Source organism: Siminovitchia thermophila (assembly GCF_016909185.1).
GTDB lineage: Bacteria > Bacillota > Bacilli > Bacillales > Bacillaceae_C > Siminovitchia > Siminovitchia thermophila.
In genome coordinates this window covers 1-46,365 of record NZ_JAFBFH010000037.1, presented here as the reverse complement: position 1 = coordinate 46,365, position 46,365 = coordinate 1, and the positions used below count along the sequence as shown (strand labels likewise).

42 protein-coding genes, 1 pseudogene and 2 riboswitches are annotated in these 46,365 nt (G+C 43.6%); of the genes and pseudogenes, 42 read left to right on the top strand and 1 reads right to left on the bottom strand.

Annotated features, from left to right (window positions below):
- Positions 1–281: 281 nt before the first annotated feature.
- The 31 genes and pseudogenes from JOC94_RS19395 (at position 282) to JOC94_RS19255 (ending at position 31,174) form a co-directional block, all read left to right on the top strand.
- The gene (locus tag JOC94_RS19395) at positions 282–824 is read left to right on the top strand and encodes a DUF2179 domain-containing protein (RefSeq protein ID WP_077110070.1); all 543 of its coding nucleotides are present in this window, start codon (positions 282–284) and stop codon (positions 822–824) included.
- Complete coding sequence (locus JOC94_RS19390; protein ID WP_077110013.1) at positions 821–1,018, top strand: NETI motif-containing protein; 198 nt, start codon at positions 821–823, stop codon at positions 1,016–1,018. The genes JOC94_RS19395 and JOC94_RS19390 overlap by 4 nt, the downstream gene beginning before the upstream one ends.
- A 70-nt stretch (positions 1,019–1,088) precedes the next feature.
- Positions 1,089–1,189: riboswitch (purine riboswitch) on the top strand.
- A 273-nt stretch (positions 1,190–1,462) separates the two neighbouring features.
- Positions 1,463–1,951, top strand: coding sequence for a 5-(carboxyamino)imidazole ribonucleotide mutase (purE, locus tag JOC94_RS19385; RefSeq protein ID WP_077110014.1), 489 nt, complete (start codon positions 1,463–1,465; stop codon positions 1,949–1,951).
- Positions 1,938–3,071: a 5-(carboxyamino)imidazole ribonucleotide synthase gene (purK, locus tag JOC94_RS19380; protein ID WP_077110015.1), complete on the top strand. Its 1,134-nt coding sequence runs from the start codon at positions 1,938–1,940 to the stop codon at positions 3,069–3,071. Before purE ends, purK begins: the two co-directional genes overlap by 14 nt.
- Before the next feature lie 28 nt (positions 3,072–3,099).
- Complete coding sequence (gene purB, locus JOC94_RS19375; protein WP_077110071.1) at positions 3,100–4,398, top strand: adenylosuccinate lyase; 1,299 nt, start codon at positions 3,100–3,102, stop codon at positions 4,396–4,398.
- A gap of 15 nt (positions 4,399–4,413) precedes the next feature.
- Complete coding sequence (gene purS, locus JOC94_RS19370; protein WP_077110016.1) at positions 4,414–4,668, top strand: phosphoribosylformylglycinamidine synthase subunit PurS; 255 nt, start codon at positions 4,414–4,416, stop codon at positions 4,666–4,668.
- A complete protein-coding gene (purQ, locus tag JOC94_RS19365; RefSeq protein ID WP_077110017.1) occupies positions 4,665–5,351 on the top strand; it encodes a phosphoribosylformylglycinamidine synthase subunit PurQ in 687 nt (228 codons plus the stop codon). The genes purS and purQ overlap by 4 nt, the downstream gene beginning before the upstream one ends.
- A complete protein-coding gene (gene purL, locus JOC94_RS19360) occupies positions 5,335–7,563 on the top strand; it encodes a phosphoribosylformylglycinamidine synthase subunit PurL (RefSeq protein WP_077110018.1) in 2,229 nt (742 codons plus the stop codon). The genes purQ and purL overlap by 17 nt, the downstream gene beginning before the upstream one ends.
- A 14-nt stretch (positions 7,564–7,577) precedes the next feature.
- Positions 7,578–8,954: an amidophosphoribosyltransferase gene (gene purF, locus JOC94_RS19355; RefSeq protein ID WP_077110019.1), complete on the top strand. Its 1,377-nt coding sequence runs from the start codon at positions 7,578–7,580 to the stop codon at positions 8,952–8,954.
- Between the two features lie 202 nt (positions 8,955–9,156).
- Positions 9,157–10,200: a phosphoribosylformylglycinamidine cyclo-ligase gene (gene purM / locus JOC94_RS19350; RefSeq protein ID WP_077110020.1), complete on the top strand. Its 1,044-nt coding sequence runs from the start codon at positions 9,157–9,159 to the stop codon at positions 10,198–10,200.
- On the top strand, positions 10,197–10,760 hold the full coding sequence (gene purN, locus JOC94_RS19345) for a phosphoribosylglycinamide formyltransferase (protein WP_077110021.1): 564 nt from the start codon (positions 10,197–10,199) through the stop codon (positions 10,758–10,760). The genes purM and purN overlap by 4 nt, the downstream gene beginning before the upstream one ends.
- 22 nt (positions 10,761–10,782) lie before the next feature.
- Positions 10,783–12,315 (top strand): bifunctional phosphoribosylaminoimidazolecarboxamide formyltransferase/IMP cyclohydrolase, encoded by a 1,533-nt coding sequence (purH, locus tag JOC94_RS19340; RefSeq protein WP_077110022.1) that lies wholly within the window; start codon positions 10,783–10,785, stop codon positions 12,313–12,315.
- 25 nt (positions 12,316–12,340) lie between these two features.
- Positions 12,341–13,600, top strand: a complete 1,260-nt coding sequence (purD, locus tag JOC94_RS19335) for a phosphoribosylamine--glycine ligase (protein ID WP_077110023.1) — start codon at positions 12,341–12,343, stop codon at positions 13,598–13,600.
- A 561-nt stretch (positions 13,601–14,161) separates the two neighbouring features.
- Positions 14,162–15,748 carry a class I adenylate-forming enzyme family protein gene (locus JOC94_RS19330; RefSeq protein WP_077110025.1) on the top strand — a complete coding sequence of 529 codons (1,587 nt, stop codon included), beginning with the start codon at positions 14,162–14,164 and terminating at the stop codon, positions 15,746–15,748.
- A 459-nt stretch (positions 15,749–16,207) separates the two neighbouring features.
- Entirely contained in the window at positions 16,208–16,375 is a 168-nt protein-coding gene (locus JOC94_RS23665) for a PaaD-like zinc ribbon domain-containing protein (RefSeq protein ID WP_445190428.1), read from the top strand.
- 354 nt (positions 16,376–16,729) lie between these two features.
- Complete coding sequence (locus JOC94_RS19325; RefSeq protein ID WP_077110026.1) at positions 16,730–17,605, top strand: PaaX family transcriptional regulator; 876 nt, start codon at positions 16,730–16,732, stop codon at positions 17,603–17,605.
- Between the two features lie 30 nt (positions 17,606–17,635).
- Complete coding sequence (locus JOC94_RS23255) at positions 17,636–17,761, top strand: hypothetical protein (protein WP_268921011.1); 126 nt, start codon at positions 17,636–17,638, stop codon at positions 17,759–17,761.
- Entirely contained in the window at positions 17,752–18,408 is a 657-nt protein-coding gene (locus JOC94_RS19320) for an enoyl-CoA hydratase/isomerase family protein (protein ID WP_236017159.1), read from the top strand. The genes JOC94_RS23255 and JOC94_RS19320 overlap by 10 nt, the downstream gene beginning before the upstream one ends.
- A 12-nt stretch (positions 18,409–18,420) precedes the next feature.
- Positions 18,421–19,413 (top strand): MBL fold metallo-hydrolase, encoded by a 993-nt coding sequence (locus JOC94_RS19315; protein WP_077110027.1) that lies wholly within the window; start codon positions 18,421–18,423, stop codon positions 19,411–19,413.
- Positions 19,414–19,966: 553 nt separating this feature from the next.
- Positions 19,967–20,902 (top strand): Phenylacetic acid catabolic protein, encoded by a 936-nt coding sequence (locus tag JOC94_RS19310; RefSeq protein WP_077110028.1) that lies wholly within the window; start codon positions 19,967–19,969, stop codon positions 20,900–20,902.
- Positions 20,903–21,229, top strand: coding sequence for a metal-sulfur cluster assembly factor (locus JOC94_RS19305; RefSeq protein ID WP_077110029.1), 327 nt, complete (start codon positions 20,903–20,905; stop codon positions 21,227–21,229).
- Positions 21,226–21,456, top strand: a complete 231-nt coding sequence (locus tag JOC94_RS19300) for a hypothetical protein (RefSeq protein ID WP_077110030.1) — start codon at positions 21,226–21,228, stop codon at positions 21,454–21,456. The genes JOC94_RS19305 and JOC94_RS19300 overlap by 4 nt, the downstream gene beginning before the upstream one ends.
- 4 nt (positions 21,457–21,460) lie before the next feature.
- On the top strand, positions 21,461–22,105 hold the full coding sequence (locus tag JOC94_RS19295; protein ID WP_077110031.1) for a Phenylacetic acid catabolic protein: 645 nt from the start codon (positions 21,461–21,463) through the stop codon (positions 22,103–22,105).
- A gap of 54 nt (positions 22,106–22,159) precedes the next feature.
- Positions 22,160–22,960 (top strand): enoyl-CoA hydratase/isomerase family protein, encoded by an 801-nt coding sequence (locus JOC94_RS19290; RefSeq protein WP_077110032.1) that lies wholly within the window; start codon positions 22,160–22,162, stop codon positions 22,958–22,960.
- A 150-nt stretch (positions 22,961–23,110) separates the two neighbouring features.
- Entirely contained in the window at positions 23,111–24,685 is a 1,575-nt protein-coding gene (locus tag JOC94_RS19285; RefSeq protein ID WP_077110033.1) for a benzoate-CoA ligase family protein, read from the top strand.
- Positions 24,686–24,814: 129 nt separating this feature from the next.
- A pseudogene (locus JOC94_RS19280) lies at positions 24,815–25,996 on the top strand (adenine deaminase C-terminal domain-containing protein); the annotation flags it as partial.
- Positions 25,997–26,044: 48 nt separating this feature from the next.
- The gene (locus JOC94_RS19275; protein WP_077110035.1) at positions 26,045–26,311 is read left to right on the top strand and encodes a ferredoxin; all 267 of its coding nucleotides are present in this window, start codon (positions 26,045–26,047) and stop codon (positions 26,309–26,311) included.
- 274 nt (positions 26,312–26,585) lie between these two features.
- On the top strand, positions 26,586–27,476 hold the full coding sequence (locus JOC94_RS19270) for a 3-hydroxyacyl-CoA dehydrogenase (RefSeq protein WP_328799813.1): 891 nt from the start codon (positions 26,586–26,588) through the stop codon (positions 27,474–27,476).
- 577 nt (positions 27,477–28,053) lie between these two features.
- Entirely contained in the window at positions 28,054–29,793 is a 1,740-nt protein-coding gene (locus JOC94_RS19265) for an adenine deaminase C-terminal domain-containing protein (RefSeq protein WP_171973814.1), read from the top strand.
- A 50-nt stretch (positions 29,794–29,843) separates the two neighbouring features.
- Positions 29,844–30,851, top strand: a complete 1,008-nt coding sequence (locus JOC94_RS19260) for a DUF3048 domain-containing protein (RefSeq protein WP_077110073.1) — start codon at positions 29,844–29,846, stop codon at positions 30,849–30,851.
- A 17-nt stretch (positions 30,852–30,868) separates the two neighbouring features.
- On the top strand, positions 30,869–31,174 hold the full coding sequence (locus JOC94_RS19255) for a YerC/YecD family TrpR-related protein (RefSeq protein WP_077110037.1): 306 nt from the start codon (positions 30,869–30,871) through the stop codon (positions 31,172–31,174).
- A gap of 59 nt (positions 31,175–31,233) precedes the next feature.
- On the opposite strand, the gene JOC94_RS19250 is transcribed toward JOC94_RS19255, so the two are convergent.
- Positions 31,234–31,962 (bottom strand): GDSL-type esterase/lipase family protein, encoded by a 729-nt coding sequence (locus tag JOC94_RS19250; protein ID WP_171973808.1) that lies wholly within the window; start codon positions 31,960–31,962, stop codon positions 31,234–31,236.
- Positions 31,963–32,567: 605 nt separating this feature from the next.
- Between JOC94_RS19250 and pcrB the strand changes: the two genes are divergently transcribed.
- The 11 genes from pcrB to JOC94_RS19195 form a co-directional block, all read left to right on the top strand.
- Positions 32,568–33,251, top strand: a complete 684-nt coding sequence (pcrB, locus tag JOC94_RS19245; RefSeq protein WP_077110038.1) for a heptaprenylglyceryl phosphate synthase — start codon at positions 32,568–32,570, stop codon at positions 33,249–33,251.
- A gap of 46 nt (positions 33,252–33,297) precedes the next feature.
- A complete protein-coding gene (pcrA, locus tag JOC94_RS19240) occupies positions 33,298–35,502 on the top strand; it encodes a DNA helicase PcrA (protein WP_077110039.1) in 2,205 nt (734 codons plus the stop codon).
- Between the two features lie 49 nt (positions 35,503–35,551).
- Complete coding sequence (gene ligA / locus JOC94_RS19235; protein WP_077110075.1) at positions 35,552–37,558, top strand: NAD-dependent DNA ligase LigA; 2,007 nt, start codon at positions 35,552–35,554, stop codon at positions 37,556–37,558.
- A gap of 16 nt (positions 37,559–37,574) precedes the next feature.
- Entirely contained in the window at positions 37,575–38,735 is a 1,161-nt protein-coding gene (locus JOC94_RS19230; protein WP_205180108.1) for a CamS family sex pheromone protein, read from the top strand.
- A 104-nt stretch (positions 38,736–38,839) separates the two neighbouring features.
- Positions 38,840–39,130, top strand: coding sequence for an Asp-tRNA(Asn)/Glu-tRNA(Gln) amidotransferase subunit GatC (gatC, locus tag JOC94_RS19225; protein WP_077110076.1), 291 nt, complete (start codon positions 38,840–38,842; stop codon positions 39,128–39,130).
- A 12-nt stretch (positions 39,131–39,142) separates the two neighbouring features.
- On the top strand, positions 39,143–40,600 hold the full coding sequence (gene gatA, locus JOC94_RS19220) for an Asp-tRNA(Asn)/Glu-tRNA(Gln) amidotransferase subunit GatA (RefSeq protein WP_077110041.1): 1,458 nt from the start codon (positions 39,143–39,145) through the stop codon (positions 40,598–40,600).
- A gap of 14 nt (positions 40,601–40,614) precedes the next feature.
- The gene (gene gatB, locus JOC94_RS19215) at positions 40,615–42,045 is read left to right on the top strand and encodes an Asp-tRNA(Asn)/Glu-tRNA(Gln) amidotransferase subunit GatB (protein ID WP_077110042.1); all 1,431 of its coding nucleotides are present in this window, start codon (positions 40,615–40,617) and stop codon (positions 42,043–42,045) included.
- A 932-nt stretch (positions 42,046–42,977) separates the two neighbouring features.
- Positions 42,978–43,076: riboswitch (guanidine-I (ykkC/yxkD leader) on the top strand.
- A gap of 72 nt (positions 43,077–43,148) precedes the next feature.
- Entirely contained in the window at positions 43,149–43,490 is a 342-nt protein-coding gene (locus tag JOC94_RS19210; RefSeq protein ID WP_077110077.1) for a DMT family transporter, read from the top strand.
- Positions 43,490–43,804, top strand: coding sequence for a DMT family transporter (locus tag JOC94_RS19205; RefSeq protein WP_077110043.1), 315 nt, complete (start codon positions 43,490–43,492; stop codon positions 43,802–43,804). Before JOC94_RS19210 ends, JOC94_RS19205 begins: the two co-directional genes overlap by 1 nt.
- 450 nt (positions 43,805–44,254) lie before the next feature.
- The gene (locus JOC94_RS19200; protein ID WP_077110044.1) at positions 44,255–45,052 is read left to right on the top strand and encodes an arylamine N-acetyltransferase; all 798 of its coding nucleotides are present in this window, start codon (positions 44,255–44,257) and stop codon (positions 45,050–45,052) included.
- 159 nt (positions 45,053–45,211) lie between these two features.
- Positions 45,212–46,365: SH3 domain-containing protein (locus JOC94_RS19195; protein ID WP_205180106.1), on the top strand; the 1,154-nt coding region annotated here is incomplete at its 3' end.

Here is a 46,365-nt window from a genome sequence, read left to right as displayed (position 1 = left end):
GTCATCATGATCCGCAGCCCGAACACGGAAGTTAAGTTCGCGCGCCGATGGTAATGAGGGGCTTCCCCTTGTGAGAGCAGGACGTTGCCGGGCAAACAGGACATCCATATCAATGGGTGTCTTTTTTAGTTTTTTAAAAAAAGTATTGAAAAGAAATCAATGTAAGCGAGGAGAATCAGTATGTTTTTTTACATATTGCTCTCGGCATATATTACATGTAAAATCGATTTTACGACCCATTATAATTGCTACAAGATTTAAGGGAGAAGGGAGTGGGCGCCATGCTTGAAAATGGATTCATGATGTTGGCTATTATTTTAGTTATAAATATTGTTTACGTATCTTTTTTCACGATTCGCATGATCCTGACTTTAAAAGGTTACCGCTATTTGGCCGCCGGTATTAGTGTTATTGAAATACTCGTGTATGTGGTGGGCTTAGGTTTGGTGCTTGATAACTTAAACAAAGTTCAAAATTTACTTGCCTATGCTGCAGGATATGGGATCGGGATTATTGTTGGATCAAAAATTGAAGAAAAGCTTGCGCTCGGATACATAACCGTTAATGTGATTACAAAAGAATATGATCGAGATTTGCCCAAACTACTCCGTGAGCAAGGCTACGGCGTGACGAGTTGGGCGGCGCAGGGTCTTGAAGGAGACAGAATGGCGATTCAAGTACTGACGCCAAGGAAATATGAATTAAAATTGTATCAGCAAATTAAGGAGTTAGATCCCAAAGCATTCATTATTGCCTATGAGCCGAAGGCCATTCATGGGGGATTTTGGGTGAAAACGGTCAAGAGAGGAAAGCTGGAGAAATGACCAAACAAAAGAAGAAGTTTTTTGTGGAGGAACATGAAACGATTGATGACTGCCTGGCCCGAATGGAACGGGAAGGATATAGGCCGGTGCGTCGGCTGGAAAAGCCGGTCTTTATGGAGGGGAAAGGTAATGGCGATTCTGAATATAGGCCCGTTTTGCAGAAAATTATTTTTGAGGGAGAGAAGATGTCCTGAATCCGAACATTATACAAAAAAGTTTAATTATTGTTCGATTATTGTTTGACATCCATTCGTCCGATTGTTAAGATGAATATGTAAAAAGCCTCGTATATCATGGGAATAAGGCCCATAAGTTTCTACCCAATTACCGTAAATAATTGGACTATGAGGAAAGTGGAATTTGGGAAGCATTTGAGATGCTTTTTTCAAATGCATAAGGTACTCCCGGATCAACTGCTTTCTATTCCAGAAAAGTAGTGATCCGGTTTTTTTATTCCGCTTTAACTGGCAATAAGACCTTAACTTCAAGAATGTTAGATCATAGGAGAATGGCAAGCGGGGGAACAACTGCCAGTAAAAGCCCGATTGGTTCAACCAACAATCAGTAGGAATGGAAGAATGTCCCCGCTAATTGAAGTTTCACTTTTATTTTATAAAATAGACGGAGGGTTTGATTGAATGAAAGCCGAAGTCGGAATTATTATGGGCAGTACATCCGATTGGGAAACGATGAAGCACGCCTGCGATATTTTGGATGAATTGGAAATACCGTATGAAAAAAAAGTCGTTTCTGCACATCGGACACCTGATTTGATGTTTGAGTATGCAGAAACCGCGAAGAAGCGCGGCTTGAAGGTCATTATTGCCGGAGCGGGCGGTGCGGCTCATTTACCGGGGATGGTGGCGGCCAAGACGGTGCTTCCGGTCATTGGTGTACCGGTAGAATCGAAGGCGTTAAAAGGGATGGACTCTTTGTTATCCATCGTTCAAATGCCGGGTGGTGTACCAGTAGCAACCGTTGCCATAGGAAAAGCTGGAGCAACGAATGCAGGGTTATTGGCAGCCCAAATACTTGGAACTATGAATGATGATATTTATGAAAAATTGGTAAATAGAAGGAATGTATTAAAAGAAAAAGTAATGGAAAGCAGTGATGAGCTTGTTTAGGGGTTTCATTGAACCGGGAAAAACCATCGGCATTATCGGCGGAGGACAACTTGGCCGGATGATGGCTATGTCGGCTAAAGCGGCGGGATACCGTATTGCCGTTGTAGAGCCGACGAAAGATTCACCTACAGGACAAGTAGCTGATGACGAAATTGTGGCATCATATGATGACCGACAAGCTCTGGAAAAGTTGGCCGCCATCAGTGATGTTATTACGTATGAATTTGAAAACGTCGACTATGAAGCGCTGAAATGGCTTACTGAGAAGACTTATGTTCCCCAGGGAGCAGAGATCATCAAAGTGACGCAAGACCGGATTCTGGAAAAGCGAGCATTGACAGAGGCAGGGGTGGATGTCGCTCCCTTTGCCGTGATCGAAACGGAAGAAGATTTGAATAAGGAGCTCCGAACGATCGGCTTTCCTTCTGTTTTAAAGACGTCACGCGGAGGCTATGACGGAAAAGGACAGTATGTACTCCGAAAAAAAGAAGATATTGCCTCTGCAGCTGAGTTGTTGAAAAGTGGTCCGTGTGTGCTGGAATCATGGATTCCGTTTGACAAAGAAATATCCATGATTATTACCAAAAGTACAACCGGAGAGCTTGAATGTTTTCCGATAGGAGAAAATGTTCATGTAAACAACATTTTGCATGAAACGATTGTTCCTGCAAGAATTTCCGAAGCAGTAGAAGAACAGGCGGTCCTACTTGCCGAAAAAATTGCTGGGCATCTTGATCTTGTCGGGACGCTGGCAATTGAGATGTTTTTAACGAAAGATGGGGCGTTATACGTAAATGAATTGGCGCCACGTCCACACAATTCCGGCCATTATACGATTGAAGCATGCAATATTTCACAGTTTGCCCAGCATATTCGGGCTGTTTGCGGGTGGCCATTATTAAAGCCAAGGCTTTTGGAACAGGCTGTCATGATCAATATTCTCGGGCAGCATGTGGAAGGCGTGGTCAAGCAGATTCCCAAGCAGCCTCATTGGAATGTTCATTTATACGGAAAAGCAGAAGCAAAAGTGAACCGGAAAATGGGTCATATTACCGTGCTTTCCGATGATTTGGACGATACATTGGCAGCATTTGAGAACAGTGGCATATGGAAAAAATGATGTAAGGAAAAGTGAGGTACTTCAAATTATGATTGAACGTTACACAAGGCCTGAAATGGGAGCGGTATGGAAAGAGGAGAACCGCTACAATGCTTGGCTGGAAGTGGAAATACTTGCTTGTGAAGCATGGGCAGAACTTGGGGAGATTCCCAGGGAAGACGTGAAAAAAATTCGGGAAAAGGCTTCTTTTGATGTTGCCCGAATCAAAGAGATTGAGAAAGAAACAAGGCATGATGTCGTTGCTTTTACAAGGGCCGTGTCGGAAACATTAGGGGAAGAACGGAAATGGATTCACTACGGTTTAACATCAACGGATGTTGTGGACACAGCTCTTTCTTATTTGTTAAAACAGGCGAATAGTCTTATTGTAAAAGACTTGGAAAATATGATTTCCATTATCAAGGAAAAAGCGATTGAACATAAAGATACTGTTATGATGGGACGGACACACGGAGTTCATGCCGAGCCGACAACGTTCGGATTAAAGCTCGCATTATGGTATGAGGAAATGAAGCGGAATCTGGAACGATTTCAAGCGGCAGCAAAAGGAGTCGAGTTTGGCAAAATTTCTGGAGCTGTCGGCACCTACGCCAACATTGATCCATTTGTCGAGCAGTATGTTTGTGAAAAACTTGGTCTTCAGCCGGCGCCGATTTCTACGCAAACGTTGCAGCGTGACAGGCACGCCCATTACATGAGTGTCCTTGCTTTAATCGCCACGTCGATTGAAAAGTTTGCCATTGAAATCCGCGGTTTGCAAAAAAGCGAGACACGGGAAGTGGAAGAATTTTTCGCAAAGGGACAAAAAGGATCTTCCGCTATGCCGCATAAACGGAATCCGATCGCTTCCGAGAATATGACGGGAATGGCAAGGGTCATTCGCGGTTACATGATGACTGCGTATGAAAATGTCCCGCTTTGGCATGAAAGGGATATTTCCCACTCTTCTGCGGAACGAATCATTTTGCCAGATGCGACGATTGCCTTGAACTACATGTTAAACCGCTTCGGCAATGTTGTGAAAAATTTGACGGTTTACCCGGAAAATATGAAAAGGAACATGAAGAAAACACTCGGCTTAATTTTTTCACAGCAAGTGTTGCTTGCGCTAATTGAAAAGGGTCTTTCCCGTGAAGAAGCGTACGATACAGTTCAGCCAAAAGCGATGGAAGCCTGGGAAAAACAAGTTTCTTTTAAAAAGTTGATTGCCGAAGATGAGAAAGTGCAAAAGCTGCTTGGACCTGAGGAAATAGACGCTTGCTTTGATCCCCAATATCATTTAAAGCATGTTGATGCCATTTTTGAAAAACTTGGCTTGCGCCAGTGAAAGGAGAAATGAAAGATGTATAAAGTGAAGATATTCGTAACGTTGAGGGAAAGTGTTATTGACCCTGCAGGGGACGCTGCCATGAAAGAACTAAAAAGATCGGAATTTCCAGAAGTGGAAAGCTTACGCATTGGCAAATATATAGAAGTGACAATGGCTAAAACGGATAAAAACGTAGAAGAAGCTGTACAAGATATGTGCCGCAACTTGCTGGTCAACACGGAAGTGGAAGACTACCGGTTTGAAATCGAGGAGGTTGTTGCAGAGTGAAAATAGCCATTGTCGTTTTTCCGGGCACGACCTGTGAAACAGACACATTCGAAGCAGCTGGACAAGTTTCGGGTGTCAAGGCAACTTACGTATCTCACGATGAGACGGACCTTGATTCATTCGACGCCATTCTTCTTCCGGGAGGAGCGGCGTATGGAGACGCCATTCGTCCGGGAGCCATTGCCAAAAGACAGCCTGTCATGGGGGCAGTGAAGAAAGCGGCTGAAGCCGGAAAGCCAGTTGTCGGCATTGGGAACGGTTTTCAAATTTTGCTTGAAGCAGGTCTTCTTCCCGGCACGGTATTGCAAAACGAAACCTTGAAATTTGTTTGCAAGCAGATGGAATTATTCGTTCAAAATAGTGATACATGTTTTACTTCTTTATATGAGGACGGAGAAAAAATCAAAATGCCCATTGCCCATAAAGTGGGCAGGTACTTTTGTGATGAAGCTATCTATAAACAATTAAAGGAAAATAATCAAATTATCTTCACTTATACATCTGAAAATCCGAATGGCAGCATTGGGGGCATAGCCGGAATTACAAACGAACGTCGTAATGTCCTTGGCTTGATGCCGCATCCGGAACGAGCGATCGATACGCTTTTGGGAAGCACGGATGGCGTCAAATTGTTTCAATCTATTGAAAGAAACTGGAGGGAGTCACATGCCGCAAACGCTTGAACCTAGTCCGCAACAAATCAAGGAAGAAAAAATATACCGAAAAATGGGATTGACAGATGAAGAGTTTGAGCGGGCGGAGAAAATGCTCGGGAGAACCCCGAATTATACGGAAACCGGACTTTTTTCCGTCATGTGGTCCGAACATTGCAGCTATAAAAGTTCCAAACCAGTTTTAAAAAGATTCCCGACGGAAGGCAAGCAAGTCCTTCAGGGGCCGGGTGAAGGCGCCGGAATCGTCGATATTGGCGATAACCAAGCGGTTGTATTTAAAATTGAAAGCCACAATTCTCCTTCTGCGATTGAACCGTACGAGGGTGCTGCAACAGGTGTGGGAGGCATTGTGCGTGACGTCTTCTCCATGGGAGCACGCCCGATTGCGGCGATGAATTCCTTGCGCTTTGGCGAATTGAGTTCTTCAAGGGTTCGCTATTTGCTTGAACAGGCTGTTGCCGGAATTGCTGATTACGGCAACACGCTCGGAGTTCCAACTGTCGGCGGTGAAATTCAGTTTGACCCGTCCTACGAGAGCAACCCGCTCGTCAATGCGATGGTTGTAGGTTTGTTGAATCACGAAGACATGCAAAAAGGCCAAGCCAAAGGCGTGGGCAACACGGTCATGTATGTTGGTTCCAAAACAGGACGCGACGGTATTCACGGAGCGACATTCTCCTCTTCGGAATTGTCGGAGGCGGAAGATGAAGAGCGGGCCGCGGTCCAAGCCGGCGATCCGTTTACCGAGAAACTGCTCATGGATGCCTGTTTGGAGCTCATTCATTCGGATGCGTTGATCGGTATTCAGGATATGGGGGCGGCCGGACTGACTAGTTCCTCTGCCGAAATGGCAAGTAAAGCAGGATATGGTGTTGAAATGGACTTGGATCTTGTTCCACAGCGGGAAGAGAATATGACACCTTATGAAATGATGTTGTCAGAGTCCCAGGAGCGGATGTTGATCGTTATTAAAAATGGCCGTGAGCAGGAGATTATTGATTTATTTGCAAAATATGACCTTGAAGCTGTGTCCATTGGACATGTTACTGATGATAAAATGCTTCGTCTTTTCCATAAAGGAGCAGTTGTGGCTGAAGTTCCTGCCGATGCTTTGGCGGAAGATGCGCCCGTGTATCATAAAAAGGCCGAGGAACCAGCTTATTATCGTGAATTCCAGTCAATGGAGCAGGATGTTATTCACATAACAGATTATCAGGAAACGTTGCTCAAACTTTTGGAACAACCAACAATTGCGAGCAAGCAGTGGGTGTATGAACAATTTGACCATCAAGTCGGATTAAATACAGTTGTAACGCCAGGATCTGATGCGGCAGTCGTTAGAATTCCGGGTAAGAATAAAGCCATTGCCATTTCAACGGACTGTAATTCCCGATACATTTATTTGGACCCGGAAACTGGCGGGAAAATTGCAGTTGCCGAGGCGGCGCGCAACGTCGTTTGCTCGGGTGCGGAACCGCTCGCCATTACCGATGGTTTGAACTTCGGGAGCCCGGATAAACCGGAAATTTTTTGGCAAATAGAAAAGTCTGCAGAAGGAATCAGTGCCGCTTGCCGCGCCTTGAACAGTCCAGTTATTAGTGGAAACGTCTCCCTGTACAATGAGAAAGGCGGAAAAGCGATTTACCCGACACCCATCATCGGTATGGTCGGCTTGATCTCTGATCTTAATCATGTTACGACACAATCTTTCAAAGCAAAAGGCGACTTAGTCTACATGATTGGGGAAACAAAGCAGGAATTTGGAGGAAGCGAGCTGCAAAAAATGGTTCGCGGCGACATTTCCGGAAAAGCGCCTGAGATTGACTTAGATAAAGAAGTGAGAAGACAGAAACAATTACTTGAAGCCATCAGGAGCGGACTTGTATCATCTGCTCATGACATCTCTGAAGGCGGAGCGGCTGTTGCACTAGCAGAATGTTTATTTGAAACGGATGGACTTGGTGCAGAAATCACATTACCAGGTGATGAAACAACCGTTTTATTTTCGGAAACACAGTCACGTTTTATCGTGTCGGTGAAAAAAGAAAATCAAGCAGCGTTCGAACAAGCAGTTGAAGATGCGCAATTCATTGGTGAAGTTACCGGCAATGAAGAACTTGTCATTCAAAATGAGAACAAAGAACTTTTAATCAAAATCAACAGCAAATCGTTGGAAGAAGCATGGAAAAAAGCAATTCCGCGTTTGCTGAATAAAGTTTAAATGAGGAATGCGGCGTGTTTGGAATATGGGGACATCCCGATGCGACAAGAATGACATATTATGGATTGCACAGTTTGCAGCATAGAGGGCAAGAAGGAGTCGGCATCGTAACTACAGATGGGGAACGCCTGCAAGGCATCAAGGGAGAAGGACTTCTGAACGAAGTGTTCGACGAGAAAAAACTTGATAGCCTGAAGGGCATCGGAGCTATTGGCCATGTTCGCTATGGAGGAAAAAAGGGGATTGAAAATATTCAGCCCCTTCTATTCCACTCATCTAGCGGAAGCCTTGCGCTTGCACAAAATGGAAACTTAATCAATGCCAATGATTTAAAACATCAATTGGAAATGCAGGGAAGTATTTTTCAAACGAATACAGACACGGAAGTTTTGGCTCATCTTATAAAACGAAGCGGCTATTTGGCGCAGGAAGATAAGGTGAAAAATGCCCTTTCGATGGTAAAAGGCGCGTATTCTTTTATGATGTTAACGGAAAAGGAATTAATTATTGCCCAGGATCCGAATGGCCTCCGTCCCCTTTCGATCGGAAAAGTCGGTGATGCCTATTGCGTTGCGGCTGAAACCTGCGCCTATGATTTAATCGGAGCAGAGTATATCCGTGATGTCGAACCTGGCGAGCTCATTATTATTGATCGCGATGGGATTCATGAAGAGCGCTTTTCCTTGTCTGCCACCCATGCGATGTGTACGATGGAATACGTCTATTTTTCCCGGCCGGACAGTGATATTGGCGGAATCAATATCCATACGGCAAGAAAGAATTTGGGGAAACAGCTGGCTCTTGAAGTGAATGTCCAAGGGGATGTTGTAACGGGAGTGCCGGATTCCAGCATTTCGGCAGCGATCGGCTTTGCGGAAACGGCCGGTATTCCTTATGAACTGGGTCTGATCAAAAACCGGTATGTTGGAAGGACATTTATTAAGCCGACTCAGGAACTTCGCGAGCAGGGTGTCAAAATGAAGCTTTCCCCCGTTCGGAAAGTTGTTGAAGGCAAGCGGGTGATTATGGTGGACGACTCGATCGTTCGGGGAACGACGAGCAAGCGGATCGTCAGAATGTTAAAACAAGCAGGAGCAAAAGAAGTCCATGTTTGCATTAGCTCGCCGCCGATGACAAACCCTTGTTTTTACGGGATTGACGTATCCACACACGAAGAGCTCATTGCAGCGAACCATTCAATGGAAGAGATCCGCGAAATCATCGAAGCCGACTCACTGACTTTTTTAAGTGTGGAAGGTATGCTGAAAGCAATTGGCAGAAGCGAAAATATGGGGAAAAATTGCGGTCAGTGTATGGCCTGCTTTACTGGAGAATATCCAACGGAAATTTATCCGGACACACCATTGCCATATGAAAAAGAGATGAAATAAAGTGAAACTTCAATCAGTAGGCGTTTTCTTCCCTCTCCTACTGAATGTTAGTTGAACGAATCGGGCATGTAGGTGCCGTTTTCTCCCACTTAGATCTTTTGTATCAACTCAGGTCTTGAAGTGGTGTATATGGCATCTTAAAAATAGGCATCGGGGACTTGCGGGCGGCTGTTTTTAAAATGTGTAATAGGAGGCAATAACGATGGCTGACGCCTATCGAAAAGCGGGAGTTAACATTGAAGCCGGATATGAGGCTGTAGAAAAAATTAAGAAACATGTAAAGCGGACAGAAAGGCTTGGTGTGATGGGACAGTTAGGCGGTTTTGGCGGTGCTTTCGATTTATCGCAATTACATTTGAAAGAGCCTGTTCTTGTTTCAGGAACAGATGGTGTTGGAACGAAGCTGAAGCTTGCCTTTATGATGGATCGCCACGATACGATCGGTATTGACTGCGTGGCCATGTGTGTAAATGATGTCGTTGTCCAAGGTGCTGAGCCGCTTTATTTTCTTGATTATATTGCATGTGGAAAAGCGGTGCCCGATAAGATTGAACAAATCGTAAAAGGCATTGCAGATGGCTGCGAATTAGCAGGTTGTGCGTTGATTGGCGGAGAAACCGCGGAAATGCCCGGTTTATACAAAGAGAATGAGTATGACTTAGCCGGCTTTACCGTGGGCGCTTGTGAAAAATCGGCGTTGATAACTGGAGAGCGGATTGGAGAAGGGGATGTACTCATTGGCTTGGCGTCAAGCGGCATCCATAGTAACGGCTATTCTTTAGTGAGAAAAATATTTTTCGAAGATCAATCCTTTACGGTGGATGACCAATTGCCTGAATTGGACGGAACCCTTGGGGCTGAGCTGTTAAAACCGACAAAAATTTATGTAAAGCAAGTTGTTGCGGCTCTTCAGCAGTTTGAAATAAAAGGAATGGCCCACATTACCGGTGGGGGCTTTATCGAAAATATCCCGAGAATGCTTCCAAAAGGGATGGGGGCAGAAATGAACATCGGCTCTTGGCCCATCCTGCCCATTTTCCATGCGCTTGAAAAATATGGAAAGCTCACGAAAGAAGAAATGTTTAACATTTTCAATATGGGGATCGGATTTGTTTTGGCAGTTCATGAAGACGATGCGGAAAGTGCGGTTCATTTTTTGAGCGAGCAAGGGGAAAAAGCCTACATTATTGGCAAAGTTGTCAAAGGAGAAGGCGTCCAGTTTCAAGATGCGGAGGCGTCATCGTGAAAAATATAGCCGTTTTTGCTTCTGGAAACGGAAGCAACTTCCAAGCAATTGTTGATGCGATTGAAGCGGGAATCCTTCATGTGAACGTAAGTCTGCTTGTTTGCGACAAGCCGGGAGCATTTGTGATAGAAAGGGCGGAGAAGGCGGGTGTTCCCGTTTATTCGTTTGCTCCGAAAGAGTTTTCATCCAAAACGGCATTTGAACAGGCAATCCATGAGCAACTGGAAAATTATGGTGTTGATTACATCGTTTTGGCTGGCTATATGCGCTTAATTGGCCCATTTTTACTTGAAAAATATCCTGGAAGAATCATAAATATTCATCCATCGCTGCTGCCGGCATTTCCGGGAAAAGACGCGATCGGCCAAGCCGTCTCGGCAGGGGTGAAAGTAACAGGAGTAACGATTCACTTTGTCGATGAAGGGATGGATACAGGCCCGATTATTGCCCAGCGCGCCATCGAAATTGCTGATGGAGAAACGGAGCAAGAAGTGGCGGAAAAAATCCATGCGGTCGAACATGTATTTTATCCCGAAACGCTTGAAAAGCTGTTAAATTAAATTTTTGGAAGGTGCTGTAAACATGAAAAGAGCGCTGATCAGTGTCTCGGATAAGACAGGTATTGTTGAATTTGCAAAGCAATTGGTGGACCTCGGGTATGAAATTTTATCAACTGGCGGGACAAAACGCATTTTGGAAGAAAACGGATTGCCCGTAACCGGTGTTGATGAAGTAACAGGTTTTCCGGAGATTTTGGAAGGCAGGGTAAAAACACTCCACCCATTCATTCACGGAGGATTGCTTGCCAAAGGGAATGATCCTTCTCATACGAAGCAGTTGGAGGAACAGGGCATCCAAAGAATTGAGCTTGTCTGCGTAAACTTATATCCGTTCCAAAAAACGATTGAAAAGCCAAGCGTAACGCCGGAAGAAGCAATCGAAAATATTGATATCGGTGGACCTGCAATGTTAAGGGCATCTGCCAAAAATCATGAAAGTGTTACAGTCATTGTTGACAGTGCGGATTATGATGAGGTTATTTCTGCCCTTCGTGACAGCGGAGAAGTTCCACTTGAAACGAAAAGAAGGTTGGCGGCGAAGGTGTTCCGTCATACGGCTTCTTACGATGCGTTGATCGCCGGGTACATGACTGAGCTTGCCGAAGAAGAGCAGCCGGAACGGGTGACGTTTACATACGAACTGAAACAGCCACTCCGATACGGTGAGAATCCTCATCAAAAAGCAGCTTTCTATGCCCGGCCGCTTGGTTCCAAGTTCTCTATCGCTCATGCAAAGCAGCTTCATGGCAAGGAGCTTTCTTATAATAACATTCATGATGCCGATGCGGCGCTGCAAATTGTGAAAGAATTTGAAGAGCCTGCCGCTGTTGCAGTCAAGCATATGAATCCATGCGGAGTCGGAATAGGTGAAAGTGCCGCTGCTGCTTTTGCAAAAGCATACGAAGCGGATCCAACATCGATTTTCGGAGGAATTATTGCTTTCAATCGTGAAGTGGATGCGGACACAGCCAATAAGCTGAGAGAAATTTTCCTTGAAATTATTATTGCGCCATCATTCACAGAAGAGGCACTGGACATTTTAACCGCCAAGAAAAACATTCGGCTTTTGACGATTGATTTCCATGCGGAAAAAGTGAGAGAAAAGATGTTAACGTCGATTGAAGGCGGGCTGCTTGTTCAAGACCAGGATGAACATACGCTGGCAGAAGCTGAAGTCACGGTGCCTACAACACGAAAGCCGACGGATGATGAGATGACTGCGTTGAAGCTGGCTTGGAAAGTGGTCAAGCACGTAAAATCAAATGCGATTGTCGTTGCTGACCAATCAATGACACTCGGAGTTGGCGCAGGACAAATGAACCGTGTGGGTGCTGCCAAAATTGCGCTTGAACAGGCGGGAGAGAGGGCAAATGGAGCTGTTCTTGCTTCAGATGCATTTTTCCCAATGAGTGATACAGTGGAAGAAGCAGCGCGCGCCGGCATTAAAGCGATTATTCAACCGGGCGGGTCTATTCGGGATGAAGATTCCATTCAAATGGCCGACAAACACGGAATCGCCATGGTCTTTACAGGTGTACGCCATTTTAAACACTAATAACGATATTGGATGGTGAAGTGTAATGAAGGTTTTAGTGATTGGAAGCGGAGGCCGGGAACACGCCATTTGTAAAAAAATGAAAGAAAGCAAACAAGTAACTGCGGTTTTTTGTGCCCCGGGAAATGCGGGGATTTCCGAAGATGCCACGATCGTACCGATTAAAGAAACAAAGTTTGCCGATTTAATTGATTTTGCCAAAAAGGAAGAGATTGATTTAACGGTTGTAGGTCCCGAGGTTCCGTTAAACGCCGGCATTGTCGATGAATTCGAGGCGGCGGGATTGAAGATTTTCGGCCCGCGGAAAAATGCCGCTATCATCGAAGGCAGTAAATCATTTGCTAAAGATTTAATGAAAAAATATCAAATCCCAACAGCCGCTTATGAAACATTCCACTCTTATGAAGAAGCGAAGGCTTATATTGACAAACAGGGCGCCCCGATTGTGATTAAAGCAGATGGTTTGGCAGCCGGAAAAGGTGTCGTCGTAGCAATGACAGACGAAGAAGCTGACACGGCACTGAAAGAAATGCTGTTGGACGAAAAATTCGGTGAATCATCCGCAAGTGTTGTCATTGAGGAATTTTTAGAAGGCGAAGAATTTTCCCTCATGGCTTTCGTAATAGGAGAAAACGTCTTTCCGATGGTCATCGCCCAAGACCATAAACGAGCTTTTGACGGCGACAAGGGGCCGAATACGGGAGGAATGGGTGCCTACACCCCTGTTCCTCACATTCCGGATATCGAAGTCGAGCGGGCAGTTGCTGAAATTGTGATCCCGACCGCCAAAGCCATGGTACAAGAAGGAAGACCCTTTACCGGGATTTTATATGCCGGACTGATCTTAACAAAAGAAGGGCCGAAAACGATCGAATTTAATGCCCGTTTTGGCGACCCTGAAACCCAAGTTGTCCTGGAGCGCCTGGACAGCGACTTGGCAGAACTCATTCAAGATTTGCTCGCCGGAAAAGAACCAGTCATCAAATGGTCTGCCGACGCCGTGATCGGAGTAGTCGTCGCATCCAACGGCTATCCAGGAGACTATGAAAAAGGACTGCCTATCCCGGATTTAAACGTTCTCGATCCGGCCATTCAAGTGTTCCACGCCGGAACTGCAGCCGGAAGCGAGCCTGGGACGTACGTATCAAATGGTGGCCGGCTATTATTGGCCGCTGCTAAAGGAGCCAATATTCCAGAAGCCTATGCCAACGTGTATAAAGAAATGAAAAAGCTGGATAGCGATCATTTCTTTTACAGAAGCGATATCGGGCATAAGGCACTGTAAATAAAGGATGAAAAAGATGATCTCTGTTTTTAGATGAGGTCATCTTTTTTATTCCTTTGTACTTTTTCTATTTTCCTGACTTGGGAAGCTTATACGCTATGAGTTCCGGAAAGGGGGAGTATTTTCTTTCGAAGATCGAGACGAGGAGCTTTCGCTCTTAAGAATTTTTTTCCTCATTTATGCGGAATTGTAATCGTTTAATTCCGCAAATTTCAGGTACAAATAGGATGACAATGATGTTAACATATTCTGAAATAACAGAAATAACTGAAAATAACGGAAGCGTTTTTATTGGAAAGTTGACTGAAAGAAAGAGATGTGGATCATCGTTTGTATTTGCAGATCTGGCCAGCACTAAAATAAGCACATTTTTTTGTAGCCCCAAAAGCTGGTTTTGGCGATGAAAATTGAGCTTGATTGACGGTGCGAAGCACTTCTTCATCAGCTCGGAGCAAGTGGCGCAAAACCAGCATTATGTTGAAGAACTTTGATGCTGTGGCGGCTTAGTGATGACAGTTTTGAAAAGTACTCTCATATTCGATTTGAAAGGAGAACATGGGTATGAAGGAGAAACTTGAGAGTTTGTCTGTTTCAGAGTTGCTTTACCGGGCCTATCAATTGGAGCCGGAAAAGGAAGTATTGTTTGACGGTTATAGCAGAATGACTTATGGAGAACTCATGGATCAATCTTGTTTATTGGCGGCTTCCCTTCAAAAAATGGGCATCAGTAAAGGAGATAGAATTGCAGTCTGCTTGCCCAATTGGAATGAGTTTGTTGTGATTTATTTTGCCGCTGCCCATATTGGAGCGGTTATTGTTCCTTTTAATACGAGGTACCGCATGTATGAAGTCCAATATAATATAAGAAATTCAGGAGCGAAGCTGGCGTTTTTTACAAATGAATTTGACGGTGTAAACCACATGGAACAGTTCCTGGAAGCAAAGGAAAATGTCACTTCCCTGAAACAACTGATTACTGTTCGGTACAAGGCCGATCAACTGGAAAGCTATGAGCAAATAATAAAAGGAGAAGAAGTATGCACCTCTTTTAATCGGACTGCCGTCAATCCGAAAAAAGATGTGTTTACGATTTTATTTACATCGGGTTCAACCGGCTCCCCGAAAGGGGCCATGCTTACTCATGCCAATGTTGTGATGACCGCCATAAAAACAGCGGAACAAATGGATTGTACAGCAGAGGACGTCTTTTTCGTGTCTGTCCCGGTTTTTCATGTATTCGGCATGGTACCAAGCATCCTATCCGCAGTTTCGGTAGGCGCCCGCATGGTACTGCTGGATGAATACAAACCGGAAAAAGCTTTGTCATTGACGGAATCCGAAAAAATTACGGTCAAACACGGTGTACCAACGATGTTCATCTTAGAATTAAATCATAAAAACTTTCACCAATACGATCTATCTTCTCTAAGAACGGGAATTATCGCTGCTGCGCCGTGTCCGGTTGAAATTGTTAAACGGATTCGTCAGGAAATGGGCTGTGAGATTATGGTCGCGTATGGATTAAGTGAAACTTCACCGACATTGACGATGACAAGCTTTTCCGACAGTGATGTCGTACGGGCGGAAACCGTTGGAAAGGCACTTCCAGGGGCAGAAGTGAAGATTGTAGATAACAATCGCAATGAGGTAATGAATGGTGAAGTAGGGGAAATCGCTTGCCGGAGCTTTGGCGTTATGAAAGGTTATTGCAACATGCCGGAACACACAAAAGCAGTCTTGGATGAAGACGGCTGGTTTTATACTGGCGATCTTGGCACAATCGATATTGAAGGAAACCTCCGAATTGTCGGAAGGAAAAAAGAAATGGTTGTAAGGGGCGGCTATAATATTTATCCGAGAGAAATCGAAGAAGTCTTTTACCAACATCCTGACGTAATGGAAGCAGCCGTAGTGGGCCTTCCTGATACAGTGCTGGGAGAAATTTCGTGTGCATGCATTACATTAAAGCCGCACAGCCAAATGGATGAAAAGGATCTTTTCCAGTTTATCAGAGAGAGAATCGCTGATTACAAAGTGCCGGATAAAATGATTATTTTAGATGAATTTCCGATGACCGCGAGCGGTAAGATCAAAAAAATTTCTTTGCGGGAAGAATTAATTGAAAACCTTGAAGGAGAGTTAAGATGAGGTCCTCAGAGAAAGAGATGGACGTTCTATTTTAGGTTTTTCAAACGGAGGAGGTTCAAGAGAAGGGATGGAAGAACGAGTGAAAAATCAAACTGGTGTAAAAAGAAAAGGGAAGCCGGTTGCGTTGAAAAGGGACATTCAATAAATGTGATTTAGGAGAGCGTTCCAATTTTCATTACACGATCTTGGTACCTCTTTCTTATCGAATTAGCCAATCTCTTCGGACATTTCTGATTTTCCGTTTTGTCGAGAAGCTTCTACAATGCATCCGATGATGGAAAAATAAATGTAGAGGAAGAGCAAATAAGTATTCCGTTTTCAGTTTCTTTGCTTTTCCTTTTGTGGAATCTTTAGACGTTAAAAATGAAATGTATTGACATCGAAACACAACTTCCTTATTATTATGTTTAATAGACGTTATGAATAAAAAGATAATAAAGGAAGAAGGGAGGTCATGATGTGCTCAATCAGGCGCAATCATTCCGGCCTTATTGTTCTTTCTGCGATTCGGAAGACGTTAGCCGAATCTCTTCGTTTGGTACAGCGCAGCTTGTCTCACAATACTACTGCAATCATTGCAAGAGTGTGTTTGAATGTATCAGATGGCAACAAGAAGAAAAAATGTAAGCGTTTCAAGTTTATATAGAAAAATCACATTTTTGAAAGTGCAGGAAAACACCTTGAAATATGCAAGGGAAATCATATAAAGTGCATCTATGCGGTTGCCAATATGAAGCTGTCCATTAGAATGGATGTCCAACGTGGCTATCCGGTTATGAAGGCGGGCTACAAAACTTGTTGTTCCGCTCCGAAAATATTCATGGAGGGTTGAATGCCTTTTGGAAAATGGGAATCCGGATTGGTAAAGAGGCTGTCCCGCAAATGGCTGCCGGCTTTTTATAAACAGCGGTAGTCTTTTTAAAAAAATTTTCCAAATGATATAATAAAGGAGGGAAAATATGAGAATAAGATGGTGAAAATATGAAGCCCAGAGGATTGATGTTCACGCTTTTTGGAGAGTATATCCAGCATTATGGAGGAGAAATATGGATTGGAAGCCTAATACGGCTCATGTCCCATTTTGGATTGTCAGAATCTTCTTGCCGCGGCGCCACTTTGAGGATGGTGCAGCAAGGCTTTATACAGGCCAGAAAAATTGGCAATAAAAGCTATTATTCTTTGACAGAGAAAGGGAAAAGAACGGTTTTTGATGGAGTATCAAGGGTTTATTCCGCGCCGAATACGAAATGGGACGGCAAATGGCGGATTTTTACATATTCCATTCCGGAAGAAATGCGGGAATTAAGAAATCAACTGCGCAAGGATTTAAGTTGGCTTGGCTTTGGGGCTATTTCCAATGGTGTATGGGCCACCCCTAACCCCATCGAAAAGCAAGTAATGGAAATGGTTCAGGAACATCATTTAAACGACTACAGTATTCTGTTTACTTCCAGTTCGTTTGTTTCCCATGATGATCAAGATATCATTCATAAAGGCTGGGACTTGGATCAAATTGAAGAAAAACATGCCGACTTCATTGCACGTTATAAAAATAAATTTGAGCGGCTTAAAGAAGATGCCTGGAACAGTAAATTAACGGATAATCAGTGTTTTATCGATAGAACGGAGCTTGTCCACGAATATAGGAAATTTTTATTTTTCGACCCCAACTTTCCAGCGGACTTCTTACCGCGTGATTGGATCGGATTTCGGGCAAGAGAGCTATTTTTTAATATCCACCAGTTGTTGGCTATTCCGGCCATCCGGTATTTTGAGTCTGTTTTTGAGCAGGCGCCAGACACCAAGGCCGCGTATAACCGGGATCGGGCGATCAATCCATTCATGAATATCGTATAAGCCAGCATCTTTCAATGAAAGGAGCAAGCCATGAAAACCGATTTTGAAACGATCATATTTAAAGTGAGTGAAGGAGTTGCCCATTTGACGCTCAATCGTCCTCCGTTACATGTTTTAAATATTGGAAATGATGGAGGAAATATGCGATGCATTTAACGATCCGGGAAGAAAAGGATTTGCATGCACTCGTTATACGGGCAGAAGGAAAAGCTTTTTCGGTTGGTGCTTCGGTGGAAGACCATATGGGGGAAAAGGCAGAGCCGATGTTTCATGTTTTTCATAAAATGTTTCACTTGCTGGTTGAAATTCCCTGCCCGACGATTGCGGTTGTTGAAGGAGCTACTTTGGGAGGGGGATGTGAATTGGCTACTTTTTGCGATATGGTGTATGCAACGGAAAAAGCAACATTTGGCCAGCCGGAAATTCATTTAGGGCTTTTCCCGCCAGTCTCCATTGTCGCATTTCCATGGATCACCGGATTGAACAGAACGATGGAGTTGCTTTTAACAGGTGAAACGATCGATGTTCAAAAGGCTTATGAATGGGGGTTCGTCAATCGTATCGTTCCTTCGGAACAACTGGAGGAAACGCTTCAGGAGCTGCTGAATCACTTGAAAAATAAGAGCGCCCTGGCGCTTTCGCTTACTCGAAAGGCTGTCAGGGAAGCGATGGCGGTCAACTTTGCGTCTGCCATTGGCAAGATCGAACAGATTTATTTCCGTGAATTAATTCCATCTAAAGATGCCCAGGAAGGCCTCCGATCTTTTGTTGAAAAAAGGAAGCCGGTCTGGACGAATGCATAGGGGGCATGCAACTTGCAAATACGGGCAATAGAAGAGAAGATTTACCGGATTGCCGTGCCCATTCCTTTTCCGATGAAATACGTATATTGCTACCTTTTTCAGGAAGAAGACGGATGGAGCATCGTCGATACGGGGTTTAACTATCCAGAGGCCACCGAAGTGTGGAAAAAGGTGTTCTCCGAACTGTCCATAAAACCTTCTTCTCTGCAAGCGATATATGTAACACATTATCACCCGGACCATTCGGGTTTGGCGGGGTGGATGCAGAAATGGTCGGGCGCACCGGTGTATATCAGTGTAACAGACGGCGAGACATTTGATTTGGCTTTCAGTGATAAAAAAGTAATGGCCGCCCGATTTGGTGAAATATGTAAAGAAAATGGAGTGCCTGAAGAGCTGATGTTTGATATTCAAGATAAGTTCGAAAAAATGGGAGAACATGTTCGGCCTTTCCCAGAGTTTACATTTTTTGAAAAGGATGAAATCATATTGGGAGGTGACCGATGGCAAGTGATTCATACACCTGGCCATAGTGATGGCATGTTCTGTTTTTACCAACAGGAAAAACAATTGCTTCTGGCAGCAGATCATATATTGGCAAAGATCACGCCCAATATTGGTCTTTGGCCCTATGGAAGGGAAAATCCGCTTCAAGATTATTTGCAATCTTTAGAAGAAATCAGTTCCTTGGATGTCAGATGCGCCCTCCCTGGCCATGGGGATCTTATTTTAGATTTGCCTAAGCGAATTAACGAGATTCATTTGCACCATGAGCAACGATTAAATGAAATGTACAACCTGGTGATAGGGGGAAAGACCGCTTTTGAAGTTTCCAGAGAAGTATTTAAAGAAAGGCAATTGAACTCACATCAATGGAGATTTGCAATCGCAGAGACGCTGGCGCACTTGGAGTATCTTTATTTTTCCGGAAAAATAACAAAATCCGCGGGAAGTAATACTACTGTATATACTGCGGGCTCTTATGTTAACGGGGCTGGGACATAAGCAAATAAGAAATAGCAAAAACCGAACAATTCATTTAAAATTGTTCGGTTTGTTTGTGTGAAAAAAATCCCTATTATCGCTACGTCAACATATTTCGCTTTCCTGCGGGATCTTCAGCTCGAGCTATTCCCGCAGGAGTCTACATATTTTGACTACGCTAAAAGCTTGCGAATTATACACTAGGACAATTTATCCCGCATGTAAGGTGCCGTAAGACTCCCACTTCAACATCTTGAGTGAATACAAAAGGTTTAAGTGGGAGAAAACGGCACCTAAATGCCCAATTCGCTCAAGCTAACATTCAGTAGGAGATGGAAGAAAACGCCTACTGAATGAAGTTTCACGTTATTGTTCGTTTTTTAATCGACTGATTTAGTTGTGTCCCAGACTCGTTTTTTTGTATTCAAGGAAAATGCTTAGAAGTAGAAGCTTAACCCTCGCCTTATTCTGAATTGATACCTTTTTTAAAATGTTCTTGACATTCCTATAAATGTTCATTAATATTATGTTTAATAAACGACATATAAATAAACGTAATAGGAAGGTGGAGGAAATGGAAAATGCAGAGCTCTTAAAAGAGAAGGTTCGCAAGGGGTTTATGGTTGAAGGCTTGGAGGATATGAACGGGGAATATCTCCGAGCATTGAAGCAAACGCTCGTCATTGTTGGGGACACGGAATTATTGAGTGTTCCTCCACTGCTGACGGTATACAACCAGGCACCGACCCTCAATAACAAGATAACCGCTCTTGCCATCATGCAAGATGAAATCGGCCATGCACATATCGCTTTTCGCCTGCTGAAAGATTTGGGAGAAGATACAGACGAATTATTGTACAGCAGAGAACCCCACCGGTGGAAAAACCCGTATGCATTTGATTTTAAACTAGACAACTGGATTGAACTTGGCGTATTTAACGCGCTGTTCGACCGGGCCGGCTATACATTACTCGGTGATGCCGGCAAGCATACATCATACGGTCCATGGAAGCGGGCACTCGTAAAAGTTGATAAAGAAGAATTGTTCCACCTCCGAAATGGCGAAATCATTATGAAAACAGCAATGAAAGATCCAAAGCTACGGGAAGAAGTGCAAAAAGCAGTTGATTGGATGTTTTTGATGGCGCTTGAATTTTTTGGTGTGGAAGACAACTTGAAAAGCCGTTCCCATCAGCTCGAATATAAATTAAAGGGAAAAACGAATGACGAACTTCGCCAACAGTGGCTTTCAACGGCTGTTCCATTCTGCGAATCCATCGGCGTGAAAGTACCGGCTCATTATGATGAGGAACAAAACAAATATGTCCTTGATGTTCCTTTCCCATGCAAGTTCGACGTAAAAAACAAACAGTGGCTCTTTGACCAGCCGGATACATGGGAGAACGTCATTAAACGATTTAAAAGCCGCGGGCCGCAAAACAAACAATTTGTTGAAAGAATACAGCGCGGTGCGAAAGAGATGGAAAGACTAAGAAAAGAGGTGGTATAAATGAAAGCGGTTGCTGGGGGTGTTCGAAAATATTGGGATGCCTTGAAAGAAGTAAATGATCCGGAATTTCCAATCAGTGTTGTCGATATGGGATTAATTTACAACATTGAAAAAAACGGCGCTGCCCTCTATGTTACGATGACGTTCACCGCGGTTTCCTGTGCATGCATGGATTGGATAAAGGAAGACATTGAGAACCGTCTTCTCAAGGAGCCGGAAGTAAAAGAAGTCCATATCGAAGTCGTTTGGAGCCCGCCATGGACTGTTGAGATGATGAGTCTGAAAGGCCGTGACAAGATGAGGTACTGGGGGGTCAGTTCAAAATGACTGAACAGTCAAGAAAGAAAGCTACCTTTGATATTTTCACAAGAATTAAGCGGGGGGACGACTTAATCCATATTGGAACAGTAGAGGCGGAAACGGCAGATTTGGCAAAAGTATATGCCGCCTATACCTACGATGAAGAGGATTGGACCGAGATGTGTGTCGTTGAAAGAAACCAGCTTCAATGGGTCAAAAAAGCGAAAGGATTATTTGCCAGGAAAGGGGCGTAAAGAAATGGGGGAACAGAAACAAAGTGCGGAGGAATTTATTCAGCTTCTTGAAGCGATCGCGGACAATAAATATGTACTGGGTGATCGTTTGGTGGAAGTGGGGGTAAGCGGTCCGAACCTGGAGGCGACGCTGGCTGCCATTGCAATGGCACAAGGGGAGCTTGGCCACGCCCGTCTATTGTACAATTGGATATTTGACTTAAAAGGATTAAAAGGAAAAAAGCCCAGTATTGAGAATCAGACCGGCAAAGCATTTCATGAAGTCATTAAGGTTCAAAATTGGATCTCATTGATTGCGGCGCTTTATACGGTCAGCACGGCAGTGGATATCGTATTAAAAGCCATTTTGGAAACTGGGAATGAAAAAGTCATTTCCCGCATTCAAAAACTTGTCAATGAACAAAAAGAACACATTATTTATTCCAAGCAATGGGCACAGCAGCTTTTAAACGATGAAGGTCTGATTCCTGTCAAATTTAAGGATGCCATAAACATTGTACTGCCCGAGGTGAAACAGTGGCTGCAAAGTGTGGAGGAGAAAACGGAGATTGCCGCCAAAGGCTATATCGTAAAAAGCTCTTCACTGTACAAAAAATTTGAACAGGAGCTGAACAGCTTGCCTTTGCGAAGCCCTGTAGCTGTAAATTGACAAGCAAAAGAAATAAGCACCATTTTAAAAATGTAAAATATAGGAGGAACGAATATGAGTACACAAGTAGAAGCAAAGAAGAAGAATATCACGGTTGTCAAAGACAACGGAGTTGCGGAAATCCATATCCACGTGAACAAATCAAACTCTTACAGTCTTGCATTCTATCAGGAATTGAATGCGGCCATTGACGATATCCGTTTTGATCATGATATCAAGGTGGCCATCCTCATGAGTGATATGCCAAACTTTTTTTCGGCCGGGGCAGATATCCATTTTCTAAAATCTGCAGACCCGCACTTTAAAACACAATTTTGCCTGTTCTGTAACGAAACCTTGGACAAAATGGCGCGCTCTCCGCAAGTTTACATTGCCTGTCTGGAGGGGCATACCGTGGGCGGCGGCTTGGAAATGGCGCTCGGATGCGATCTGCGCTTTATGGGGGATCAGGCGGGAAAAATCGGTCTGCCGGAAGTGTCGCTGGGCGTATTGGCCGGAACGGGTGGTACGCAGCGCTTGGCCCGCCTTGTCGGTTATTCCCGGGCCCTTGACTTGAATATTACGGGGGATACACTGACACCCCAGGAAGCATTGGATATCGGACTTGTAAACCGCGTATTTCCGCAAGAAGAAGTCAGGGAGAGAACCTTGGAATATGCACGGAAAATTGTAGAAAGCGCCACCTACGCGGTTTCTAATATTAAGCTTTCCATTATGAATGGAAAGGAAATGCCATTAAACGCGGCCATCCGTTATGAAGGCGAACTGCAAAACTTATTGTTCCGCTCGGAAGATGCCCATGAAGGGTTAAAAGCCTTTTTAGATAAGAGGACGCCAGACTGGAAAGGAAAGTAAGTTTTTATATAAAGTCGTGACTGTTCAACAAGTTACCCAAGAGAATATTTCTCAATGTCCTTTTGGGTAACTTCTTTTATTGAGTATTGGCAACTAGATGTTCACATAATTCACTCGTATGAAAAATAAGTGATAGGGTGATGAGTGAAAATGGAACTAAATGGAATACGGCCGGTTTATAACGCGTGTAGTCGTTTGATTGATGTAAGTGTATTGTCCGGCTTTGAAAAGAAAACAGCCGTTTATTATGAGGACGGGAACATTACGTATAAAACACTCCAGACCCTCGTGAATCAGACCGCCAATATGTTAAAAGCATTAGGATTGGAAATGGAAGATCGGGTACTCATTATTTGCCATGATTCCCCGGAGTTTATCTATTCCTTTTTTGGAGCCGTCAGGATAGGGGCTGTTCCGGTCCCCGTCAATACGATGATGCAGGCTGGCGACTATGAGTATTATTTAAATAATAGCAGAGCCAAAGCTTTGATCGTGCATCATGATATTTGGAAAAAGATAAAGCATATAAGAAAACGCTTTATTTATGTAAGGGAGATTTTGATCATCAGTGACATCGCCACAGATATCCATGAAGGTGCCCTGAATTTTAATCTGCAAATATCGGAGCAACCAGTTGAATGCCAGCCTTCGTTGACGTGCTATGATGATGCGGCTTTTTGGCTTTATACCTCTGGCACTACCGGTGATCCAAAAGGTGTCATCCATCTGCATCATGATATGGAAGTGTCCACTAGCCATTATGCAAAAAAAGTATTGAAAATGACGGAAGCCGACCGCTGTCTGTCAGCTTCCAAACTTTTCTTTGCCTATGGAATGGGCGGGGGGATGTTTTTTCCGTTGGGAATGAAGGCGTCAACCATTTTGGTCAAGGAAAAAACAACACCCAAAACGATGTTTCAAACCATTGAAAAATATAAACCGACTATCTTCTTCGGGGTGCCGACGCTGTTTGGCGCGATGATAGAGCATGTGGATCAGAGCGGAGAATGTCCTGATCTTTCCTCTTTGAGAATTTGCATATCGGCGGGCGAATCCCTCCCGTCATCGTTCAGTAAAAAATGGAACCATCTATTTGGAGTAGACATTTTGGACGGTATTGGTTCGACGGAAGCGCTCCATATTTTTATCTCAAATCGTATCGATGATATGAAAGAAGGGAGCAGCGGAAAAGTTGTACCCGGCTATGAAGCAAAGATCGTCAATGAACAAGGAGTGGAACTGCCGCCAAACGAAGTCGGCGACTTGATCATAAGCGGTGACAGTATTGCACAGGGCTACTGGAATTTGCATGAGCAAACCAAACATAAATTTATGGGAAAATGGTTTCATACCGGAGATAAATATTACAGGGATAAAGAAGGTTATTATTGGTATTGTGGCCGTGCTGACGATATGTTAAAAGTCGGAGGAATCTGGGTGTCTCCGATAGAAATTGAAAACTGCCTTTTGGATCACAAGGCGGTGTTGGAAACGGCGGTTATAGGGGAAACGAATGATCAAAATCTCATCGTTCCCAAAGCATTTATTGTATTAAAAGAGAACTTCACTCCATCGGAACAATTGAAAAAAGATATTCAACAGTTTGTAAGAAAAAATCTGGCACGATATAAATACCCGCGTATTATTCATTTTATTGATGAATTGCCCAAGACGGCAACTGGTAAAATTCAGCGCTTTAAATTGAAAGAGCTCCTTCATTCATAACACTAATGAGAAGATATCGGTGGAGATTGCTGAAGGCGTAAAAAGGATGGTTTTATCGTTAAAATACAGAATAATGAAACAATATTTGGTGTGTCAATTATTGATGCAGATCCAGTTGGGATGTTTACAGTGATTGATGGCCATACTGCCGGCTGCTCATATGAGAAATTGAATGCAGTGGCGGCTTCGGGTGTCAGTGCATGTCATGAGGCTATAACGTCAAAGGAGGACTTCGACAGACTGCGGCTCGGACTGTGGACGACACTGCGGAATAGTTCCCTGCGGCCGGATCTAGAGGAAATCATCAAACTAATTACGGAAAGCAATGCGAATACAAATCGTTTATTAATGACGACCGATGGGCCTCACCCCTCCTTTATTGAAAAAGAGGGGTTTATGGATGGACTTGTCAAAAAGGCTGTCGAACTTGGAGTCTCTCCTATTCAGGCAATTCAGATGGCGACGTTAGACCCTGCTTCATACTTGCGGTTGGACGACTATATCGGCGGAATTGCGCCAGGCCGGCAGGCGGATATTTTAATACTTCCGAATCTTGTGGATTTTCGGCCAAATATCGTGATTTCCAAAGGGAAAGTGGTTGCCCGAGCCGGTAAATTGATAGCTCCTTTGCCGGAAATAGACTGGAATCAATATGTCGTGAGAACACCTTTTGGATTTAAAAAGAGTTTTCTGGAGGATTTGCATCTTTATCAGTATCCCCACAGCGATCCCGAAAGTCCGGTGCCTGTCGTTCACTTTAAAAGCAATGTCATCACTGCGAGAAAAGATATGCGGCTTCCTTCGGTAAATGGTTACATTGATCTAACGATTGAAAAAGGACTATTATATCCAGCCCTTATTGAGCGAAATCAGCAATGGGTCACGAAAGGGATTTTGGAGCGTTTTGCTGTGGATTTGGATGGTCTGGCTTCCACCTATAATACGACGACAGAATTGCTGGTGATCGGAAGAGATTTGAAAGCAATGGCAAAAGCAAGCGGCATCCAAGGTCTACGAAATGGGAGGAGGGATTGCCATCGCCAATAAAGATAAGATCGTACTCGCAATTCCTTTGTCGTTTACCGGGATGATGACGACCGGTCCATCTTTTGATACTGCCTTAAAACAGCATGATCGCCTTTAGGAGATGATGCGGGAAGGACGATTTCCATTTCACGATATTTTGTACACATTGCTGTTTTTGACATGTGATTTTCTGCCGGGGTTGCGCCTTATCCATATGGATTGTATGAAGTAAAGACGGATGAAATTCTGTTGCTGTCAACAGAACCGGCCCGTTTTTATGTGTAATAATCTTTTGCTGACTGCTTTGATTTCTAATAGTGGGGAGGTAAAACCATGAAATGGTATACGTTGGTTGATCAAGATACATGCATTGCTTGTGGAGCTTGCGCAGATGCTGCCCCAGATGTATTTGACTACGATGAAGAGGGGTTATCATTTGTCATCTTGGATCATAATCAAGGTGTCGCCGAAATTCCCGAGGAACTTATTGAAGATGTTGAAGATGCCTATGATGGCTGCCCGACCGATTCTATTAAACTTTCTAATGAACCTTTTAACTTCATTCAGAAAAATTCCACCACTTGTAAAAGTGCGGGATGACGGCAGCTGTCTTGCAAAATTCCAGCAGATGCTTCATAGGAAGGGCAAGTGAGTGTCCGGATTATGGGGCGGCAGTCATAACCAGCGGCCATTGAAAAAATGAAAGCTGTTCCTGCTAAGGTTGCTGTCATCGTTTTTTCGTGTCACGTTTCGCCTGCACTGCGCTTTTTGTACATGGTAATCACGCCAAGAAATTATAAATGAAACGGTAAAAAATATGTACTAAATATAGAAGGAACTTGGGGTATGATATTCGATTGATTCCAATTCTACAATGTTGGGAGGAAATGAGCTGATGCAACATATAGTGGTTATCGGTGCGGGCGTTATGGGCCGGGGCATCGCTTATGTGGGAGCGGCAGGGGGATTCCGCGTAACGGTGGCGGATGTTAGCCTTTCTGCTTTAGAAAGCGCCGAAAATGAAATCAATGCCACTTTTGAAAAGGGAATTGCTCGTCATAAGATAACGGAACAATGGGCTTATGAATCCAAAAATCGCCTAAAATTTGCAAGCAGCCTGGAAGTAGCGGTTACCGAAGCGGATTTAATCATAGAAGCGGTTCCGGAAAAGGCCGACATAAAAAAACAAATATTTGAAATAATGGAAGCATATGCACCAAAACATTGCTATTTTGCCACCAATACATCCACGATGAGCCCAACCGAGATTGCATCGTATGCGATGCGGCCGGATAAAACCATTGCGATGCATTTTTTTAATCCAGTACATAAGATGCCGCTTGTGGAAATAATCCGTGGTCTGGAAACGAGTGACAAAACAACAGAGGTTATACAGGAAGTGGCACAAAAAATGGGAAAAGAAATGGTTATCATCAACGAGTTTCCGGGGTTTGTGACGAGCAGGATTTCGGCGCTTGTCGGGAAAGAGGCATTTTATATGCTTCAGGAAGGACTTGGTTCACTTGAGGAAATTGGTAAAGCGATCAAACACGGATTACATTATCCAATGGGTCCATTCGAACTGGCAGATCTCGTAGGCTTGGATACAAGGCTGAATAACCTTCGCTACCTCTATGATAAGCTTGGTGAGAAATATCGTCCGGCGCCCCTTTTAGAACAATATGCAAAAGCAGGGAGGCTTGGCAGAAAGACGGGCAAAGGTGTTTATGATTATACAGGGGATGGTATGGTGGAAAAAACATGAAATAAATCGTCATGGCTCATGCTGCCCGGACACCGATTGTGCGGTATAGAGTACCTGGAAAAGTTTCGGTCAGGATTTTAGGGGAGCCATTGTCATCCAGCCTGCGGAAAGACATCCTAAACGATTTAACGAACATATTCTGCTGAACCCGAAGGGCCTGTACGAAACACTTTCTGAAAAATGCGACCAAGTCAAATTTGAGAACGCGAATCATAACAAAAATGGCGGACGAATGTTTATGAAATAAAAAAGCGGGAATCAACATATATATGCAATGATGTAAATAGGAGTGAGGCAGGGGATTGCAGTGATTGTTAAAAGCATATTATAATGATAAAAATTGACTATGCGCCTTGGGATGCAAGTTTCCCCAAGGGTCTTTTTATTGCGTTTTGCCCTTCACAAAAAATATAAAGTTTCCTTTCAAACTTTAATGCGCTAAAACAAAAAATATGTTACTATTAAAAACAAATGGTGAAAGCGTTTGCTTTTTTTGTTCAGGGAGTAGAAAGTACGCACTGTTTTATGGAGTTGTCATTATATGAAAATAAACAGTTTTCTCCCCAGGGAGGGATACATTTTGGAACAACGTTTTATGTGGAAAAACAAACATATACGTGAACAAGCGGCTATTATAGATGGTAAACAATCACCGACCTTACTGTTAAAAAACGCTCGTTTTTTGCATTCGGTCCTTCGTCAATGGGTGAATGGGAATATTTGGATTCATCATAATCGCATCGTTTATGTGGGAGAGGCTCTTCCCAAAAAAACGAATGGGACAGAAATTGTCGATTGTTCAGGGTTGACGCTTGTTCCAGGCTATATAGAGCCGCATTCACATCCCTATCTGCTCTATAATCCTCAATCGTTGTCGCGTTATGCTGCGCAAACAGGCACAACGACGTTAATCAATGACAACCTTTTTCTGTTTTTACATTTACCGAAAAAGAAAGCGTTTTCACTTTTAGGGAAATTATGGGAGTGTCCTGTTACGATGTATTGGTGGGCGCGCTATGATGCCCAAACTGTCCTAAATGGAGAAGAAATGATTTTTTCCAACAGAGATGTCAAAGAATGGATTGAACATGATAAGGTGATCCAAGGCGGGGAGTTGACAGGTTGGCCCCAGCTTTTGGATGGCGATGATTTAATGCTTTACTGGATACAAGAAACAAAGCGGATCGGCAAAAAAGTCGAAGGGCATTTTCCGGGCGCTTCCGACAGGACCTTGGCGAAATTGATGCTTTTTGGAACGGATAGCGACCATGAGTCGATAACAGGGGAAGATATTTATAAGCGGCTGATGCACGGTTATACCGTTTCATTAAGGCATTCCTCTGTTCGTCCCGACTTGCCTGTTTTACTAAAGGAAATGAAGGAGCAGGGGATCGGCCAGTATGATTCCATGGTGCTTACCACCGATGGATCAACTCCGTCATTTTACAAACAAGGAATGTCGGATATGATGGTTCGCATAGCAATTGAAAGTGGTGTGCCTGCTATTGATGCCTACCATATGGCTTCTTATAATGTGGCAAAGCATTATAACCTGCAACATTTGCATGGAATGATTGCAACGGGAAGAGTGGCAAGTATCAACTTTTTGGAAAATGAACAGCAGCCCACCCCAATCTCTGTCTTGGCAAATGGTCAGTGGGTAAAAAAATCTGGTAAAAAAATTGTTGTAGATGAAGATATTTGCTGGAAAGATTACGGAATAGAGCCATTTTCATTCGATTGGCAATTAACGAAGGAAGATTTGGCGTACTCCATGCCTTTTGGTATTCAAATGGTCAGCAATGCAATCACAAAACCATATTCCATTACACGAGATGTGTCTGACGAACTGCCCGCTGACAGCGACGAGTGCTTTTTCATGCTGCTTGACCGGCAGGGAAAGTGGAGAATCAACACATTGCTGAAAGGATTCGCCCGTCATGTAGGGGGATTCGTTTCTTCCTTTTCAACAACTGGCGATATTATCTTGATTGGCAAAAACAAACAAGATATGCTGCTGGCTTTTGATCGAATGAGAGGGATTCAAGGCGGGATCGTCCTAGTGGAAAATGGTGTCATTATTCATGAAATCCGCTTGCCTCTTCTCGGCATCATGTCAAACAAAGATCTTCCGGCGCTTATGGAAGAGGAAGCGGAGTTAATCAGATTGCTTGTAGAACGGGGCTATCCTTATTCAGATCCTGTTTATACGTTATTTTTTCTTTCTTCCACCCATCTCCCGTATATTCGCGTTACTCAGCGCGGAATGTATGATGTGAAGAATAAAACGGTACTTTTTCCGACGTTAATGCGTTAAAATAGTCTGGGAAACGAAAATTTACATCATTAGGGGATGGGACTTTGAAAATGAACAAATGGATCATCGTATGTTGTGCAGCTATTATGATTGTTTCTGCATGCAGTAAAAAAGATGGCGATGAACGCAAGGAACAACCTAAAGTGGAGAAACAAAAAGCTGCGGAACAATTTCCTTTGACAGGGATGGAAGCAAAAAAAGATTCATCACAGCGTGCTATAGCTATAACTGTGAATAATCATCCGAAAGCAAGGCCGCAAAGTGGGCTTGCCGAGGCAGATATTGTTTATGAAGTGCTCACGGAAGGGGCGGTCACACGATTTTTGGCGATTTATCAAAGTGAAAAACCGGAAACCGTCGGTCCCGTTCGAAGCGCAAGGAAATATTTTATTGATCTGGCTAAAGGGTATGACAGCTTATATATTTCACATGGCTACAGCCCCGAAGCGAAGCGGATGCTTGAGAACGGAGTGATTGATAATATTAACGGGATGCGGCATGATGGAACCCTGTTTAAACGGGTAGGCTTTCGAAAGGCGCCCCATAATTCCTATATTACTTTTGACAAAATTGAAAAACAAGCAGCGGATAGCGACTTTGAAATGGATAAACCGCCGAAGCCGCTGGCATTTTTAAAGAAAGAAGAAGTTGAGTCATTGGATGGCGAAAGTGTTTCAGATATGACGATTTCTTACAGCAAGGACGCGGTTTTTGCCTCTGCATTTTCCTATGACGCGAATAAGGAAAAATATACGCGCTCAACAGGGGGAGAGGAAATGGTTGAATATGAAACAAACGAGCCGGTGCTGTTTGATAATGTTATAGTGGTTGAAGCTGCCCATCATGTTGCCGATGAACAAGGGCGTAAAGAAATTGCTCTCGAGTCGGGAGGCGAAGCCTATGTTCTCCAACATGGAATCAAAAAAGAAGCCGAATGGAGAAATGAGGATGGGCGAATTGTGCCATATGAGGATGGCCGCCCTGTCAAACTTGTCCCGGGAAAAACATGGATTAGTATTGTGCCCGAGATGGCGATTGTCTCTTTCGGAGAAAAGTAATTGAAGGAGAATTTATGATGCAAATAGAGAAGTTACGTGGAAAAGCACTTGATCAACTTTTTAATGCCATCTTATCATTAAAGGATTTGGAAGAATGCTACCGTTTTTTCGATGATTTATGCACCATTAATGAAATCCAATCACTTTCCCAGCGCTTGGAAGTAGCAAGAATGCTGAGGGAAGGAAATACGTATCAAAAAATTGAAAAGGCGACAGGAGCCAGCACAGCTACCATTTCACGTGTCAAACGCTGCCTTAACTATGGGAATGACACGTATGAAATGGTGTTGAAACGTCTCTATGAAGAGGACCGCGACGAATAACAAGTCGCGGTTTTTCTTTATGTAAGGAATCTCATAGGAAATCCGAATGGCGTCTTATTTCACTTTTCATGAACATATTGTTTTATGCTCTCTCTCCAAAGGATATATCCTTCACCTGTTAAATGGATTCCATCGACCGTATATTTGTCAGGCAACTGGTCGTTTTGGGAAAAAGCGGAATAGAGGTCAATATATTGTACACCGGTTTTTTTCGCTAATGCCTGCAAATCTGTGTTCATTGTTTTTATTGTATCGTTGCTTAGTATGTTGCCATACTTTTTGTTATTGACTGGAAGCAAACTTTGTATAAAAATGTCTGTTTTGGGTGATCTGGATTGGATGCTTGTGATTATTGTGGCGTAATTATGAATGGTTGCCGAAACGCTTTTCCGACTCTTCAGGTCATTCACCCCAATGAGAATAAAGATTTTTTTGGGCTTCGCCTCTATAATGTGGTCCAATCGTTTGAGCACTCCTGCTGTTGTATCCCGGCCGATCCCACGATTGATGACAATTTCTTCTGGAAAGAGCTCACTCCACTCTGTTCGAAAGGTAAGGCTGTCTCCCAAGAACACGATAGAGTCGGGAGGAATGGTGAGTTCGTTAAATAAAGTGGTCCTTTCCTGGTAGTGAAATCCTGACCTTTTCAAATTATTCGGCTTTTCTAAGCCTGCGTTCACTCCAACTATCCCATCAAACTTAATGAAAATAAAACCGATTATGAATAGGAGTAAAATGTTCGCTCCGATGGAGATGAAAAGCGTGCGTTTCGTGTGTTGTTCTTTCATGATGCACCCCATCATATAGAAGTTTATGGTACAAGATTACCATATTTACATAAAACTTTACATAAATTTCAAGTGTGTACCAATTTTTACAAACTCATTTTTCTGAACGACGCCTTGGTTATTTTTCATTGGGGAAAAGGATAGTGATCCATTTCACTGTTTAAATACAATATTGCCGCTATCCCGCAGATACGATGAGAGGGTTACGAAGAATCATAGGTAGAAGTTCCTCTGCTAAAGTACATTTTTTCGCCCCGTGTTCCGAATCGTATTAAACCGTGAAAGCATTTCTCAAAACGTATTTGAACTTAATAGCAAGTAAAACGATCTTCAGATTGTCGTTTATCCGAACAGCGGTGGCAACCGGATTCGATGAAGTCAGGAAGCACTAAAACTCTTGATGAATTTGCAGCGGATCATAAAGCAATAACCAATTTTTAGCATCGGCATCAGGCAAAACAGTTTAATCTGCTATGTGATCAGCTCTGCTTTTCAGCATTATGAGGCGTTCATTTTTACCGTTGAAAATATTCGTTTTTCAATTCGGAGATTTGAACCGATAATGATATAATAGTGTACGGAATTGGAGAATGGAGGACATTGACGTGTATGATGTCAGGAACTGGCGCCATGTTTTTAAACTGGACCCAAATAAAGAGTTAGCATCTGGCGATTTGGAAAAAGTATGTGAATCCGGCACTGATGCCATTATCATTGGCGGCACGGATGGAGTGACACTGGACAATGTACTGGATCTCATGTCCAAAGTACGGCGGTTCACTGTGCCTTGTGTGTTGGAAGTGAGCAATCTTGAATCCATTACGCCAGGATTTGACATATATTTTGTACCGACTGTTTTAAACAGCCGTGATGTGCGTTGGATAACAGGCTTACATAAAGAAGCTATCAAAGAATATGGCGCACTTATTGATTGGGAAGAAGTGTGCATAGAAGGTTATTGCATATTGAACGCAGATTGCAAGGCTGCCAAGATGACAGACGCCAATACGAACCTTTCTGCGGAAGAAGTAGCTGCCTACGCCATGATGGCGGAAAAATTGTTTTGTATGCCCATATTTTATTTGGAGTATAGTGGTACATATGGGGATCCGGAACTTGTGAAGGCAGTAAAAGAGGAGCTTTCCAAGACAATGTTATTTTACGGAGGGGGCATTTCGACAGCTGAGCAGGCGGCGGAAATGGGCGCTCATGCTGATGTTATTGTTGTTGGAAATGCTGTTTACGACAATTTAAAAGAAGCGCTGAAAACAGTTCGATCTGTAAAATAAACATGCTATAATAGGAACGGATGTTCCTGATAAGGTGGTGGATCTTGTGCAATTTTTAACAGAAAACTTGCTCGAAGGATTGAACCGAAAGCAAAAAGAGGCTGTCAAAACGACGGAGGGACCGCTGTTGATCATGGCCGGAGCAGGTAGCGGAAAAACTCGGGTTCTGACTCATCGTGTGGCTTATTTAATGATAGAAAAAGGGGTCAATCCATATAATATTTTGGCGATTACATTTACAAATAAAGCTGCAAGAGAGATGAAAGAGCGGATTGGGCACATAATGGGAGATTCAGCGCAGAATGTTTGGATCTCAACGTTTCATTCAATGTGTGTCCGGATGCTCCGCCGCGATATTGACCGGCTTGGATACAACCGAAACTTTACGATTTTGGATACGACAGACCAGCTTTCGGTGATCAAAAACATTTTAAAAGATGTAAACATCGATTCGAAAAAATTTGACCCAAGGGCGATCCTCGGGGCGATCAGCAATGCGAAAAATGAACTGATTGATGCGGATGAATATAGCAAAAGCGCCGCTGGATACTATGAAAAAACGATCAGTGATGTGTATGTGGAATACCAGCGCCGTTTAAGAAGGAATTCCGCCCTTGATTTTGATGACCTGATTATGGTGACGATCCAGCTTTTTGAGAGAGTGCCGGAAATATTGGAATACTACCAAAGAAAATTTCATTATATTCATGTGGATGAATACCAAGATACAAACAGGGCGCAATACACACTCGTCAAACTCCTTGCTGCCCGCTTTAAAAATTTATGTGTGGTAGGGGATTCTGATCAGTCGATTTATAGATGGCGCGGGGCGGATATCGCCAACATTTTATCGTTTGAAAAAGACTACCCTAACGCAAACGTTATTTTACTTGAACAAAATTATCGCTCCACAGGGAAGATTTTAGAAGCGGCCAATGAAGTGATTAAACATAATGTAAACCGCAAACCGAAAAACTTGTGGACCGATAATGATGAAGGGAAAGAAATTGTTTATTATAGGGCGGAGGGTGAAAAAACGGAGGCCCAATTTGTGGCCGGTAAAATTAAAGAGCTGACAGAAGCTGGGAAGCGTTCCCGCTCCGATATCGCTATTTTGTACCGGACAAATGCCCAATCCCGCGTGATTGAAGAAGTATTGATGAAATCAAATATTCCATACAACATCGTCGGGGGTACGAAGTTCTATGATCGAAAAGAAATTAAGGACTTGCTAGCTTACTTGCGCTTGATCGCAAACCCTGATGACGATGTAAGCTTCCAGCGCATCATCAACGTGCCAAAGCGTGGGATTGGCGCAAGCTCTGTTGACAAAATTTCAGCATATGCCAATGAACGGGATTTATCCATGTTTGAGTCACTCGGTGAAGTTGATTTTATCGGACTGAGCGGCAGAGCGGTGAACTCGGCAGCCGCCTTTTATGATATGATGAAGAACTATTCGCAAATGCAGGAGTTTTTATCAGTGACGGAACTTGTTGAAGAAGTCATTGAAAAATCCGGATATAGGGACATGCTGAAAGCCGAAAAGACATTGGAAGCAGAAAGCCGCTTGGAAAACATCGAAGAATTCTTGTCTGTTACAAAAAGCTTTGAAGATCAGAACGAAGATAAAAGCCTGGTTGCCTTTTTAACGGATTTGGCACTTGTTGCAGATATTGATCAATTGGACGATGATGGGGCTTCTTCAGATGCTGTGACCCTTATGACGCTTCACTCAGCGAAAGGATTGGAGTTCCCTGTCGTATTTTTGGTCGGTATGGAAGAAGGAATTTTTCCTCATAATCGCTCTTTGGTGGATGAAGAAGAGATGGAGGAAGAGCGCCGGCTTGCCTATGTTGGGATTACACGGGCCGAAGAGGAGCTTTATTTGACGAATGCTGAAATGCGCACTCTTTATGGCCGCACAAATATGAATCCGCCCTCCCGTTTTATTGATGAAATCCCGGATGAACTAGTGGAAATGATTGTAGAAGTGGATAACAAACGGATTTCTTTTGGGTTTGAACCGAGTAAAAAAGCCTATCGACAGGTTGTCAGGCCGGAACCGGCTTCTGAAGAAGGACAAACCCAGTGGAAGGTCGGAGATAAGGCCGAACATAAAAAATGGGGAGTCGGAACGGTTGTCAGTATAAAAAATGAAAATGACAGTGTGGAATTGGACATCGCTTTTCCAAGTCCGATCGGGATCAAACGCCTGCTTGCCGACTTTGCTCCAATCAAAAAAGTTTGACCCGGGCGCTCTCCCTAATGTAAAAACGCTTTTAGAAAGGGCTGTTGAGATGGACCGTAAGGCCGCTGAAAAACGGATCAAGGAACTGCATAATCTATTAAATCAATATAATTATGAATACCATGTTTTGGACAATCCATCCGTCCCTGATGCGGAATATGACCGGCTTATGAATGAATTAATCGAGATTGAACAGCGTTTTCCCGACCTTGTGGTCCCTGAGTCGCCTTCCCAGCGGGTGGGTGGTGAAGCACTTTCCGCATTCGAAAAGGTGGAGCACGAGTCTCCGATGTTGAGCCTTGCCAATGCTTTCAGTGAAGAAGATTTGCGTGATTTTGACCGCCGCGTCCGCCAGGCAATCGGTGAAGACTATGCATATGTATGCGAGCTGAAAATAGATGGATTGGCTGTATCGCTGCGGTATGAGGATGGGCTATTCGTTCTGGGAGCAACGAGGGGCGACGGAACGGTTGGCGAGAATATTACGGCCAATTTAAAAACGATCCGTTCCATTCCGCTCAGATTAAATGAAGAAGTAACCTTTGAAGTGCGCGGAGAGGCCTTTATGCCGCGCAAGTCATTTGAGCAATTGAACAAATTGCGGGAAGAAAAAGGAGAAATGTTGTTTGCCAATCCGCGAAACGCGGCCGCCGGTTCGTTGCGGCAACTTGATCCGAGAATTGCCGCTTCCCGCCATCTGGATATTTTTCTATATGGCATAGGCAATACAAGAAATTTGGCTGTTGCTACCCATAGCGAATCACTGGAGCTTCTTTCCCGTTTGGGACTAAAAGTAAATAAAGAATGGAAGAAATGCCGTAATATAGATGAAGTAATCGCATATATCGAATCCTGGACTGAAAAGCGGCCTTCCCTCCCATACGATATTGATGGAATTGTCGTTAAAGTCGACTCCCTGGAGCAACAGGAGCAGCTCAGCAGGACGGCCAAGTCGCCGCGCTGGGCGATTGCTTATAAGTTCCCCGCAGAAGAAGTCGTCACGCAACTGACCGATATCGAATTGAGTGTTGGCAGAACAGGTGTTGTCACTCCAACGGCCAAATTGATTCCTGTCCAGGTAGCGGGCACGACCGTTCAACGAGCTTCCCTTCATAATGAAGACTTGATCCGCGAAAAAGATATTATGATCGGTGACTGGGTTGTTGTCAAAAAAGCTGGTGACATTATTCCGGAAGTTGTTCATGTATTAACGGAAAGACGAACAGGCGAAGAGACTGTTTTTCATATGCCGAAGCATTGTCCGGAATGCGGGAGTGATCTTGTGCGGCTGGAGGGCGAAGTGGCGCTCCGCTGCATCAACCCGAAATGCCCTGCTCAAATGAGGGAAAGCCTGATTCATTTTGTCTCCAGAAATGCGATGAACATCGAAGGACTCGGAGAAAAAGTTATTGGGCAATTGTTCTTGCACGGTCTTATCAAAGATGCGGCGGATATTTACTTTTTGAAAAAAGAAGAGTTGTTAAAGCTCGAACGAATGGGTGAGAAATCCGTCAACAACTTACTTGAAGCTATTGAGAAATCAAAGAGCAATTCAATGGAAAAACTGCTATTCGGTCTGGGCATCCGTCATGTCGGTGAAAGAGCGGCGAAAATCTTATCCGAGCATTATGGAACGCTCGATGATTTGATGAAAGCGACAGATGAGGAATTGCAATTGATTCCGGAAATAGGTGAAAAAATGTCGGATGCGATCGTGACTTACTTTGGCAGTGAAGAAGTGAAACAACTGATCGATGAATTGAAAGCTGCCGGAGTCAATATGACTTATCGCGGACCGCGGCCATCTTCGCAAACTGATGTCGAGTCCATTTTTGCCGGAAAAACAATTGTTTTGACAGGAAAACTGGAAAAATTGACACGTGGAGAGGCAAAGGAAAAGATTGAAATGCTCGGAGGAAATGTCACCGGCAGCGTAAGCAAAAAAACAGACTTGGTCATTGCCGGCGAAGATGCGGGCTCAAAACTGGCAAAAGCTCAGGAACTGGGCATCGACATTTGGGACGAAGAAGAATTTTTGGAACAACTTGAACACTAAAGGTGGATAATAAGACATGAAAAAATGGCTTTCACTTCTAATGGCAGGTGTATTGCTGACAGGATGTGCCCCCGGTTTTAACAACAATTCGGAAGGCTCCAAAAAAACAAAAGACGATCAAAAGGAGGCTTCCATCATCCCGAATTACCAAATGTCCGACTCATATCGGACAACCTTGCCTTTTGAACCAAGCAAGGCAAGAGGATTGGTCGTATCGAATTTAAATTCCCGTTACGATATTAATGAATTCGAGAACGGTTTGATGAGGATTGCAAAGGAGGAATTTTCTCCAGATAAGTATGTATTCCAGGAAGGCCAGCATCTGGACAAAGATACGGTAAGCCTTTGGCTGAATCGGAAGTTTACGAAGGAACAGTTGAAGGAACGCGGGCTGAAAGAAGAACAAAATGTTGGATTGAATCCATTAAATGATGGCAAAGGTTCAGTGGAGGAACAAAATCAAAAAAACCCGATTTATTTAGCCCATATTTTAGAGCATAATTATTTGATTAAAAACGACAAATCGGTCAAGCTGAGCGGCGTTGTTGTGGGGCTCGCCCTCAATTCCGTCCACTACTACCAGAAAGAAAAATACGGGGCGACATTTGAACCGGAAATTTCCCGCGAGAAAATGACGGAGGAAGGGAAAAAGATTGCAGAAGAAGTCGTCAAAAGGATGCGAGGCATGAAAGGGATGGAAAGTGTACCGATTGTCGTGGCGCTTTTTGAGCAAAAAGGCAAAAACTCCGTTGTACCCGGAAACTTTTTTGCTTATGCAAAGGCTGGGGAAGGCAGCGCCTCTTTGGGAGGGTGGAAAGATATTAAAGAAAAATACGTCCTTTTCCCATCCGATGAAGCCGAGAAAAACCATCGGGACGATCTTACCTTTTATTTAAGATTTAAAGATGATATCGAAAAATATTTTCCAAACTATAACGGAGTAATCGGAAAGGCCTTTTACAAAGACAGCCAGCTTGTCGATTTAAAGATCGAAATTCCGATTCAGATGTTTGGCGAAGCTGAAATTATCGGATTTACCCAATGGGCGGCGTCGCTTGTCATGAACCATTTTCCCGATTATATCAATGTCGAAGTGGACATTACATCAGTGAACGGCGCCGAAGCGCTCATTGTGAGAAAAGCAGGGGAAAAAGAACCGTTTGTACATGTTTATTAAGGATGGGCAAGAGCGGAAGTACCGCTTCTTCTTGCCCGATCCGAACTTTTTTTGATATGATCTATATTATTGTAAGTGGATCGAAAAAAACCGGAGGTGGTAAAATGTCTGGAATTTCCAAAGAACAAGTGTATCACATCGCAAATTTGGCCCGTTTGAAAATAAATGAAGAAGAGGCAGAGCAATTTACGAACGAGCTTGATCAAATCTTGCAAATGGCAGAAATATTGAACGAGCTCGATACTGCCCATATTGAACCGACTTCACATGTATTTGACCAAAAAAATGTCATGCGTGAAGATGTTCCGGATAAAGGGCTTTCTCTTGAAGAAGTGATGAAAAATGTTCCGGAGCATGAAGACGGTCTTATTAAAGTTCCTGCGATTTTGGAATAAGGAGGGAAACTTATGTCTATATTCGATCAAAAGATAAAAGATGTCCATGAACTCTTACATAAAAAAGAAGTATCCGTTTCCGAACTTGTTGAGGAGTCTATTCAGCAGATCAACAAGGTAGAAGAAAAAGTGAAAGCATTTATCACTGTAGATGAGGAAAAGGCGCGGCAGCAAGCAAAGGACCTTGACGAAAAAGTTGGGACAGAAGCTAGCAGCCATCCGCTATTCGGTATTCCGTCCGGCATAAAAGATAACATCGTCACGAAAAATCTTGTCACTACGTGCGCCAGTAAAATGCTCGAAAACTTCGACCCCATTTATGATGCCACGGTGATGGAGAAATTAAATGAGAAAGGCGCCGTCACAATTGGAAAGATGAATATGGATGAATTCGCGATGGGTTCGACGACTGAAACATCCGCTTTTCACCCGACTTTCAACCCGTGGAATCCTGAATTTGTTCCCGGCGGTTCATCAGGAGGTTCAGCAGCGGCAGTGGCAGCAGGCGAAATTATGTTTTCGCTTGGAAGTGATACAGGCGGTTCCATTCGTCAGCCGGCGGCTTTTTGTGGCGTCGTTGGATTAAAACCTACATACGGGCGTGTTTCACGATCAGGGCTTGTTGCGTTTGCGTCTTCCTTGGACCAAATCGGACCCATCACAAGAAATGTGGAGGACAACGCAATCGTCATGGAAGCTATTGCCGGTCACGACCATCGGGATTCCACTTCCATTGACCAAGAGGTGCCGAATTATTCGGCGGCGCTGAGCGGTGATATAAAAGGCTTGAAAATCGCTGTTCCAAAAGAATATCTTGGAGATGGCGTAAGTGAAGCATCAAGGGAATCTGTTTTGGCGGCATTGAAAGTATTGGAAAGCCTTGGGGCGACTTGGGAAGAAGTATCCCTCCCGCATTCAAAATACGGAGTAGGTACATATTATATCTTGACTTCATCGGAAGCATCATCGAACTTGGCCCGGTTTGACGGAGTGCGTTATGGATACAGAACCCCTAATCCGGAAAGCTTAGATGATTTATACAAGAAAACCCGTGCCGAAGGATTTGGCGATGAAGTAAAACGCCGCATCATGCTCGGGACATTTGCGCTCAGTGCCGGCTATTATGACGCGTATTACAAAAAAGCCCAGCAAGTACGCACCCTGATCAAGCAAGACTTTGATCATATTTTTTCTGAATATGACGTCATTATCGGGCCTACTACCCCGACACCCGCTTACAAAATGGGCGAAGTGATCGATGATTTGTTAACCATGTATGCCGGCGACTTATTAACAATACCTGTAAACTTGGCCGGTGTTCCGGCAATTTCCGTTCCATGCGGTTTTACAAACGGATTGCCTTTAGGCCTACAAATTATCGGCAATTATTTTGATGAAAAAACCATTTACCGCGTTGCTCACGCGTTCGAACAAGCGACAGACTATCATAAACAAAAACCACAATTGTAAGGGGTGAAAATGAAATGAACTTTGAAACGATCATTGGACTGGAAGTACACGTCGAGTTAAAAACAGATTCAAAAATATTTTCGCCTGCACCAAACCATTTTGGTGCCGAGCCTAATGCGAACACATCAATTGTTGATCTTGCGTATCCGGGTGTGCTCCCTGTTTTAAATAAAAAAGCGGTAGAATTCGGTATGAAAGCGGCTATGGCATTGAATTGCGAAATTGCCACAGTAACAAAATTTGACCGGAAAAACTATTTTTACCCCGACAATCCGAAGGCTTACCAAATTTCCCAGTTGGACAAACCGATCGGGCAGAACGGTTGGATAGAAATAGAAGTAGAGGGAAAGAAGAAAATAATCCGGATTAACCGGGTGCATCTTGAGGAAGATGCGGGCAAGTTGACACATACGAACATGGGGTATTCCCTTGTCGACCTAAACCGTGCCGGCACGCCGCTTATCGAAATCGTGTCGGAAGCGGATATGCGCAGTCCTCAAGAAGCGTATGCCTACTTGGAAAAGTTAAAATCAATTGTCCAATATACGGGTGTTTCCGATTGTAAAATGGAGGAAGGCTCGTTGCGCTGTGATGCCAATATCTCCCTTCGCCCAATTGGACAAGAAGAATTCGGGACGAAAACCGAATTGAAAAACTTAAACTCATTTAACTTCGTGCGCCGGGGCCTTGAGTTTGAGGAAAAGCGCCAGGAGAAAGTTCTTCTGTCAGGCGGTGTCATTTTACAAGAAACCCGCCGCTACGACGAATCTACTGGGGAAACGATTCTCATGCGTGTCAAGGAAACAGCGGACGACTACCGTTATTTCCCTGATCCAGACTTGGTTGATCTCTACATTGACGATGAGTGGAAAGACCGTGTCCGCTCTGAAATTCCAGAGCTACCGGATGCCCGTAAACAGCGCTATGTCGAAGAGCTCGGGCTGCCTGAATACGATGCGATGGTACTAACACTTACGAAGGAGATGTCCGATTTCTTTGAAGCGACGATTGCTGCCGGGGCGGACGCAAAACAAGCTTCTAACTGGCTCATGGGTGAAGTGTCTGCCTACTTGAATGCCGAGCAGAAGGAGCTTCATGAGGTCGCGTTGACACCAGAAGGGCTTGCCGGGATGATTAAGCTCATCGAAAAGGGAACCATCTCTTCAAAAATTGCGAAAAAAGTGTTCCGGGAACTCGTGGAAAATGGTGGAGATCCGGAAAAAATCGTCAAAGAAAAAGGCCTCGTCCAAATTTCTGACGAAGGAGCCCTTTTGAAAATCATTGGCGAAGTTCTCGACAACAACGCCCAGTCCATTGAAGACTTCAAAAATGGTAAAGATAGGGCACTCGGCTTCTTGGTCGGGCAAGTCATGAAAGCGACAAAAGGCCAGGCAAACCCGCCGCTTGTCAATAAATTGCTCGTTCAGGAAATCAATAAACGGTGAAAAGGAAGAGGCTGTGGCACAACTAAATCAGCTGATGAAAAAACGAACAATACAGTGAAACGTCATTCAGCAGGCGTTTTCTTCGATCTCCTACTGAATGTTAGTTGAACGAATCGGGCACCTTACATGCGGGATAAAGTGAAACTTGGGACTGTCCGAAAAGTAATAATGGAGCTTGAAAAGGAAAAAAATAAAACCTAAGATTGCCGTAAAATCAACATTCTTGGGTTTTACTTTTTAATGCATTTGCTCTAAATTGGACTTTTTAGACAGCCCCTTAGTTGAACGAATCGGGCATTTAGGGGCCGTTTCTCCCTCTTAGACCTTTAGTATTCAACTCAAGTTGTTGAAGTGGGAGTATACGGCACCTTACATGCCGGATAAAGTGAAACTTCATTCAGTAGGTCTCCTACTGAATGTTAGTTGAACGAATCGGGCATTTAGGGGCCGTTTCTCCCCCTTAGACCTTTTGTATTCAATTCAAGTTGTTGAAGTGGGAGTATACGGCACCTTACATGCCGGATAAATTGTCCCAGTGTATCATACGCAAGCTTTTAGCGTAGTCAACATATGTAGACTCCTGCGGGAAGAATAGCTCGAGCTGAAGATCCCGCAGGAAAGCGAACTTTGCTTTCCAAGGAAGCTGAAGAGACCTGCGGAAAGCGAAATATGTTGACGTAGCGAAGATAGGAATTTTTTTCACACAAATAAACCGAACAATTATAAATGAATTGTTCGGTTTTTCTATTTCGTATTTGCTTATGTCCCAGTCCCTTTTGAGATTACAGCGCAGAGATTTATGCAATTCAGTAAAAGTTTAATGAGGCAACATACGCACTCTACTTTGGACCTCGATTGATTATGGATATATGATTACACTTAAAACTTGAATAAAGGCTATATTTGTGTATAATTTTACCTAATGAAATAAGGTAAATGTTTTCTAGGGTTCCGTAACAAAGTATGTTAGCCTGGACCAAGAGGAAACTCGCAGCTCTGCTGTGTCACGGAAGGATAAAAGCCTGGGAGATACTGTTTAACAGTTATCTCTTAGGCTTTTTTTTTGCGTTATGGAAATCATCAAAATGGAGGGTGTCGGTGAAATGAATACAAGCTGGATTAAAGTAGTTATTGCTGCTGTATTTGAAGTCTTTTGGGTTATTGGATTAAAACACGCAGATAATTTTGCGACTTGGACAGGGACGGTTATTTCTATTGTTGTCAGTTTTTATTTAATGATTATGGCAGGCAGAAAACTTCCTGTTGGAACGGTCTATGCGGTATTTGTAGGTTTGGGTACAGCAGGGACGGCTTTTTCAGATATTGTATTTTTTGATGAACCATTTAATATAACAAAAATCATTTTGATACTGGTTTTATTAGCAGGCGTAATCGGCTTGAAATTAGTGACTAAAGACAACGTTAAAGAAGGAGCTGAATCTTAATGGCATGGGCTTCCTTAGTAGTTGCAGGCTTGTGTGAAATATTGGGTGTTTTAATGATAAATAAGTGGCATAAAGACGGCAATTGGCAATCGCTGGCATTGTTAATTCTTGGATTTGGAACAAGCTTTCTTTTTCTTGCACATGCAATGAAAACATTGCCCATGGGAACAGCATATGCGATTTGGACAGGAATCGGTGCATCCGGTGGAGCTATATTAGGAATGTTTTTTTATGGTGAATCAAAAAATTGGAAAAGAATTATTTTCATTGCAATGATCTTAGGGGCGGCTATTGGTTTAAAGCTGATCTCGTAAAATGATGACATTGTGGTGGATGGTGCTGATAAAATGCTTCATCTCTTACATTGTAGAACCTGCATTCAATGAATCATTTCGAATAATGGACAAACATCCATACAGGGTGGATGAGGCCAATGGATGCTCTTTTGCAACTCATAGAGTAACGTTCATTTCTAATCTCCAAACAGGTTAATGAATCCGAATGGAGAGATTTATGGTGTTTTTCACAGCGATGAAGGCTACGGAGGAGGGCAAGCTTATTTTAGTTTGGAAGCTTGTTCTTGTTGGAAAAAATGTTTGAATCCACTTGAAACACGTCATGATGATTACGATATGGGTTTGCAGCATGATAATAGGCAAATGGCGAATTCAGTATTGGGTTCTTGCAAGTGGCTGTGTAATGAGCAGGGCATGTTATAATAAATACAGATTGGAATACACCGCCAAATTGGGAGGTGAGAACGGATGGAAACAGTTGTCGAGCAATATTTGCATCATTTACGGTTAAAAACAGAACCTCCAACCATAAATTACTTGCAAAGGCTCATCCAACACCATCTGTCGATCGTACCTTACGAAACGTTTAGCAAGTTTTATTATTATACACATGGTTCGGAGTTTGTCCCTTCTTTACCCCTATTTGTTAAAAACTTGACGGAAAAGGGGTGGGGCGGAACATGCTTCACACTCAATATTAATTTTTCCCGCCTGCTGGCTGAGCTTGGCTTTCACTGTTCACTCGTCAGAGTAAACCCATCTCATTTGGCGATTATGGTCAAAATAGCCGGAAAACGCTTGTATGTGGATGTGGGCTACGGGTCTCCCATCATGAAGCCCATTGAATTGGAAGCAAAGCACCGTCACATATTGCACGGTTTCGGAGAAGAGATCATTTTCACAAAAGCCGGCTCCGACAAGTATGAAATTGACCGTAGATCAAATGGAAAGTCATTTATCAAAAAGCAGATTGATTGGGAACCGTTGTCGGAAGAAGAGATAACGGCTGATATAGATGAATCGTACGATGATCGGGATGAAAACATTACCATGCGAAGAATTACAGCCGTTCGGTTTAATGGTCATCAATGTTTTTTTCTGCGCAACGACACGATGAAAGTCATGACACTCCGGAATATTAGTGAAATTCGTCTTCACAATCCGGACAGATGGATGAATTTAATCCAGGAAGTTTACCAGATTGATAAACATTCGACAGCATATGCTCTCGCCTTTTTGGAAAAACGTGGTATAAACATATTTTAAAAAATATTGAGATAAATTCAAACTTCACTACATGTCATAAAGAAATCATGCTTTTTTTCTACAAAACTCCCCAAAATTCTACCAAAATATTAAACATTTACCAATTTAAGTGCTTATGGTAGGATGAAAGTATGAGTTCCTAAAAAAGGGAGTGAAAAAATGAAAAAAAAGCTGATTATTCCCGGTTTGTGTTTTGCAGCCCTGTCGACAACCGCGTTTCAAGAGGCCGTTCAGGCTGCAGAACCATCAAGTGTTTTAAAGTCTCAAAATGAGAGCAAAATTGTCTCTGTGAATTCCGGCTCTGTACTCAATCTTAGGAGCACGCCATCGACGAGCGGGTCAGTCATCGCCCGTCTGTCCAGAGGTACAAAAGTCTCAGTGTTATCAGAATCCAACGGCTGGGCAAAAGTGACAGCGAACGGTAAGACCGGCTATGTAAGCAGTCAGTATTTGTCGAGCCAGTCAAGCACACCACCAGCGCCTAAACCGAGTCCTTCTGCTCCAGGAAAAACGACAACGAAATATGTGTCGGTAAATCCTGGCTCCAATTTGAATCTCAGGAGCACGCCATCGACGAGTGGGTCAGTCATTGGCAGGGTGTCCAATGGTACAAAAGTCTCGGTGTTATCAGAATCCAACGGCTGGGCAAAAGTGACGGCGAATGGTAAGACCGGCTATGTAAGCAGTCAGTACTTGTCGAGCCAGTCGAGCACACCAACAGCGCCTAAACCAAGTCCTTCTGCCCCAGGAAAAACGACAACGAAATATGTGTCGGTAAATCCTGGCTCCAATTTGAATCTCAGGAGCACGCCATCGACGAGCGGGTCAGTCATTGGCAGGGTGTCCAATGGTACAAAAGTCTCGGTGTTATCAGAATCCAACGGCTGGGCAAAAGTGACGGCGAATGGCAAGACCGGCTATGTAAGCAGTCAGTACTTATCAAGCCAGTCGAGCACACCAACAGCGCCTAAACCAAGTCCTTCTGCACCAGGCAAAACGACAACGAAATATGTGTCGGTAAATGCCGGCTCCAATCTGAACCTGCGGAGCACAGCGTCAACGCGTGGTTCGGTCATCGCCCGTCTGTCCAAAGGTACAAAAGTCTCAGTGCTATCGGAATCCAACGGTTGGGCAAAAGTGACAGCAAACGGCAGGACCGGCTATGTAAGCAGTCAATACTTATCAAGCCAGTCGGGTTCGGCCACTCCGAGTCCTTCGGCCCCAGGAAAAACGATAACGAAATATGTGTCGGTAAATGCCGGCTCCAATCTGAATCTCAGGAGCACAGCGTCAACGCGTGGATCAGTTATCGG

What these genes read in the sequence shown, in the direction of transcription:
- JOC94_RS19395 (WP_077110070.1), top strand. Translation starts at nt 282, where the DNA reads ATGCTTGAAAATGGATTCATGATGTTGGCTATTATTTTAGTTATAAAT.
- JOC94_RS19390 (WP_077110013.1), top strand. Translation starts at nt 821, where the DNA reads ATGACCAAACAAAAGAAGAAGTTTTTTGTGGAGGAACATGAAACGATT.
- purE (WP_077110014.1), top strand. Translation starts at nt 1,463, where the DNA reads ATGAAAGCCGAAGTCGGAATTATTATGGGCAGTACATCCGATTGGGAA.
- purK (WP_077110015.1), top strand. Translation starts at nt 1,938, where the DNA reads ATGAGCTTGTTTAGGGGTTTCATTGAACCGGGAAAAACCATCGGCATT.
- purB (WP_077110071.1), top strand. Translation starts at nt 3,100, where the DNA reads ATGATTGAACGTTACACAAGGCCTGAAATGGGAGCGGTATGGAAAGAG.
- purS (WP_077110016.1), top strand. Translation starts at nt 4,414, where the DNA reads ATGTATAAAGTGAAGATATTCGTAACGTTGAGGGAAAGTGTTATTGAC.
- purL (WP_077110018.1), top strand. Translation starts at nt 5,335, where the DNA reads ATGCCGCAAACGCTTGAACCTAGTCCGCAACAAATCAAGGAAGAAAAA.
- purM (WP_077110020.1), top strand. Translation starts at nt 9,157, where the DNA reads ATGGCTGACGCCTATCGAAAAGCGGGAGTTAACATTGAAGCCGGATAT.
- purH (WP_077110022.1), top strand. Translation starts at nt 10,783, where the DNA reads ATGAAAAGAGCGCTGATCAGTGTCTCGGATAAGACAGGTATTGTTGAA.
- purD (WP_077110023.1), top strand. Translation starts at nt 12,341, where the DNA reads ATGAAGGTTTTAGTGATTGGAAGCGGAGGCCGGGAACACGCCATTTGT.
- JOC94_RS19330 (WP_077110025.1), top strand. Translation starts at nt 14,162, where the DNA reads ATGAAGGAGAAACTTGAGAGTTTGTCTGTTTCAGAGTTGCTTTACCGG.
- JOC94_RS19325 (WP_077110026.1), top strand. Translation starts at nt 16,730, where the DNA reads ATGAAGCCCAGAGGATTGATGTTCACGCTTTTTGGAGAGTATATCCAG.
- JOC94_RS23255 (WP_268921011.1), top strand. Translation starts at nt 17,636, where the DNA reads ATGAAAACCGATTTTGAAACGATCATATTTAAAGTGAGTGAAGGAGTT.
- JOC94_RS19320 (WP_236017159.1), top strand. Translation starts at nt 17,752, where the DNA reads ATGCATTTAACGATCCGGGAAGAAAAGGATTTGCATGCACTCGTTATA.
- JOC94_RS19310 (WP_077110028.1), top strand. Translation starts at nt 19,967, where the DNA reads ATGGAAAATGCAGAGCTCTTAAAAGAGAAGGTTCGCAAGGGGTTTATG.
- JOC94_RS19305 (WP_077110029.1), top strand. Translation starts at nt 20,903, where the DNA reads ATGAAAGCGGTTGCTGGGGGTGTTCGAAAATATTGGGATGCCTTGAAA.
- JOC94_RS19300 (WP_077110030.1), top strand. Translation starts at nt 21,226, where the DNA reads ATGACTGAACAGTCAAGAAAGAAAGCTACCTTTGATATTTTCACAAGA.
- JOC94_RS19295 (WP_077110031.1), top strand. Translation starts at nt 21,461, where the DNA reads ATGGGGGAACAGAAACAAAGTGCGGAGGAATTTATTCAGCTTCTTGAA.
- JOC94_RS19290 (WP_077110032.1), top strand. Translation starts at nt 22,160, where the DNA reads ATGAGTACACAAGTAGAAGCAAAGAAGAAGAATATCACGGTTGTCAAA.
- JOC94_RS19285 (WP_077110033.1), top strand. Translation starts at nt 23,111, where the DNA reads ATGGAACTAAATGGAATACGGCCGGTTTATAACGCGTGTAGTCGTTTG.
- JOC94_RS19275 (WP_077110035.1), top strand. Translation starts at nt 26,045, where the DNA reads ATGAAATGGTATACGTTGGTTGATCAAGATACATGCATTGCTTGTGGA.
- JOC94_RS19270 (WP_328799813.1), top strand. Translation starts at nt 26,586, where the DNA reads ATGTTGGGAGGAAATGAGCTGATGCAACATATAGTGGTTATCGGTGCG.
- JOC94_RS19260 (WP_077110073.1), top strand. Translation starts at nt 29,844, where the DNA reads ATGAACAAATGGATCATCGTATGTTGTGCAGCTATTATGATTGTTTCT.
- JOC94_RS19255 (WP_077110037.1), top strand. Translation starts at nt 30,869, where the DNA reads ATGCAAATAGAGAAGTTACGTGGAAAAGCACTTGATCAACTTTTTAAT.
- JOC94_RS19250 (WP_171973808.1), bottom strand. Translation starts at nt 31,962, where the DNA reads ATGAAAGAACAACACACGAAACGCACGCTTTTCATCTCCATCGGAGCG.
- ligA (WP_077110075.1), top strand. Translation starts at nt 35,552, where the DNA reads ATGGACCGTAAGGCCGCTGAAAAACGGATCAAGGAACTGCATAATCTA.
- JOC94_RS19230 (WP_205180108.1), top strand. Translation starts at nt 37,575, where the DNA reads ATGAAAAAATGGCTTTCACTTCTAATGGCAGGTGTATTGCTGACAGGA.
- gatC (WP_077110076.1), top strand. Translation starts at nt 38,840, where the DNA reads ATGTCTGGAATTTCCAAAGAACAAGTGTATCACATCGCAAATTTGGCC.
- gatA (WP_077110041.1), top strand. Translation starts at nt 39,143, where the DNA reads ATGTCTATATTCGATCAAAAGATAAAAGATGTCCATGAACTCTTACAT.
- gatB (WP_077110042.1), top strand. Translation starts at nt 40,615, where the DNA reads ATGAACTTTGAAACGATCATTGGACTGGAAGTACACGTCGAGTTAAAA.
- JOC94_RS19210 (WP_077110077.1), top strand. Translation starts at nt 43,149, where the DNA reads ATGAATACAAGCTGGATTAAAGTAGTTATTGCTGCTGTATTTGAAGTC.
- JOC94_RS19205 (WP_077110043.1), top strand. Translation starts at nt 43,490, where the DNA reads ATGGCATGGGCTTCCTTAGTAGTTGCAGGCTTGTGTGAAATATTGGGT.
- JOC94_RS19200 (WP_077110044.1), top strand. Translation starts at nt 44,255, where the DNA reads ATGGAAACAGTTGTCGAGCAATATTTGCATCATTTACGGTTAAAAACA.